The following is a 57,671-nucleotide window of genomic DNA, read 5'->3' as shown; positions in this document are numbered from 1 at the left end:
ATGGGAAAAAAACGGAAATGAATTTAAGTATTATTTAGAGCCATTAGAGTCGATTTATCTTAAGACTACTACTGAAGGTCAGATAGAGCCTGTTAGTGATATAAAATACATTTATATATTTTCGGCGATTGCTTTTTTCATTCTATTACTGGCATGTGTTAATTTCTTAAATCTAACGACAGCCAGATCGTATACCCGGGCTCGTGAGGTGGGAGTAAGAAAAGTGTTTGGAAGTAATCGGAATATGCTTATGATTCAATTTTATGCAGAAACTTTCTTAATGACTTTATTGGCGACTGTTATTTCTTTCTTCCTGGTTGAGTTGACCTTGCCTTATTTTAATGAAATTACCCGGAAAAATTTGATGTCACCTTTATTATGGCAGGAGGAGTATCTTTTATTTATGGGAGGCGTAATTGCATTTGTTGTATTGTTTGCCGGGAGTTATACAGCCATTTCTTTATCGGGTTTTAAGGTGATGAGTGTACTGAAAGGTGAAGTGCAAAAAGGACGGCTGGGGAAACGAATAAGAGCTGGTCTTGTTATTTTTCAATTTGTGGTTGCCATTGGTATTTTGATATCTGCATTTATTATTAAAGAACAGGTTAATTTTATGCAGGAAAAAAAGCTCGGATTTGATAAGGAACGTGTATTGGTGGTTGATAGGGCAAATTCATTAGAAGATGAAGAGAGAATATCCATTAAAGAAAAGCTAAAGGAGTATTCGGGAATTGAAGACGTATCATTTTCAGGAATGGTTCCCGGCCGGGGTACAAATGGATGGTCGATGTATCGTGAAGGAGCAAACAATGAAGATATGATCAATTTTCGATTGATGCATGTTGATGAAAACTTTATTGATTTGCTGGGACTGAAAATAATTGATGGAAGGAAATTTGATAAAAACAGGTTGTCGGATTCTTCTGTTTTTATAGCTAACGAAGCTGCGATTGCAGCATTGGGATATGCCGATAATCCTGTGGGACGAAATATTTACAAACCGGATTTTAATCAAAATGGTCGGAAGGCTATTGAGATTATTGGTGTAATTGAAGATTTTCATTTTGAATCGATGCGCGATAAAATACTTCCTATGTTATTGGTATCTGACCCGAAACTTTTTAAGCGTTATATGTTGGTTAAGTTACAGCCGGATAATGTAATGGATGGAGTAAAGATGGTAAAAAAGTACTGGTCAAAAATGACTGATGGGGAGCCTTTCGAATATTTCTTTTTGGATAGTGATTTTAATAACCTGTTTAAGGGAGAAGAAAGGGTTGCAAATATCCTTAGTTCTTTTACTATTTTGGCCTTTTTTATTGCACTTCTTGGTTTATTGGGATTGGTTTCTTTTGAAATGCAGCAAAGAGTAAAAGAGATCGGAATTCGTAAAGTACTGGGTAGTTCGGAATTTGGATTGATGGTGATTTTAAGTCGCAGTCTTTGTTTGAATGTAGTAATTGCAAATATTGCTGCATGGCCATTAACTTATTTTGTGATGCAGCACTGGTTATCGAATTTTGTTTACAGAATCAATTTTCCATGGTATTATTTTCCATTCGCTTTATTGATGTCAATTATTCTTACTTTAGTTACTGTGAGTGGACATTCGTTAAAGGTTGCAAGAGCAAATCCAATAGAATCCTTAAAATACGAATAGTTTTTTGTAAGTTTTAATACACGTTAAGAAAGCTCTCATCAGGAATTGGCGGGAGTTTTTTGTTGTATATTTTTTAACCAAATGGTTAAAAAGTAGCAAATTTATTTGGAGGGACAAAAAAAAGCAATATATTTGCATTAACCAAACGGTTAATCCGAATGGTTAATTTTTTGAATATCAATTAAACAATTGGTTAAGAAAATAAAAATGGAAAATAAATCAGTCGAGACCCAAGAGAATATTCTAATTGCAGCAAGAACTATTTTTGCACAAAAAGGATTAGCCGGAGCCAGAATGCAGGAGATTGCAGATCGTGCAGGAATAAATAAAGCTTTGCTCCATTATTACTATCGGAACAAAGAAAAATTATTTGAACAGGTTTTTGATGAAGCACTAAAAAAAATGCTTCGCCCCATAGCTGCGTTTTTAGCAGATGATTCTGATTTGTTTCAAAAGATCAGAAATATTTGCAGGCACTATCATGAAGTGTTAGTTGAGTATCCGTTCCTTCCTAATTTTGTAATTAATGAAATTAATTCGGATCCGACACGAATACTTAAATTGTTTGATGCTGAAGGGTTTTTGGAGGGAAGAGAAAAGACAATAATTCAAATTAACGAAGCTGTTAAGTCAGGAATGATAAGACCGATTGATCCAAGAGAGTTAATTCTAAATATCATTAGTTTGTCTATTTTTCCGTTCGCAGGCCGACCTGTAATTAAGGAGATTTTATATAAAAATGAAAATATATATGAGATACTGAAAGAGCGGGCCGATCGTGTTTCTGATTTCATAATTCAATCAATAAAAATTTAATTCTTTTGAAATGATATCAATTTGTAGAAAAAGCAAATACATTCTTTTGCTGATTATCTTTTTTAAGATTCAGATAGGATGGTCTCAGGAAGAGGTTCTTAGTTTGAATCAGTGTCAAAAAGAAGTTCAGGAATTTTTCCCATTAATGAAAGGAAAGGAACTTTTGAGTAAATCTTCGGATTTGAATACAGAGAATTTGAAACTTGCCTATTTACCAAAGATTTATGCCAATGGAAACCTCAGTTATCAGTCCGATGTAACAGGTATTTCATTTCCCGGAATGAATACGCCCAAAGCGCCAAAGGATAGATACTCGCTAAACGTAGATGTTGAACAGTTGATATTTGATGGCGGAAAAACTCATGACAGGGTTGAGGTGGAGAAGAAATCTTCGGAGGTTGAAATTAAAAATCTGGAGATTCAGATGTATCAACTTCGAGAACGCGTTAATATGGCCTATTTTGGAATTCTGTTGGTTCGAAAAAGTAAATTGGTAATACTTGATAAACAAAATACCATTGTTAAACGCTTACAGCAATTGAAATCTGCTGTGGAGAATGGAATGGTACTTCCTGCTAATTTGAAAATTATGGAATCTGAATTGCTTTTAATAGAACAGCAGGTGTTAGAGCTAAATGCTCGTGAGGAATCCTCATTTAATGTGCTTTCTCAGCTAATGGGACGCAGTTTAAGTGTGAACACAAAACTCGAAAAAACAGAATATGATCAACTGTCAGTAAATGGTTTGGAATCTAAGGATAGGCCTGAATATAAATGGTACTTAAGCCGGCAATCATTGTTGGATGCTCAAAAAGAGTTATTGAAGAAAGACCGGTATCCGGTGGTGTCAGCTTTCGGTCAGATGGGATATGGAAATCCGGGTTACAATCAATTAAAGGATGAATTTGATACTTATTACATGTTGGGAGCAAAAATTTCCTGGAATATTTTCGATTGGAAATCAAATCGCAGAAAGCAAAAAGTAATTGGAATTCAAAAAGATTTACTGGGAACCCAGGAGTTAAGTTTTACGCAAAATCAGCGCATTAATTTGGGGAAAGAAAGCAGTGAGATCAGGAAATTCGAAATTCTACTGGAAAAGGATGATGCCATCATCGAATTGCAGGAGGATATTAGCAGAAGTTCAGCCTCGCAGTTGGATAATGGCGTGATTACCTCAAGTGATTATTTAGAGGATTTAAATAAGGAGATTCAAGCGAAATTAAATAAAGAATACCATACAATTCAATTGCAGCAATCATTGGCTGAGTTCAAACGAATCAAAGGAATTTAAATATCAATAAAATTTGCATGATTAAATAATTATTAGCTCACATACAAAAGTGATTATTTATTCACAGCAAGTTCCATATAGCAGTTAAAAAACAAATTATAAAACAGATGAAATTAACAACAATTATAGGAGCAGCCATTCTTTTCTTTGCTTTTGGCTGCAATCAAAATGAAGCCGATTCGGATGCTTTTGGAAATTTTGAGGCTACAGAGTATATGATTTCAGCTGAAAACAGCGGTAAGATACTTGCTCTTGATGTAAATGAGGGAGATGTTTTCTCAGAGGCAAAACAAGTTGGAATTATTGATACCACTCAGTTGTATCTGCAAAGAGAGCAGTTAAAAGCGCAAAAGTCAGCTGTGGCATCAGGCGTGAAGAATATCCTTTCTCGTATCGCGGTTTATCAGGAACAGATTTCTATCCTTGAAAAAGATAAATCGAGAATTGATAAAATGTTTGCAGACGGCGCAGCAACCAGCAAAGATGTTGATGATGTTAATGGTGGAGTTTTGCTTGCTCAGAAGCAAATACAAGCGGTTAAAACGGAGAATGCCAAGGTTTTGGGAGAGCTGGAAAGTTTCGATCGGAGAATTGAATCCTTAAACGATTTAATTGAGAAAAGTAAGATATATGTGCCAGAGACCGCTACGGTTTTGGAAAAATATCATGAAGCTTATGAAATGGTGAACGCAGGAACACCACTATTTAAACTAGCCGATTTAAGTACGCTGGATTTACGGGTTTATATTAGTGGCGATCAGCTTTCAGAGGTTAAAATCGGTCAAGAAGTGAAGGTGTTGATTGATAAAAATAAAGAGGAGAATGAAATACTTCAGGGGAAAGTAATCTGGATTTCTTCCCAATCTGAATTTACACCCAAAATTATCCAAACAAAAAAAGAGCGTGTGAAATTGGTTTATGCTGTAAAGGTTAAGGTGGTAAATGACGGACGTTTGAAGATTGGAATGCCGGGTGAAATTAGATTAAAATAGCATATGAACTCCACTATTAGCATAAATAATTTATCGAAATCTTACGGTGACGTTTCAGCTCTTAAAGAAATTAATCTGAATATTAAATCGGGAGAATTATTCGGATTAATAGGACCGGATGGGGCAGGTAAAACAACATTGTTTCGCCTGCTTGCGACTCTCTTGCTTCCCGATTCCGGCTCAGCAGCATTGTGCGGTTTCGATATGGTAAAGAAGTACAGGCACATTCGAAATATACTGGGCTATATGCCGGGTAAATTTTCTCTTTATCAGGATTTAACGGTCCTGGAAAATCTTAACTTCTTCGCCACAGTTTTCAATACCCGAATTGAAGACAATATGGATATGATTCGGGATATTTGGGTGCAGATTGAACCATTTAAGGACAGACCGGCTGGCAAATTATCCGGTGGAATGAAGCAAAAACTGGCTCTTTGCTGTGCGCTGATTCATCAGCCAAAAATATTGCTTTTAGATGAACCTACAACCGGTGTTGATGCTGTTTCGAGAAGTGAGTTTTGGCAAATGCTGAAAGGTTTAAAAACAAAAGGAATCACCATAGTAGTGGCCACTCCTTATATGGATGAGGCAAATTTGTGCGGGCGTGTTGCGCTTATGCAATCAGGCGAAATTCTAAGTCTGGATAGTCCATCTGGTATAATTGCCAGTTTCGAAAAAGATTTATACTCTTTTGAGGCAAAAGATACCTATCAGCTTTTGTTGAATTTACGCGCTTATCCATTTGTTAATTCTGTTTTTTTATTTGGCCAAAGTGTTCATTATACAGATGTTCGGGATGTTGTTGTCCTTTCAGATTTGAAAGATTATTTGAAATCGAAAGGGCAGGATCATGTTGAAATCAAACAAATTGCGGCAGGTATAGAGGATTGTTTTATGGCTTTGAGTCAACAAAATACTGTTCAGAAATGAATTCGGATAAAAAAGTAATATCAGTAAGGAATTTGACTAAAAAGTTTGGCTCGTTTACAGCAAATGATGATTTGTCATTTGATGTATATCAGGGGGAGATTTTCGGCTTTTTGGGTGCAAACGGAGCGGGAAAGACAACGGCAATGAAAATTTTGTGCGGACTTTCTTATCCTACATCGGGAGAGATAATGGTTGCCGGCTTAGATGTTTACAAACAAAGGGAGGAACTGAAAAGAAATATTGGTTACATGAGTCAGAAGTTTTCATTGTACGAGGATTTAACGGTATTTGAGAATATTCGTTTCTATGCCGGTATTTATGGAATGTCCTTGAAGGATATTAAGTTGAAATCGGATGATTTGCTGAAAAAACTGGATTTAGTTCATGCCCGAAATAAAAGAATTGGCGAACTGCCACTTGGTTGGAAGCAGAAACTGGCTTTTTCGGTTGCTATTTTTCACAATCCGGAAATCGTGTTTTTAGATGAACCAACCGGAGGGGTTGATCCGGTTACCCGAAGGCAGTTTTGGGATCTGATTTACGAAGCTTCCCGAAATGGAATTACCGTTTTTGTTACCACTCACTACATGGATGAGGCAGAATATTGCAACCGGGTTTCAATAATGGTTGATGGAAGAATTGAAGCCTTGGATACACCGGAAGGACTAAAAAATAAATTCGAAGCCAAAGATATGGATGAGGTTTTTCTTCGTTTGGCAAGAAAAAGCAATTACAAAGAGTAAGAATCTGAACAGATTTACTAAAAATATAAAGAGATGAAACGTCCATGCCAAAGCGATTTTGACAAACAGGAAGATGATTATTCCAGTATGGAAAGTTCCATCTGACCATAAAATAAAAAATATAAAGAGATGAAACACCCATTTAAAAGGCTTTACACAGAGGGATATGGTTGCAATTTGGGTGTTCCATGTGACAAATAAAAATCAAATTATAAACACATGAAACGATTTATTGGTTTCCTGAAAAAAGAATTCTATCACATTTTTCGCGATAAAAGATCGATGCTGATATTATTTGGAATGCCCATTGTGCAGTTGCTGCTTTTTGGTTTTGTTATCACCAACGACCTTAAAGATGTTAAAATGGCTGTTGTTGATCATTCTAAAGATGAATATACATCTGAAATCATTAATAAGATAACCTCTTCGGGCTATTTTAAACTTGTTAAGAATCTGGATGGCATTGCACAGGTAGATGAGCTTTTCCGAAAAGGAGAAACGAAGCTGGTTTTGGTGTTTGAGCCTGATTTTGGACAAAATCTGATTAAAGGATCAAAAGCTTCGGTGCAAATATTGACTGATGCTTCGGAACCGAATATGGCAAGTTTAGAGGTGAATTATCTTCAGGGAATTCTTCAAAATTACAATCTGGAAATTAATAGAGGAAAGATAGTTCCCAGTCAAATCACACCCCAGACAAGAATGTATTTTAATCCCAACATGGAGAGTGTTTACATGTTTGTTCCGGGAATTATGGCCACAATTTTAATGTTGGTTTCTGCCATGATGACTTCTATATCTATTGCACGTGAAAAGGAAATGGGAACCATGGAGATTTTGCTGGTTTCGCCATTGCGTCCTTTGCAAATCATCTTAGGGAAAGTTACTCCTTATCTGTTTTTGTCGTTTATTAATGCTTTGGTAATTGTCGGAATGGGCTATTTTGTATTTGGAGTTCCGGTTTTGGGTAGTTTCGCCTTACTTATGGCAGAGAGTCTTTTGTTTATTTTGATGGCTCTTTCTTTAGGAATCTTTATTTCAACCGTTTCGGACAGTCAGCAGGTTGCTATGATGCTTTCTATGTTTGCATTAATGCTGCCAACAATTTTGCTTTCAGGTTTCATTTTCCCTTTACGGAATATGCCTGTACCTCTGCAAATAATCAGTCATATTATTCCACCACGATGGTTCATTGTAATCATCAAAAATATCATGTTAAAGGGAGCCGGATTTGAATTTGTTTGGAAAGAAACCTTAATTCTTATTGGAATGACTGCTGGATTTATTGGTCTTAGCGTCAAAAAGTTTAAAATCAGATTGGAGTAATACCCATCGAGATTTAAATTTATTTTTAACTGCAATGTAAATAAAAGATGCGCACTATAAAATTCATATTACAAAAAGAGTTTCTTCAGATTTTTAGAAACAAAAGTATGTTGCCTGTAATTTTTGTTATGCCAATTATTCAGCTTTGTGTATTGGTATTTGCAGCAACTTACGAAATGAAAAATACCAATTTATTTGTTGTTGATAAAGATCTTTCCAGCCATTCCCGTGAACTGATTTCCAAATTTAACGGTTCTCCTTTTTTTACGGTTAAGGATATCGATTTTTCGATTAATAACGCTGAAGATGAGTTGTTAAAGGACGATGTTGATGCGATTCTGGTTTTTGAAAATGGCTTTGGAAAGTTGGTGGATAAAAAAGAGCCTGCAGAGGTTCAGGTGTTGGTAAATGCAATAGATGCCAGTGCTGCCGGATTATACAATGCCTACATTTTATCGGTAATACAGGAATATAATTTGCAGCTCAAAGCTAAACTTCAGATTGTAGGAAAAGACAACGGAATTCATTTGGTTCAAAATACATATTCCTTTTTGTTTAATCCTGAAATGAAATACATTCCCTATATGCTGCCGGGAATTCTGGTTTTATTGGTAACTGTAATTGGCCTGTTTTTATCTGCAATGAATGTGGTGCGCGAAAAGGAAATTGGGACTATCGAACAAATTAACGTGACACCAATTAAAAAATATCAATTCCTTATTGGAAAGCTAATCCCGTTTTTGGTGATTGGTTTTTTTGAACTGGGAGTTGGTTTGCTGCTAGCTGCATTTGTGTTCAAAATTCCAATTTTAGGTTCGGTTTGGTTAATTTATTTAGTTGCATTTGTTTATCTGCTTACTATTTTAGGAATTGGCTTATTAATATCAACCCAAACCGATACGCAGCAACAAGCCATGTTTATTGCCTGGTTTTTCATGATTATTTTTATCATGATGAGTGGGTTGTTTACGCCCACCGATAGTATGCCCATGTGGGGACAAAAACTGAATTATTTAAATCCTGTCGCTTATTTCATTAAAATAATTAGAATGATTATGCTGAAGGGATCCGGATTTATGGATGTTGCAAAGGAGTTGAGTATTCTGGGAGTGTACGCTGTTGCAATACTGGGGATTGCCGTAAATCGGTATCGAAAAGTTGCTTAACAACTTTAATTTTTGTCTGATTCTAAAGGAAGCTTGCAAGTGTAAAGAATACTTACGCTTACAAAGTCTTGACTTTATTTTATGAAGTCAAGACTTTGTAAAATAATATTTAGACTTTATTCAATAAAGTCTGCTTGTAAATAGGATGAGTTAACTGATCACTCTACTTTTACTGAAGTTGAATGTTGAATTTATTGAAACAGGGGATTATTTACCGATAATAATGTGACGTTAACCTATTTCTAATTTCATGTTTTGTCAATATAATTTTATTTTGAGATCTATTTAAATCTTCCATCATGTTTGCAGAACATTATAAATTTCATGAGCCATTACATCTGGAGTTTCTTAAAATTGAAAGGAAGCGGGTTGGCATCATTTTAGTTCTTTTCCTAATCAGCTCCGTTTTAATTCCAGTGCTGCATCATTTAAGTCCTAATTTACTGAGAGCCTCTTTGAATAACAAAAAGTTTGTTGATTCGATGTTCTTTTGGTGGATGATTTTTTTCCTGTTCGAAATTTTTGTGTTTATCCGGATGAATTGGCTCATTAGAAACAAGCGCTCCATTTCTAAAAAAATTTTGATTCCCAATTTAATTATGGAGTTTGGATTACCAGCCGTTATTCTACTTAATGCAATAAAATATGACAACTCACTTTTGCTGTTGGAATACGATGGGCTTACTTTTTATTTTTTGCTTTTGATGCTGTCGGCAATGCATCTTGATTTTAAGATCTCTCTGGGTGCCGGTATATTGGCTTGCATTGGATATTGGGGCGTTTCTTACTGGGGAATACAATTTTTGAAACCTGCTGGAGATGTTGAGCAAATGATTGAAATTTATTTGATGAGGAGTATGGGTTTGTTGTCAGCAGGAATAATTGCAGGTGTGGTAGCTGCAGAAATACGAAAGAGAGTGAATAATCTGCTGAAAGCAAAAGATGATCAAAATGAAATGGAATCTCTTCTTGGTCAGCAGTTATCAACACATATAGCGAAAGAATTGATTTTGCATAAAAATGATAAGGTAGGGCAAAAAATGACAGGATCTATTATGTTCATGGATATTCGTAATTTCACATCAATGGCCGATCAGCAGAGTCCTGAAGAAACTATCGAATTTCAAAATGCAATTTTTGATCCTCTTATCCGGATTATCGAGAAGAATAATGGAATTATTCACCAAATATTGGGGGATGGATTCATGGCTTCTTTTGGTGTTGCAGTTGAAAATCCAAATCATGTGTTTGATGCTTATTGTGCGGGTGTTCAAATAGTCGAAGTTATTAATCATTGCAGGAATGAGATAAACGGCGATAAAACCCGTGTTGGCATAGGTCTTCATTGTGGCGAAGTAATTACGGGGAATATAGGGAATGAAATCCGAAAACAATTTTCCATTGCGGGCAAAAATGTAATAATAGCTTCCCGAATAGAACAGTTGAATAAGCAATTCGATTCACAATTTTTAGTGAGCAGGGCAGTCGCCGATCAATTAAATGGCAATCGTAATATTTTAATTAATCTTGGAAAAATTAAGATGAAAGGAATTGATGAAAAAATTGAATTGTTTCAGGTGGTATAATTCATTAAAAACCAGCATTCCTGGCATCAAGTAACTTCAGTTTTGTTTTTATGCTCTCGTATTAAACAGCTTCTGTTCTGCGTTTTTTTCATTTTAAATACCATTTTATTCATAATTATGCTTTTCTGATTGCTTTAAAGCAGATGATCCTACACCTTATATATTGAGCTTGATTTTGTTAAATTGACTTGTTTTGGTGATTAAATAAATTATATTTGTGATAAAAATCCCTATTTTTAATATTTATAAATAGAGGCTAATTTAGAATGGTATTACGAAAAAATATAAACATTTTTGTAGTCTTAATAGTAAAAAGAATGTACTGGCTTGTTGCTGGGATGAGTTGTGATGTTGAAATATAACAAGTTGAATCAAATTACATTTAATGATTGTAAGAAGATTAGTATCAATAATTATCGTTGTCGTTCTGGTTATTCTTGACCAGACCTTAAGTTTCTCTACACAGGAAGCTCCCGCTGTGCCGATCAATAACAGTATCGAAGCAGTGTCTCATAGAATTTCAAATAAATTATCTGATTGCGACCAAACTAAAAGGGCAGATAAAATACTAAATCGCTTTTTAAGGAAGTGGGAAGTTGCAGGCGCAACCATTGCTGTTGTTAAAGATGGTAAATTGGTTTTTGCGAAAGGCTATGGTTATTCTGATGTGGATAAAGAGAAAGAGGTTGTGCCATCCAGTTTGTTTCGAATTGCGAGCGTTTCTAAATTGGTTACTGCAACGGCAATTATGAAATTGCAGGAGGAAGGTAAATTACATTTAGATGATTACGTTTTTGGGGAACATGGTATTCTGAATGATGAGACATACAGCAACATTAAGGATAAGCGAACCAAAAGAATTACTGTGGAGCATTTACTGCGTCATTCATCTGGATTTTCAAGCAAATACGGAGATCCAATGTTTTTGCCTTTGGCAATAGCAAAAAAAATGAATGTTGAACCACCAATCGATGCTCAAACTACGATTCAGTTTGCCTTATCAAGAAGATTAAGCTTTACGCCCGGAACCAGAGGGAGTTATTCTAACCTGGGTTACGTTATTCTCGAGAAAGTAATTGAGAAACTGGCTGAAGAACCCTATGAAGAATATGTTCAAGCTCATATTTTAAATCCTTCAGGAATTTTTGATATGCATTTAGGGAAAAGCCTTCAAAAGGATCACTTCCCTAATGAGGTAAATTATTACGAGCAGTCTGATGCGATTAAGATTTCTTCGTTTGACGGATCTGGAAAAACTGTTTTTAGAAGCAATGGTGGAAATAATTTAGAAGTTCTTGGTGGTGCAGGTGGTTGGATTGCATCAGGCGCTGAACTGATTAAATTTATGATGGCCATTGATGGTGATGATACTCTTCCAGACATTCTTTCCAGAAAAAGCATAAAATATATGACCACGCCCAATAAGCTTGGGCATAGTCCAATTGGCTGGAAAGGAACCCGAGGTGATGGTACATGGTGGAGAACCGGTACTTTAGCAGGAAGTTCTGCTTTGTTAAAGCACAATAAAAATGGCGTAAGCTATGTAATCATTACAAATAGTTCTACTTGGCGCGGCTCCGATTTTACTAAGGATTTAAGCGCGCTGATGACTCAATTTTTAAGGTCGGTAAAGGAATGGCCGGATCATGATCTTTTTAATCATTTTGAAGCCCGCCAAGAGGTAATTGCTCTTGATAAATTGCCGTCCTATCAAGATTGGAGCTAAATCTAATTTTTCTGCGTCTCTTTTTCAGAGTAAATTTAGTTTTTGATTGCTCCCAAATTTCATTTGAGTATTCGTCGTGTCTTTTAATTGTTCATTGAAAGGTTTCGTTGTTATTTGTGCAATGTGGTTTACTTATGCGATTTAGGTGATTACTCAAATAAATTAGATCCTTTCTTTGTATTTCCGATAAAGTGATGGGTTTTGTGATAATTTATTACTAAAAATCAAACTAATTAGATAAATTGAAGTAAAATATCATTAAATGATATTGAATTCTAATCAAGTTTGGTATTTTTGCATTCAAATTGAATAATACACAAACACAAACATACTTAACAAATGGAAACTCGTAGAATCTTAGCTATTAATCCTGGCTCCACATCTACTAAGATCGCTGTATTTCAGGGAGATAAATCCGTCTTTTTGAAAAATATAAAACATTCGAACGAAGAATTGGCTCAGTTTGGTAAAATTTCTGAACAGTTCGAATTTCGTAAGAATATTATTATGAAAGAGCTGGTAGATGCAGAAATTCAAATAGATTTAATCGAAGCAGTTGTCGGAAGAGGAGGATTGGTTAAACCAATTGAATCTGGAATTTACTCAGTAAACGAGCGCTTGAAAGAAGATTTAAGAATTGGTGTTCTTGGAGAGCATGCGAGTAATTTAGGTGGTTTAATAGCCGATAATATTGCTCAGGCATTACCAAGAGCGAAAGCTTATATTGCAGATCCGGTTGTTGTTGATGAAATGATTGATGTTGCCAGAATATCAGGGCATCCGGAATTTCAAAGAGTGTCTATTTTTCATGCTCTGAATCAGAAAGCAATTGGCCGGGCTTTTGCGCAGTCGGTTGATAAAAAGTATGAGGAAATTAATGTGATTGTTGCTCACTTAGGGGGCGGAATTTCTGTAGGTGCTCACTGTAAAGGACGAGTAATTGATGTAAACAATGCTTTAGATGGTGAAGGACCGTTTTCTCCTGAGAGATCGGGTACGCTTCCTGCCGGAGCATTGGCAAAACTTTGTTTTAGCGGAGACTATACCCTTGAAGATGTAAAAAAAATGATCAAAGGCGAAGGAGGTTTGGTTGCTCATTTAGGAACAAATGATGCTTATGATGTTGAGTTAAAAGCCAAAGCCGGTGATGCAAATGCAAAATTGATTCAGGATGCTATGTCATATCAGGTTGGGAAATCTATTGGAGAAATGGCAGCAGTTTTAAAAGGTAAGGTGGATGGAATTCTGCTGACAGGTGGAATTGCTCATAATCCGGATTTGGTAAATTATATAAAAGAAATGGTTTCCTTTATTGCTCCTGTGGTTGTATATCCCGGAGAAGATGAAATGAAAGCACTGGCAATGAATGGATATATGGTTCTGCGTGGTGAAATTCAGCCCCGGGAATATTGTTAATAATATAACAGTCTAATAAAGAAAGCCTTCGGTAATGCACCGAAGGCTTTTTTTGTGTTGTATGTGAAAAATTGCAGTTTAAAAGAAGTCTAAATTCAAATTAGCTATGTTTTACAGCATCACCTGTTGAATATAAAGAAAAATTATTATGCAAATTTATTTAGTAAGATATTATATTTTATAGGGTGTTTGTTGATTTTGATATATTATGTGATGTTGATTTTTTTAGTAAAACGTTTAATGTGTTGTATTAGAGTTGGTAAAATTAAATAGAGAAAAATTTCTTTATTTTTTTTATCTTCAAAGAGAAACTCTATTAATATTAACTCTTAAACCATTACTTTATGGATTTTCAAGAAAAATTAGTGCAGGATTTGGTTTCCAAACATGGGAAAGACCGGGAAAATCTGCTTCCAATTTTACAGGGAGTGATTGATCAGGAGCGATTTCTTTCTGAGGAAGCAATTCTAAAAATTTCGAAGGAAATGAGTATTCCAGCTGCAGATGTTTATGGAACTGCAAGTTTTTACTCTTTTCTGGATATTGAACCACGAGGGAAGTATGTAATTCGTGTATGTAAAACCATCACGTGTGCAATGAAGGGGAAAAATCAAATTGTTCTCGCATTAGAGAATTTTTTGAAAATTAAAGTTGGTGAAACTACAATCGATAAAAAATTTACCATTCTTCAAACAAACTGTTTGGGGTGGTGCCACAAGGCTCCTGCCATGTTAATAAACGATGAGGTATATACAGAGCTAAGTCCGGAGAAAGTTGTGGATATTCTGCGTGAGTACAAGGAGAAAAATTAAACATCAAAACCTAACAAAGCAAAACTAACATCTAAATACCCTTAGGTATGACAACAACAGCAACTAAAAAACAACTTCATAGAATCGATTTAATCTTTAATAATGATGATGATTGTAAAGAGATTCTTCGAAATGCATTGTCAAGATCTGACCAGGAGATTGTCAATGAAATGGTGAATTCTGGTCTTAAAGGCAGAGGCGGGGCAGGTTTCCCTACAGGATTAAAATGGAAACTGACTGCTGAATCTAAAGAAAAAGAAAAATATGTAATCTGTAATGCAGATGAAGGAGAACCTGGAACGTTTAAAGACAGGGAAATATTAACCAGAGTACCTCATAAGGTTCTTTCGGGTATGGCTATGTGTGCCAAAATAATCGGAGCACAAAAAGGCTATATTTATTTAAGAGGAGAATATAAATTCTTAGTTCCTGATTTAAAGAAAGAGCTAAGAAAATTTCATGATATATTGGATGAGTTGGGATTGGATTTCCGGGTTGAAATTTTTTTAGGAAGCGGAGCATATATTTGTGGTGAAGAGAGTGCTCTGATTGAATCCATGGAAGGCAAAAGAGGGGAACCTAGAAATAAACCCCCATTTCCTAGTGTGAATGGTTTTAAAGGAAAACCTACAGTAGTTAATAATGTGGAAACCCTGGCACATTCATACACAATATTAAAATTTGGAGCCAAAAAGTTTAGAGATCTTGGAGTTAAGGATTCTCGTGGGTCTAAGGTGTTTTCCGTATCCGGAGATACTCCGATACCGGGTATTTATGAGTTGGAATTAGGCATGACAGTTCAAGACTTTGTTGATGATTTTGGCGATGGCGATTGCAAGGCAGTTCAGGTTGGCGGTGCATCAGGTTTTTTGGTTCCGCGTAAGCGATTTGGAAAAACGACTATTGGTTATGAAGGGAAATTAACTGGTATATCCTTGCCTACCGGAGGATCCATGATGATCTTTAATAGTTCACGATCCATGTATAATGTTCTTAATAATTATCTGGAATTCTTTGAGGAAGAATCTTGCGGACAGTGCACTCCTTGCCGGGTTGGATGTCAGCAGCTTTTAAAAGGAATTAAAGCGGTTAAACGTGGCGAAAAACCAACCTCTTATCTCGATCAACTACTTAAATTAACTGAAACCATGAAGTTGACAGCTAAATGTGGATTGGGTCAGTCAGTGGCGAATTCGTTTTCGTCTATTGTAGAAAACTTCCGCGAGGAGATGATTTATTAGGGAGAAAATAACCAATCTGAATTTTGAACAATTTAAACTGAAATTGATATGTCAAACATGGTGAATTTAACAATTAATGGAATTGCTGTTAGTGTTGAGGAAAATAAGACCATACTCGAGGCAGCAAAACATCTCCATATAAAAATACCAACGCTTTGTTATCACAAAGACCTTTGTGTAGCAGGAAACTGCAGAGTTTGCGTTGTCGAACAAGTGGGTAATCATAAATTAGTAGCATCCTGTGCCACTCCTGTTGCAGAGGGGATGGAGATCAATACAAACACTTTAAAGGTAAGAAATTGCCGCAAGCATATTATTGAGCTTTTACTCACAGAGCATAGAGAAGAGTGTACAAAATGCTATCGTAACGGGCATTGCGAATTGCAGGCATTATCTGCAGAATATCAAATCACAAATCAGGATTTTATTGATTTGGTACCGGATAAAAATTATACCGTTGACAGGCTTTCTCCCGCAATTGAGAAGGATGACAGCAAGTGTATCCGTTGTCAGAGATGTGTTCGTACATGTGCTGAAATACAGAGTGTTGGTGCTATTGCAGTTGCTCATAAAGGATCTGAGATGAAGATTTCTACATTTTTTGATCGATCGCTTGACGAAGTTGTTTGTACCAATTGCGGTCAGTGTATTGTTCATTGTCCCACGGGCGCATTAACCGAAAAATCATATGTAGAGAAAGTATGGGATGCGCTCGCCGATCCGGATACACACGTTATTGTACAAACAGCTCCGGCCGTTCGTGTTGGATTGGGAGAGGAATTGGGTTTAGGACTGGGAACCCGAGTTACAGGCAAAATGGTTTCTGCTTTAAAAAGATTGGGTTTTGATTCCGTTCTGGATACCAATTTTACCGCTGATTTAACCATTATGGAGGAAGGAACAGAACTGCTAACCCGATTAAAGCGGGCACTTGTGGATGATGATCCTGATGTTGCCTTGCCAATGGCTACTTCTTGTTCGCCGGGTTGGGTAAAATACATAGAGCATAAGTATCCTGAGTATCTGCCTAATCTTTCTACTTGTAAATCACCGCAACAAATGTTTGGCGCTTTGGCTAAGACGTATTACGCTAAAAATGTAAATGTTGCGCCGGAGAATATCGTATCTGTTTCTATTATGCCTTGTACGGCTAAGAAATTTGAGGCAAATCGTCCTGAAATGAAAGACAGCGGTTATAAGGATGTTGATTATGTATTGACTACCAGAGAATTGGCCGTAATGATAAAACAAGCAGGTATCGAATTCGAAAAATTAAATGATGAAATTTTTGATTCAATTATGGGTGTCGGTTCTGGTGCAGGAGCTATTTTTGGTGCTACTGGCGGCGTTATGGAAGCTGCATTGAGAACGGCTTACGAGATAGTTACAGGTCGCGAAGTTCCATTTGATAATTTGGAGATTATTCCGGTTCGTGGCTTGGAAGGAGTAAAAGAGGCAACTGTTAAAATTGAGGGAACTGTTGAAGCGTGGAATTTTCTGGAAGGAGCCGAATTAAAATGCGCAATAACCAATGGTCTCGAGAATGCTCATAAATTGCTGGAAGCAATTAAGAGAGGCGATAAATTCTATCATTTTATTGAGATAATGGCTTGTCCGGGCGGATGTTTGGGCGGTGGTGGTCAGCCATTCCCTGTTGATAATGAAATTCGATTACAGAGGATGAATGCTCTTTACGAAGAGGATAGAAATCTTCCAATTCGAAAATCTCATGAAAATCCTGAAATTGTTCAGATTTATAAGGAGTTTTTGGATGAGCCTCTAAGTCATAAATCACATAAACTTCTTCATACTTCTTACGTGAAGAGGGAACAGTATTAGTGTTTAATTAAAGACTAATGAGTGGTTATTGGTAAGTAAAAAAAGATCCGGTTTTGTGGCCGGATCTTTTGTTTGTATTTAAAATTGATTGATCACTTTTCGAATAGCAACCAGTTTAGTCAATAAATCTTCTAAATAATCCAGGTGAAGCATGTTGGCTCCATCCGATTTTGCGTTTGCCGGATCAGGATGAGTTTCGATGAAGATTCCATCCACACCAACAGCAATACCTGCTTTGGCAACAGTTTCGATTAATTCAGGGCGACCACCGGTAACTCCGCTTGTTTGGTTTGGTTGTTGCAACGAGTGAGTAATGTCCAAAACCACAGGACAATTATTCTCTTGCATCACAGGAATTCCTCTGTAATCTATAATCATATCCTGATACCCGAACATATTTCCTCGATCTGTTAAGATCACTTGGTTATTTCCTGATTCGCGCACTTTATTTACAGCAAATTTCATCGATTCAGCAGAAAGAAACTGGCCTTTTTTAATATTAACAACTTTTCCTGTTTCTGCTGCAGCAACCAATAAATCAGTTTGGCGACATAAAAAAGCAGGAATCTGCAAGACATCAACATAAGCTGCAGCCATTGCTGCCTCTTCAGCAGTGTGAATATCTGTAACAGTAGGTACGCCAAAAGTATCGCTTACCTTTTTCAAGATTTTTAAAGCTTTTTCATCACCAATACCTGCAAAAGAATCTAATCTGGATCGGTTTGCTTTTCGGTATGATCCCTTAAAAATGAAAGGGATTTCAAGCTTATCGGTAATCTGAACAATTCGCTCAGCAATTTTCATGGCAATTTCTTCACCTTCAATGGCACAAGGACCGGCCAAAAGAAAGAAGTTACCACTATCTGTATGTTTTATATTTGGAATATTTTCTATCATGATGTTCTAATTTATTTAGAAGCTGTTTAAATTTATTTTTAGAAATTTTTATCGAAGAAAAAAAACTCAGAATAAGGCAAATTTGATGCGAATAGTGGTTCTATTTAAAGATAATTTAACGCAATTATGAGGTTTTTGACTTATAAAAAAGCGAAAATATAAATCTTTAAACAGTTTCTTAGGGCAAAAGTAACAATTTTTGCTTGTTTAAGCAGAAATTAAAACCTGTTCTTCCACCAGCTTCTTAATCTTTCCCAAATTTTTAATTCCTGAGCATTTTGCTGTGGTATGTACAATCTTTGAGTTTTTATTTGATCCGGAAGGTATTGCTGATCTACAAAATTACCCGGATAATCATGGGAGTATAAATAGTCCTTTTTGTACCCCAGATCTTTCATTAGTTTGGTTGGAGCATTTCGTAAATGAAGAGGCACAGGTAAATTTCCAGTTTCTCTAACCAATGCCTGAGCTCTGCCAATTGCCATGTAAGCAGCATTACTTTTGGGCGAAGTTGCCAGATAAATGGCTGTTTCGGATAAAATAATGCGTGATTCCGGCATTCCAACCAAATTAACCGATTGAAAACAGGCATTTGCAAGCAAAAGGGCATTCGGATTTGCCAGTCCAATATCTTCACTCGCCGATATTACCAGTCTTCGGGCAATAAATTTTGGTTGTTCTCCACCTTCAATCATTCGGGCCAGCCAATACACAGCAGCATCAGGATCTCCGCCACGAATTGATTTTATTAGAGCAGAAGCAATGTCAAAATGCTGTTCTCCATCCTTATCATACATCGAGGGGTTTTCCTGCAACTCTCTGGTCACCATCTCGTTGGTAATGCTTATTGATGTGGTATTTTGAGAATTCACAACCAATTCCAGAATGTTTAAAAGTTTTCGGGCATCTCCACCTGAAAATTTTAGCAGTGCATCTTTTTCAGGAGTAAGAATTTCTTTTTCTTTTAGGTAGCTGTCGTTGGCAACAGCATAATCAATCAGGGCTTCCAAATCTGCTTTCTCCTGAGCCTTTAGCACATAAACCTGGCATCTTGAAAGCAAGGGAGATATTACTTCGAAGGATGGATTTTCTGTTGTTGCTCCAATCAAAGTTACGGTTCCATTTTCAACAGCTCCCAATAATGAATCCTGCTGCGATTTACTGAATCGATGGATTTCATCAATAAATAAAATGGGATTTGGAGTATTGAAGAATTTTTGTTTTTCAGCTTTGGAAATTACTTCCCGTACATCTTTTACTCCCGAATTTACAGCCGAAAGAGTATAGAATGGCCGGTTGAGTTGTTTGGCGATGATTTTGGCCAAAGTTGTTTTACCAACACCGGGAGGTCCCCATAAAATGAATGAGGACACATTGCCTGATTCAATCATTTTACGTAAAACGGCGTTTTCCCCGACCAAATGTTTCTGACCTAGATAATTTTTCAGATCAGTGGGGCGTAATCGTTCAGCTAAGGGTTGATTGGGAGTCATGTATTTTGTATTCTGTTTGTTATGCTTGATTTAGTCTTTATTGCAGTATCTTTTAATTACGTTGTAAGCATCAATTAAGCCCAATTCGCCGGCCTTACTTAAATCTTCGTAAGCCAGATCCTTCTGATCAAGAAATAGATAGACTAAACCTCGGTTATAGTATGCCTCAGTAAAATTAGGATCCAGTTGAATCACCCAATCGTAATCGGCAATAGCCTTTTTAAATTGTTTCGATTTGGCATATGCGTTACCTCGGTTGTATATGGAAAACAAGAAGGATGGATCGAGTTGTATTGCCTTTGTGTAATCGGCAATAGCACTGCTGTAATCCACAATTGTCTCGTTTTTCTTTTTCTTTTGTTCCGGATCAAGATTAAGTAACGATTCTCCTGCTTCACCAATGGATTGAATGTAATCGGTCATAGCAGCAGATGCATTCGCACGATTGAAATAAGCAAAGCAAAAATCGTTTTTATTCTCAATTGCGATACTAAAATCCTCAATTGCCTTATTAAATTTCTTGTCTAACAAATAGTAAGTTCCACGTTGAAAGTAGCCATCGGCATTCTTTGCTTCAATCTTAGAATTGGCATTCGCAATTTGTTCGTCAATTATTTTCTTGGGGTATTTAAAATGTCTGTTATTAATTGTAAATGCCGGATTGTAATTTTGTTTTTGATTGTAATTCATTATTGCCTGGTCGTAATATTGAACCTTACCGGCTCGTAAAATATCAAAATCCAAGTGAGTAATGTGAAAATTATCTTCTAACTGTATGGTAACATATTTATCCTGAACACGGCCTTTAATGATGTCCTCGGTAAAGGATTCCCTTGAATTTAAGTCGATCAGTTTTTGGAAATTCTCAGTTGTATCAACAAAGGCCGACATGGCGCCTTCATTTTTCATTTTTTTATAGCGCTCGATAATGAGCAAAGCCTGATTTCTATCCTGAATGGAACCATCAATATTATTCAATTGTCGTTTTGCCGAAGATCTTGCCAAATATGCTTTTGCAAAATCAGGATAAATTTTAATGGCTGTTGTGTAATCTGCAATAGCACCCTTAAAATCTCCAATGTCCATTTTAACAAATCCCCGGTTAAAATAAATAAGCATGTTATCAGGATTCATTTCCAAAACATTGTTAAAATCCTCAATGGCCGAATTGTAGTCACCAATTTCAGATTTTAGTAAAGCTCTGTTGTAATAACAGTGTGCATTGTTTGGATCCAACTCCAGAACCGTATTGTAATCTTCAAGAGCTCCTTTGGGATTTTTATTTGCATAATTGGCAATTCCTCTACTCATAATTACCCGTGTGTTTTCCGGTTCTATTTTAAGAGCTCGGTCGTAATCTTTAATGGCTTCATCGTATTCTTTTTTCTTGAATTTTAAATAGCCTCTGTTTCCAAATGCATCTGCCGAAAATTCGTTCAGTTGAATGGCTTTACTGCAATCCTGGATTGCCCCATCAGTATCTCCAAGATTATCGCGGACAATTGATCTGTTAAGATAGGCACCCATTAACTCAGGATCTATTTGAATGGCTTTTGAATAATTGGCATTGGCTTCGTTGAATTTTTCAAGAGCAGCTAAACTGTTCGCTTTACTGAAATAGATATTCGCATTGTTAGGTTTGAATTCCAAAGCTTTTTCAAAATCTTTTAAAGCTCCCTGATAGTTTTTTAACTGATATTGGGCGATGCCCCGATAGAGATAAGCAAAAGTGTAATTTGGATTTAATTCCAGAGCTTTTGTGTAGTCAACAATTGCACCGTTAAAATCTTCGAGCTGTGATTTTGCCAGTCCTCTGAAAAAAAACGGCTCGGGAAGGTATGGCTTAACCCGAATAATATCATTAAACTTTGTGATTGCTTCGGTATAATCATCAAACTGAATAGCACTTCTACCTTTATCGAATATATTTTCGGTGTTTAATTGTGCGCTAAGCTCAAAAGAGGTTAAACTGAATAGGAAGAGAATCAAAAGGGTTATTCTGGGCATTCTATATGTTTTTATGAGTAAAAGTTATCCGGATTACAAATTTAAGAAATAATATACTCCTTCTTTTAAATAATCACTCTATATAACAAAAAACACGCCAAATGATTTCCGTTTTTTCTTAAAAAGCCTTAAATTAAGAATAGAGCTTAAACTAATTACAGGAGGTTGAAATGAATAATATTCTGTTAAAGTACATGGAGAGTCGGTTTCAATCCAAAATAATTGATCCCCGAAGAGGTGTTTTTTGTGAAGGACCGGTAGTTACTATTTCACGGGAGTGTGGCTGTACTGCAATAAATATTGCAAATATGATGGCGGAAAAGCTTACCCTAAAAACAGGGAATAAGTGGACTTGCTTAACCAAGGAAATTCTTGAACAATCTGCAAAAGAATTGAATTTAGCGCCTGAGAAAATTGAATATGTTTTTAATTCGAAGGAGAAATCAACCTGGGATGAAATTTTAGCCGCTTTGTCGAGTAAATATTATCAAAGTGACCGTAAGATTAAAAAGACTATTTCGGATGTTGTTCGGGCATTTGCATCCAAAGGGAACTGCATTATAATTGGTAGAGGGGGAGTCGTTCTTACACAGAATATTGAACGGTCGTTTCATATTAAGCTACATGCTCCATTGGAATGGAGAGCTGCACAATTGCAGGAAATTTACAAGTTGAGTACCAACGAAATGTTGTCTTACGCAAAAGAGATTGATAAGAAAAGAGAGATTTTAAGAAACTATTTTAATAAAGAACCTCTTTCCAATACTGTTTTTGATGTGATTTATAACTCGAAAAATTTATCAGATGAGATGATTGCCGAAGCGAGTATTCATATGATGGAGATGAAAGGAGTGCTTGGCAAACACATCGTAATGAGATAAAAACGGAATAATGTAATTTTTTGGAGAAATTAACTTTAGGTTGATTTCTCTTTTTTATGCGTTATATTTTTAATTTATAATTAATACAACTTGTATTGATAGTATTTCATCGAAAAAATGAATGAAAACAGGCTGTTGACTTGCTTGTAATCGTGATTTTATTACTTTTGCAACCGTTTGAAAAGAGAATATTAAAGCAAAATATGATGAAAATTAAATTCCTTAGCGTATTGCTTTTAGCTGCAGGCATGTTACTGTCTACCGCAGTTAAAGCAGAGAAAAAAGAAAAAGAGGAGAAGAAAGAAGGTTATGTTTTTACTGATGTTAAAAGATTACCTGCTACTTCTGTAAAAAATCAACACAGATCTGGTACCTGCTGGTCATTTTCAGGATTATCATTTATCGAATCAGAAATGATTAGAATGGGAAAACCAGAAACTGACTTGTCGGAAATGTTTGTGGTTTATAACTGTTATTCAGATAAATCGATTAAGCATGTAAGATTAAACGGCAAATTTAACTTTGGTGGCGGAGGTGCATTTCACGATGTAACTTATGTGATGAAAAATTATGGTATTGTTCCAGAAAGTGTTTACCAAGGCTTAAACTATGGAGAAGAAGGACACACACATGGAGAATTGGATGTTGTTTTGAATGATTATGTTGAGGCGGTGATTAAAAATAAAAACAAAAAACTTACGCCGGTTTGGCACAACGGATTTGACGGAATATTGGATGCGTATTTAGGAGAACTTCCTACCAAGTTCGATTATGAAGGAAAGGAATATACTCCAAAATCATTTGCGAAGGACTTTGTTGGTGTGAATCCTGATGATTATATTGAAATAACCTCTTATACTCACCATCCTTTTTATGAGAAATTTATTATTGAGGTGCCTGATAACTGGTTGTGGAATGAGGTATACAATGTACCAATGAATGAGATGATGGAAATTATGGAAGGTGCAATCATGAAAGGTTACACAATTGGTTGGGCTTCTGATGTAAGTGAAAAAGGTTTTGCTTACCGAAAAGGTGTTGCGATTGTTCCGGGAGTTGATACAAAGAACATGACTGATTCGGAGATTTCTAAATGGGAAAATCTTTCGGAAAAAGAAAAAGATGATAAATTATTTGATTTTGACGAGCCTGGTACTGAAAAAGTAATTACTCAGGAAATGCGTCAGGAAGCGTTCGATAATTACAACACTACTGATGATCATGGAATGCATATTGTTGGAATTGCCAAAGATCAAAAAGACAACAAATATTTCATTGTGAAGAACTCATGGGGTACTGATAATAATCCTTACGATGGGTATTTTTATGCTTCTTATCCGTTTGTTGCGTATAAATCAATGTCTTTTATGATTCATAAAGATGCATTGTCGAAAGAAATGAAAAAGAAATTGGGCTTGTAATTGCCTAATACTTATAATATTTGAACCCCGGCCAATTGGTCGGGGTTTTTGTTTTTTACATCTTTGTAGACAATTTGTTTTATATGAATGCTAATATTCTTTATCTTAGTGGCTGTTTATTACTGATAAATGAAATAAAAATCCACGTTTAACGGGATTTATAATAACTTGAATGTAAAGATATTAATTATGAAAAAGATTTTTTTAGCTGCAGTAATCTGTATGTTTTCAAGCGCATTGTTCGCACAATTATCTTCGCCGATAAATTTTGGTTTACACGCAGGATTGGTTAGCACCAAAGCTGATACTGATATGGGAGGGTTGGCAGGAATTAAAGAAAAAGCCGATAACGGAATGATGCTTGGAGCCTTTTTACGAATTAATTTGAATAAATGGTATGTACAGCCAGAGTTGAATTATGTGTCCAGAAAATCTCAACTTGATATTCTTGGGGAATCGTATGATATTAAAACGAAGAGTTTGGATATACCGATGTTATTGGGTTACAAAATTGTAAAATTGCCGGCATTCAAATTAAGAGCATTTGCAGGACCGGTTGCTTCTTTTAAAATTGACGATAGTCTTAAAAGTAGCGTAGAAGGAAAATTAGATGGAGATTTTAAAGGTGCTGTTTGGAATGCAAAATTTGGCGCTGGTGTTGATGTTTGGAAATTGACATTGGATGTTGATTATGAAGTTGGTCTTTCTGATGTTGCGAATGACCTAAAGCAAAATATGGTAAATGTAACTTTAGGATTTAAAATCTTCTAAATTGCTTTTTCAATGATATTAAAAACTGCTGATTTCGATCAGCAGTTTTTTTTTCGATGAATATTTTTTGTAATTGCTATATTTACGTTTCTTCTAATCTTCGTTTAAAACAAATTTCAGTCATGTTACTAAGTCCCGAAAAAAAATTAGACCTTCTAAAAGTACTGGATTTCCTTGTGGAACAGGATATTGCATCCTTCCAGTTTTTAGCTGGCATTGCAGATGAAGTTAATTTTGCGAAAGGGGAAACGATATTTTCAAAAGGGGATTTGGGTGGAGCTGTATTTATTATTGCAAAAGGCTGTATTCAGATTCATGACGAAGGGCATATTTTTATTGAGCTGAAGGAAGGGAAAAGTTTTGGTGAGTATGCGCTGATAAAAACAGAAACTCGTTCAGCTTCTGCAAGTGCCAAAAGCGATTCTGTACTTCTGCGGATTACTGACGATCATATTCAGTTGCTTGAAGAAGAATTTGATGTTCGTATAATTGATGCCATCCTTAATCCACTCCGGAACATTCGGAAAAGAATGGTGGTAAAAGATCTTCTTGAGGAAGAATTAACTCAACAAAAGGCGACCATCGAAAAACAACGGAAAGAATTGGAGAGTTTGAATGCTACCAAAGACAAATTTTTCTCCATTATTGCGCATGACCTAAAAAATCCATTTGCTTCACTAATTGGAGCTTCAGATTTACTGGTTGAAAATGCTGATGAATTGTCTCAGGAACAAGTAAAAACTTTCTCTGGAATTATCAACCAGTCTGCCCGTCAGGCTTTTCGGTTATTAGAGAATTTATTAACATGGTCGAGAATGCAGACTGGTGTCATCGCATGGAAACCGAAAGAAATAGATTTATGGGATTTGGTGAACGAGGTTGTGATTTTGCATACCGGAAGCGCAGAAAATAAGGAGATCAATATAGAAGCAGTAATTGATGAGGATTTAAGGATTTTGGCTGATCCTAACATGATAAATACCGTTGTTCGTAACTTGGTATCCAATGCCATTAAATTTACTCCAAGGGGTGGCAGTATCACCGTTTCATCACATGTTACGCATAATCAGGTTGAGATTTGGGTGACTGATACAGGTATTGGAATTAATTCTGAGGGAAAGAAAAAACTATTTCGAATTGATGAACAGTTGATGAAATCGGGTACTGAAAATGAAACAGGAACAGGATTGGGGCTGATATTGTGCAAAGAATTTATTGAACTGCACAATGGGAACATTTGGGTAGAAAGCGAACCGGGGAAAGGCAGTTCTTTTAAGTTTTCTCTTCCTGTATCTTTATCTTCTTTATAATAACCTCTTAAAACATTTCACGTAACATCTGTTTGTATTCTTTATTTGAGTTGCATTGTTATACTTTAGGGCTTTCTTATTCTCTTAGTAAAGATTCTTGTATGAAGTATTTTAAGTACATCTTCTTTTCATTGTTTTTGTTTGCATCGATTAATGCTTATTCGATTGGACGAAAGAAAATTCTTGTTTTGCATTCTTATCATCAAGGCTTAAAATGGACTGAAAATGTTAATATTGGAATCCGGGAGGTGATGGATTCGTTAGGAAATAAGTTTGAACTGGACTATGAATACATGGATACCAAAAGGAATTCTTCCAAAGAGTATCTCGATAAAATAACTGAACTTTACGATTTAAAATTACAGCGCGAAAAGTATGATGCAATTATCGTTTCAGATAATAATGCGTTGTCTTTTGTGAAAGAAAACAGAGAAAAGTTCTTCAAAAATACCCCTATTGTATTTTGTGGCATTAATCATTTTAAAGACGAAATGATTGAGGGATTAAATAACATTACAGGTGTTGCCGAAGAGGTTGATTGGCATGGTGTTATTAATCTAATTATTAAAACAAGACCAGAAACAAAGAGCTTAGTTGTTATAAATGATGATAAAACAACTACTGCGAAGTTGAATAAATTATCGATTCTTGAGCAGGAGCAGCAATTTAAAGATAAACTTGAATTTATCTATTATGAAGATGAGGGTATGGATGAATTGATTGGGAAAATTCAAAAAATTCAAGGAGATACAGCAATTCTTTTATTAACATTTAACAAAGATAAATATGGTAAATTTATAAGTTTTCAGGACAATTTAGATTTGCTTATTCCCCAAAGCAAAGTGCCGATATATATTGCGTGGGCATTTTATATAAATAATGGAGTGATTGGTGGTAAGGTCGTGAGTGGAAGTTTGCATGGAAAAATAGCTGCTCGAATGGTGGAAAAAGTAATGAATGGAACACCAATAGAATCGATACCAATTTACCGAAAGCCATTGGATCAATTTGTGGTTGATTACAATGAAATTAAGCGATTTAATATTGATCAGAATGTACTTCCTGATAATACCTTTTTAGTAAATGCACCGCAATCTTTTTACAGCGAAAATAAAGAGTGGATTCAATTAATTGGAGGAATTACATTTCTGGCCACACTTATTATTTTGGTTTTATCAAGAGCGATTTTAAGACGGATTAGGGCTGAAAAAGATTTAATTATAGAGAAAAACCGCTTGAAAATATCCGTAAAGCATGAGCGTTTAATTGGTTTAATAGGACGTTTATTGAATGCATCCGAAGATTTTAAGAGCGTATTGGATGATGTTTTGAAGTTGATGACTGATGAATTGAATGTGGCAAGGATAAGTCTATATTCATTAAAGGACTCAACCAATACCGGGATTAAGATTAAAAGCAGGATCTCTTTAAAAGGGAAAAATATAAAGGATGTTAATCAGTTTTATTTTTCCGAAATTGATGAAATTATTTCACGGGTTAAAATGAATAAAAGTATTGTATCCCGCGATTTGTCGAATTTAACACAGAAAGAACAGGAATATTATAGCAGAAGAAATATTGGAGCGGTTGTTTTGCTGCCTGTAATGGTAGAAAATGAAGTGGTAGGTTTAATGGGATTTGCTCAAAATAAAGCACATGGCTGGACTCGGGACGAGATTAGTATCTTTTTTTCGACTGTAAATATGATTGCTAATGCCTGGGAACGAAATTCTTTAATGATTGATAGAATTGAGGCAGAACAAAAGAATGTCGAAGCTTTAAGAATGCTGGAGCAGTCATCGCGACTGGCTTCCATTGGGGTAATGGCTGCGGGAATAACACATGAAATTAATCAGCCCTTAAATGCAATTAAAATAACTGCGGACAGTGTATTGTTTTGGCAAAAAAGAAATCCGGGACAGCTGCCTGAGATGTTTACAAGAAAAATTCAAACTATTTCTGAAGGAACATCAAGAATTGATTCCATTATTAAGCACATGAGGACTTTTTGGGAGAAGCCTCACATATCAGAGGAAGAGATTGTTGATATGGTGGAAGGTGTAAACCGGTCTTTATCCTTGGTAAAAAGGCAGGTGTCGGATCATAGCATCGAATTAATCGATAATCTGCCAAAGAATGCAGTAAATGTGTACGCAAATTACATTCAGTTTGAACAGATTGTAGTCAACCTGATTGTGAATTCAATTCACTCTTTGGATAAAGTTCAGAAGGAGAATAAAAAAATTAAATTGAATGTTTATCAGGATTCCAAGCATGGAGTTTTGGAGATTCATGATAATGGAACAGGTATTGAATCAAGCATTCGGGAGAAAATATACGATCCGTTGTTTACAACCAAAGGAAATGAAAGCGGCAGTGGCTTAGGGATGGCGATCGTAAAAACATTTATTGATCGGTTTCAGGGAGAAATATCAGATTACAATAATGAAGATGGCGGGGCAAGTTTTATTTTACGTTTTAAATTGAAGGAAAATAGTTAAAGCAGTAGAGTGAAGATAGATTGGCGAAAGAGGAGAGTACTGTAAAAAATAAAATCAGAAAGAAAATGAAAATTCTTATTGTTGATGATGACATATCGAGTGGAACGGCCGTTGCTGAATTTATTGAGGAGCAATTGGCTTATTCTATTCATCTGTGTCATAATGGCGAAGAGGCATATAATTCTTTGAAGAATGAGGATTTTCAGATGGTTATTTCAGATCTGAGAATGCCTGGAATTTCAGGTTTGGATTTGCTGAAAAAAATAAAGCTTTTACCCAAAGGGGATGAGATTGAGGTAGTAATTATGACTGGTTTTGGTGATATGGAAAGTTCCATTGAAGCATTACGAGGCGGAGCATATGATTATCTGTTGAAACCGGTTAATATTGAAGAATTAGCTATTTTAATTGAGCGGGTTGCCGAGAAAATTCAATTGAAAGGCGAGAACAGGGATCTTAAAGAAAATATAAAGCAAACAATCTCTCACGTGAGGAGAGAGGAAGCCGAGCGAATTCAATATTACGAAACTACCATTCGTGAGATTACAAGCGTTGGTAAAATTGGTGTTTTTTCGGATGTTATGCGGGGAGTGGTGCATATGGCAGAGCAATTTCATGAAGATCGTTCGGTGCCGGTTTTAATTGAAGGAGAAACAGGAACAGGAAAAGAGGTTGTTGCGCGTTTGGTTCACTTCGGAAAATCGAGCGATGTTACAAAGCCATTTATTTCGATCAATTGTTCGGCAATTTCACCTGCACTATTTGAAAGTGAATTGTTTGGGTACGACGAAGGAGCTTTTACAGGCGCTCGTAAAGAGGGAAAGCCCGGCAAACTGGAGTTGGCACAGGGAGGAACTTTGTTTTTAGATGAAATTGGTGAAATGCCATTGGATATGCAGCCTAAATTGCTGCGCGTACTGCAACAGAGAGAAATGTATCGGGTTGGTGGAAGCAAACCTATTGAATTGGATGTTAGAGTAATTTTTGCCACCAACAGGAATTTAAAAGAAATGGTGGCCGAAAAAACATTCAGAAGTGATTTGTATTATCGTTTAAATACCGGACGATTGTATATTCCTCCTTTGCGGGAAAGAAAAGAAGCAATCTTATCTTTTTCTCAAATTTTTTTAGATCAGTATTCGAAGAAGAGGAACCGAAAGTTTCGATTCATAAGTAAGGATGCCAAAAAAATGATGCAGGATTATGCATGGCCAGGTAATATCAGGGAACTGAAAAATACAATTGAGAGGGCAACTTTGCTTTATAATGATTTAGAATTAAAACCCGAACATCTGAGGTTTTTGCAGGCCGATGACAATGAGCTTGAGCCCAAAGAACAGCCAATTGTTTTGGGGCGCATTGTTTTACCCGATGATGAATTAAGAATTGAGCAGTTAGAGCTGGAGATTGTTAGGAAAGCATTAAAAAAGTTTGATGATAATAAATCAAAAACAGCAGAATATCTGGGGATCACCAGAAGTGCTCTTCGCAGCAGAATGAATAAATTATAAGTACAGTTGAGGTTCGAATTTATCAGGGATTTTCTTTCCCTAAAATAGGTCGTAATAATTACATCGTGGGTGTGATTATTTTCCCCATATGTGTATTTTTTTCACATCTCTTTTGATGATTATAAGTGTTTGAAATGAGACGCTTGTTCGTTTTTGAAACAGATTGCACTAATAATGTTCAAAATTGAACATTATTAGTGCATTTATCAATTCTTCAGATATTTATTAAGTTCCTTGTTGTTAGCATGTTGTGTGTTTGTGCTTATGTGATCTCTATTTTACAGTTTTTTGGCATTCCTTTTGCGCTTAAATGGCTGATGTTTCATTTAAAATCTAAAGGGTATGGAAGTAAGGACTGATACACAAATTAAAAAGATCAATTTTAGGAGTAATAAAAGGAACCTTTTGGAATCATTTTTATCGGGTTCAAATGAATTAGGTCACGAACCGTTAAAAGTGGATTATAAACTTTTTATTGAAGCTGCGAATAAGAAAAACGTTCAGTTTGAATTTATTCGTTTGAAAAGTTTTAATCTGGATAAAACATCATTTGATATTAGTAATGCTCAAAATGCGTTACTCGAAGCTGATTATGCTTTGGCAGATTCAGGAATGCTGATTATCGATACTCAGGATCAGGATGTTTTATTAACCGTTTTTCTGGCAGAAGTACTTCATGTTGTGATACCGGCAAGCAAAATTCTTCATTCAATGGACGATTTTGAATTACTAAAAGGAAAGCGTGCCATTGAACTCGGTGGTGGAATAGCAAGTATTTCAGTTTCTTCTTCCGATAAAGGACACCGGTTTTCATCGAAAGTATTACGTACAATGGTTTATGTCCTCGAAGATATCTAGAAATTTTATCGATAATTATAGAGGGGCGTGGGATTCGCCCCTTTTTTGTTTCTTATGTTGCGGGGAACCTGGAGAGTTCAATTTTATTGTTATTCTTGTCCCGATGTATTCGGGACGGCATTCTACCGACTTGTTTTAATTTCAAAATGGTATTAAGCTTTAATTTGAACTAATTCCTGCAGTTCGTTATCCGATAAATCACCAATCCATTTTTCACCGGTTGCAACAGTTAAATCTGCCAAATGTTTCTTATCCTGTAACATTTGATTAATTTTTTCTTCAAAGGTTCCTTTTGAAATGATACGGTGTACCAGCACATTCTTTTTCTGTCCAATTCGGAAAGCCCTATCTGTGGCCTGAGCTTCAACAGCCGGATTCCACCATAAATCGTAATGAATAACATGGTTGGCTGCCGTTAAGTTTAATCCTGTACCACCCGCTTTTATAGATAGAATAAAGATTTTAACATGCTTCTTGTTCTGAAATTCTTCAACCATATCATCTCTTTTTTGGCGGGCAACACCACCATGCAAAAATAGCGGTCTGGTATCAAAAGCATCCTCCAGAATACGTGCAAGTATCTGACCCATTTCTTTGTATTGCGTGAAAATCAATACCTTTTCATTGTTCTCGCAGATCGAATGAAGCAGTTCCAACAGCATCTCCGTTTTGCCTGACAAATCAACCCGATCGTCTTCTTTCTTAAGAAACTGAGATGGGTGATTACAGATCTGTTTTAAGGCTGTCATCATTTTAAGCACTAATCCTTTCCTTTCTATCGAATTTGCCTCGGTATTATTCAGCGATTTAAGCATGCTGTCAACCACACTCTGATAAAGTGCAGTTTGTTCTTTTGTGAGCTGAATAAAACAGTCATGTTCAATTTTTTCAGGCAAATCATTTATAATTGACTTATCCGTTTTTAACCGCCGAAGAATAAAGGGACCGGTTATTTTTTTGAAACGTTCAAGCTGCAGTTTATTGTTATCATTTTCGATAGAAGAAGCAAAAGTTTTTTTAAAATACTTAGCCGACCCAAGATATCCTTTGTTAACAAAGTCGAATAAACTCCAGTATTCACTCAACCGATTTTCAACGGGTGTTCCACTAATAGCAATTTTTACCCCAGCTTTTAATTTCTTTACTATTTTTGTTTGCTCTGTTCCAGGATTTTTAATGTTTTGCGCTTCGTCAATAGCAAGTACTTCCCATTTAAATTTTTGAAATTTTGATGCATCGCTGCGTAACATGCCATAGGAGGTAATTACTAAGTCACATGCATCTGTTTTAAATTCACGTTTTGCGCCATGATAAATATGTGGAATCAACTCTGGGGCAAACCGTTCTATTTCTTTTTGCCAATTCGTAATTAAGGTGGTAGGTACAACAATTAGAGCCTTTCTTGTATCGAAACGGCCTTCATGCTTAAATTGCAGTAATAAACTGATGACCTGCAGTGTTTTTCCAAGTCCCATATCATCGGCAATAATACTTCCAAACCCGACCTTACTGTTTTTATACAACCATTGATATCCCCGCTCCTGATAAGGTCGTAAGGTGGCATTTAAATTCTTAGGGATGGCTTTTTGTTCCCCTTTCAACAGCTCGTTTATAATCTTTCGAGCAGTTGTTGACAGCGTAATTTTGGCTTCATGATATTCTTCTGACAGAGCAGATTGAAGCAGGTCAACACGTGAAAGATCCTTGTTTTCATCCAGATTATTAAGCAGTGTTTGAATCTCTTTTTGGTCAATCAACACATATTCACCTTTGATATTAACCACTCCGGATATGTTCCTAACCAATTTCTTAAATTCGCTAATCGGGATGGTTTTATCTCCTATAGCTATCTGCCATTCAAATTGAAGCATTTCATCAAGATTCAAGTAACTCTTGCCTGTAGAATCAGATTGCTTACTATCTAATTTTAATGATGCTTTAGGGCGAGCAAGGCTTTTTAGTGTATTAGGTAATAAAATGCGGATGCCCAACAACTTAACTGAGGGTAAGATTTTCAATAATACTTCAGCAAAACTATCTGCATCAAATATTAATTGTTCTGCACCTGAAGAAGAAATCAGTGGTTTTATAGCAGGAAAATCCCTCGATAAGCTTGCCAGTGATTGAAACAATGAGGCTTTGAACTTATTATATGCTTTATCCTCAATGAAATTATGGAGTGTTAATAGTTTCTGCATAGAATCTTTACGGTTTTCAACCCACAATTGTAGGTTAAAGGTATTCTCCTCTGCATTATCTTCTATTTTAATCAGTGGCACATAAGTTTTATCGCTTAGGTAAAACCGTTGAAGATATTGATGTATGGCTTCGGGAATTTGGTTTTCACTAAGCTCTGTAAATGAATGCTTGTGATTATTGAAGAATAATTGTTCGATTTTAGATTCAGTATCCTTATATAAAATATTAGAAGCAGGTGCTGCCGCCTTTATGAAGTGAGTTAAGAAAAGAGAGATAATAGTTATGGTTTGCTCACGAGGGGATAGGTATTTTCTCTTCCTTGCATTGATTTGTACTTGCATCAATTCTTGAGATACATCTTTCTGTAGTGTGTTAAATAACTCATTTACTTCCTCATTAATAACAGGCGGAATCCATCGGATAACATTCTGTTTTTTCTTCAATTCGAGTAGTTGAGGAATAAAAGCTCCACAGTCAGCCAGTTTTAGACTTAAATGATATGCTCTGTATAAAACCCTTAAGTCATTAGAGAGACGCTGTTCGTATTTTTTTGGTAAACGGGTCAAAAAGTTAATCAATGAATCAAAACCATCATCAGAAGCTTCAAAAGTCAAATCTCCTTTGTCGGAATGAAATATGACTTTATGAAAAGAGGTGTCATCATTTATAAATAACTCCAACTTTTCCATGCTTTCAAAAACCTTAGACTCAAATTCTACAACATCCTGATTCAGCAATGCTTTAGAATGACGACTTACAGCTTTGTAGTTTTTGCGTAATATGGGAACAAATGGCTTGTCGTAAAAAACCGTTTTTGTCTCTAGTAGCGATAACAAGTTATCCGTTTGTGGTATCACTTTCGAAAGGTCAAAATTACTGTCATTATCATTATTCTCATCAGATACAACAAGTGCTTCATCAAGGAATAGTTGTTCAAAATCTGGGATACTCATTTCTTTATTAAGTATCATCGCTGCTTTTGCCAGCTCCTTTAGAATATCCAGTCCATGTAATTGAAAAATTAAAAATGGGTTTCGATCAATTTCTGCCGAAAGCATATATATTACTGAGGCCAGATGTTTACATGGTACTGCCCAGTCAGGACAAGAACATTCCATATCAAAATCAGACCATGTATTTGGAAAAACGGCTATTTTATTCTTCTGCGCAATTTCATTCAGCTCATGAGGTAATTCGCGATTTAGTAAATGAGAAAGAACCAATGGGTCATCAGTTATAGCTTTTACCAACTTTGTTTTTTCTGCCTTTGTAAATATTGGAAGAGTGATCTCAACCTTATAAGGAGTACGCCGACTTCCTTTAACCTTAGCATCAATCCTATTGTTTGCTGTATTAATTTCCCTTACATAACCATTACGGGCATAACTTCTTCCACGGGGTAACCTATTGGAATAGTCAATATCTGTTAATGCTTGTAAAAAGTGTTCTCCCCACCATGTTTTACCAAATTGATGCGCCATATTGTTATATAGTTTGAACTACATTGTTCTTGTTTAAGTTATTCTTGAATAATCGTTTTCAACATTGTTTTCTGGAGCGGTTATCAATATTCCTGACCGCTATTCCAAGAGCTTTTCTGGATCCAGCAAATATAATGATCTTTTTAGTACGTGTTAAAGAAACATATTAAAGTAGTTCGGGCATTGCCGGAATAATCGCAGTATTTGATATTGGTTCATTTTTATCCTTACTTTCAATTAATTCTTCTGCACCAGAAGGTGTATTATTGTTGCCAACAGGCCGGAAGAGTTGGTTTCAGGAGCGTTTCAACGTCTTTTCATGTCCTAAATTTAACTGTTTTAAATGTGAAATTTTACTCCAGTCGTTTTAGGGACTAAATTGAATATAGCTATTTTAAGAATGCATCAAAATTGAAAAGCTTTTATTTGTAAATAGAATTGAGGTTCTTATTTGGGGTAACATCAATTCAAGAAAACAGGATAAATGCTGTATTGCTCATTTCAGGAGGTTTTTTTAGCCCCTTGGATTATCGGTTGTTTGTTATTTTGTTAATCAGTCGTTTCACTTGTAAATCACCAAATCCATATATTCCTTCTCGTTTACTAAATTCACTAAAGACGGGCTCGAATTCAATAGTATTAAGTTCGTCCATTATTTGAATAAGTGATTGTGTTGGTTTTCCTAAATTTCCTTTTTGTGGAAACCGGTCTCTTTGTGCTATAATGGCAGGATAAAGAAAAGGAAATTGAATTTCTAATTTCTTCGCTATTTTTAGCATTTTATTACAATCATTCTGTTGATAGAGTTTCCATAATTTACTTAATTCAATAATCTCAGATAATTCAATTTTTATTTTTGTCTGAAATGCTGTGATTAACTCTTTTTCATTCATTCCACCAAAACTATATTCACTTTTAAATTTGGGTCGAATTAAGAAAATAGATTGATTTTTATAATTTTCGTAAATCAAGTTAAGTACAAACCAAAAATTTACTTGACAAAATAAGTCATCTTCAAACCAAAAATTAATATCAACATTATCAGGAATACCTTGCATTTTCAGAAACTCGGGAACTGTTTTTTCATAATAATTCTGCTCATTGTAACCTTCATAATTTAGACTTATGAAGGTGGCTCTTGTATGAATAAGTTCAGTCAGATTGTTTCCTTCTACATTTCCATCTACCAAACATTCCCGAGCTACAATGAACTCGCCTTGAATAGCTTCAGGTAACTGATGTTTTAACGAATCCCCGTTTAGTATATGATATTGTTTCTTCATTCGTTTCTTTATAATAACCGCTAACGTTTTATAATATGGTCAGTAAGCGATTGCAACCGATTTCCTGTCAAGTGGCACGAAAATTTGAAGCGGACTACAACACTTTGCATACCGCTGAAACTCTTATTTATATGGTGTGTTGGTGGCCACTTTTTTGTCAAATCATTTTCTTCAAATCATTTTTCGCTGTTTTAATAAATGTTTCTTTGTCTTTCTTCACTTCTTTTAAAATTGCTTTCTGGTCGGCTGGTATCGTAAAATACTTTTCTGCCCACAAATTTATTTCAATCATTATGGGCAGCAAATCAATTCCTTTTTGGGTAAGCTTGTATAAAACCTTTGCTTTACTGTCAGGGTGGTCAGATTTAGTAATGATTCTGTTTTCTTCAAGTGTTTGCAGACGTGAAGCCAATATATTGGTTGCAATTTTCTCTTCTGATTTCAGAAAGTCGCCATAAGTACATTGTTTTGAAAACATTAAATCTCGAACAATAAGCAACGACCATTTGTCGCCCCAAATATCAAGCGAACAGCTAACGGGACAATTCGACCTTTTTTTTTTCTCTTTCATAAAAAAATATTTTACAAACAACTTGCAAAGCGCAAGTGGATGATTATCTTTGAACTTGCAATTTGCAAGCAAAAATAGTAAATTTTTAAATAGAGAGAAATATGGACTTAAGAAATAAGACAATTTTAATTACAGGAGGCAGTGCTGGCATTGGATTTGAAGCTGCCAAACAATTTTTAGAAATTGGTTCAAAGGTTATCATCACCGGACGGAATCAAGAAAAATTAGATGCCGCAAAAAAACTGTATCCGAATTTAATAGCTATAAAAAGTGATGCAGCAAAAGCTGAAGATGCAATTTCGCTCTACAATCAAGTTAAAGATTTGGGCGGAATTGATATTCTTTACAACAATGCAGGTGTTGGGGTTATGCCGTCAAATTTAGGTGTTACCAACAACAGGCATTTAGAAGGAGCTGCCTACGAAATGAATATCAATTACTTGGCTGTTATACGTTTAAATAATCTCTTTTTGGATATGCTGAAATCAAGAAAAGAAAGTGCAATCATCAACACAACATCCGTTTTAAGTTATGTGCCTTCATTGCTTGAAGCAACTTATTCGGCTACCAAAACTGCCCTGGCATTTTACACAAAATCGTTGAGAGAGCATTTACGAATTGCAAACAGCCATGTAAAAGTATTCGAACTATTGCCACCTGCGGTAGAAACCGAACTAATTGCTCATAGAAAGATAAAAAAAATGAGCACCGAAAAACTTATCAAAGGATTGATTGCAGGATTGAAAAAAGACCGATACACAATTCGTATGGGCTATACTTCAACCTTTTATTTTCTTAATCGCTTGTTCCCAAAATTGGCGTTTGCATTGGTTAATCCAAAGAAATCGGAGCAATATTTAAAATAAGAACACAACAGTATGAAAGCATATACAATATATCGTTAGAGTAAAAAAGATAAACTTCAACTTGTTGAGCTGTCCGCCCCAACTGTTAAAGAAAATGATGTTTTGATACAAATTTATCTTTTTTCACTTCTTTAATTGTTGCTTTTATGTTGGTTGGCGCTGTAAAATATTTGTCTGACCAAATGTAAACTTCCATAATTATTGGCAACAAGTCAATTCCTTTTTGTGTAAGTCAGTGCAATGTTTTAGCCTTACTGCCGGGGTGCTCCAGTTTTTCAATTATGTCGTTTTCTTCAAGTACTTTTAGTCTTGACACTAAAATATTGGTTGCGATACCTTCTTCCGACTTTAAAAAGTCATTAGAGTTTTTTTTATAAAACATCAAGTCTCGGATACTGAGTAATTACCACTTGTTGCCAAATACGTCAAGTGAACAACTCAATGGGCTGTTGGATCTTTTTTTACTCGTTTCATAAAATATTTTTAAAAAACAACTTGCATATTGAAAGTTGTTTGTATATTTACACTTGCAATATGCAAGTAAACTTACAAATTTATTTATAAACATAATGGAAAATTTATCAATTTTTGATTCTTATCAGTTAAATGGAGTACAGCTAAACAACCGAATTGTGATGGCTCCTATGACTAGAAGTCGATCTAATAATGTAGGTAATGTAGCAACTGAACTTACTGCAAAGTATTATGAACAAAGAGCTTCTGCAGGCGTAATTATTACAGAAGGTACTTTTATAAGCGAAGAAGCTATAGGTGTTGTTAACGTTCCCGGAATTTATACTGCAGCACAAGTCGAAGGTTGGAAACTAACAACCGAAGCAGTTCATAAAAAAGGAGGAAAGATAGTTGCTCAATTATGGCATACAGGAGCTTACTCGCATCCTGATTTACACAATGGAAAAAAGCCTTTAGCTCCATCGGCTGTTAATCCGAATCAGCAGGTTTTTACTGCAACAGGTTTTAAACCTTCCGAAGTTTCACAAGCTATGACTATTGAAGATATTAAAAGAACCATTGCTGATTTTAAACAGGGAGCAATCAATGCTTTCGCAGCAGGTTTTGATGGTGTAGAACTTCACGGTGCTAATGGTTATTTGCTGCAACAATTCTTCAGTAAAAACACAAACTTTCGTGAAGATGAATATGGTGGTTCTGTGGAAAATCGTGCTAGAATTTTGTTTGATATTTTAGATGAATTGAAACAAGTGGTTGATATTAAAAAAGTAGGAATTCGCCTAAATCCTTCATTAAATGGAATTATGGGGATTTTAGTAGATGATGAAACCATCGCTCTTTATGACTATATCGTGAACCGGTTAAATGATTACGACCTGGCTTATATTCATTTAATTGAGCCATTTACTGATGTTTCTGGTATTTCAGATGCAATTCAGGAAGTGGCTAAGCATTTCCGAAAAATATACAAAGGGACTGTTATTATCAACAGAGGATTTAATAAAGAAACTGCAAAAAAAGTCTTGAATGAGGGGGATGCCGATTTAGTTTCTTTTGGAGTTCCGTTTATTGCAAATCCCGATTTGGTTGAAAGATTCAAAACCGATGCATTACTTAGTGCACCAGACCAAGACACCTTTTATACTCCAGGCGAAAAAGGATATACAGATTATCCAACTCTAAATAATCAATAAATTTTAAAATTAAATATTCAATAATAATGAAAACATCAGGAAACACAGTTTTCATCAGTGGTGGAAGTGCAGGAATTGGATTAGCAATAGCTAAAAAGTTAAGCGCAGCAGGTAATAAAATTATTATCAATGGGCGTAACGAAGAGCGTCTTCAAACTGCTTTGAAAGAACTGGATAATGCTGTTGCTATACAAGGAGATTTATCCATTGAAGCAGACAGAATTCACATTGCGGAAGAACTGAAAACCAAGTACCCAAACGTGAATATCATCGTAAATAATGCTGGTGCAGCTTTTATGAATGATTTAGCTGATTGTAATGATGCTGCTGAAAAAGCTTATCAGGAAATTAACACCAATTACATTAGTGTTATCCATTTTACATCACTATTAACGCAACAGCTTTTGCAACAAAAAGAGGCTGCAATTATCAATATTTCGTCTATCGCGGTGTTTAGGTCAAACAAATACCTGCCTACTTATTCGGCCAGTAAAGCGGCACTTCATAGTTATACGCAAGGCTTGAGAGATACCTTTGCAGAAAATGAAAAACTTGGAGTATATGAAGTATATCCACCTTTGGTAAACACGCAATTTTCAGCTGAGATTGGTGGTGCCAATGGTATTCCACCATCAGAAGTGGCAGATGAATTATTTGTATCTTTAGAGAAAAACCAGTTTGAAGTTCCGGTTGGTGACAGTAAACAGATACACGCTTTGTTGAATCCTATTACAGAACAAGTGCCTCATTAGTCAATATAATTTTAAAACTAACTTGAAATGAATTTAAAAGGAAAAGCAATTCTGATAACAGGTGGCGGATCGGGCATAGGACTGGAAGCAGCAAAGCAATTTTTGGAAATTGGGGCGAAAGTTATCGTTACGGGGAGAAATCAGGCCAAGCTGGATGCAGTAAAAAAACTGTATCCTCAATTGACAGCCATCAAGAGTGATGCTGGTAATGAAGCAGATGCCCGATCTCTTTTCAATAAAGTCCAGGAATTGGGTGGTATAGATATTTTGTACAACAATGCAGGTGTCGGTGTGGCACCTGCTAATTTAGGTATTGCCAATGATAAACATTTGGAAGGTGCAGTATATGAAATGGAGGTTAACTACCTAGGTGTAATCAGGTTGAACAATTTTTTCATTGAAATGCTGAAAGCAAGAAAAGAAGGTGCAATCATCAATACCACTTCTATTCTGAGCATTGTACCCTCAATGATTGAAGCTACCTATTCAGCATCAAAATCGGCCTTGGCGTTCTACACCAAATCTTTAAGAGGTCATTTAAAAATTTTGAACAGTAATGTGAAAATTTTTGAATTATTACCTCCTTTGGTAGATACAGATATGGTAGCTGATCGTGATGATAAAAAAATAAGTCCCGAAAAACTGGTAAAAGAATTGATAAGAGGTCTGGAAAAAGACCAGTACACTATTCGTGTAGGAGACTCAAAATTGATTTATATGTTTAGCCGAATTTTTCCAAAACTGACTTTTGGATTGATTAATCCGAAGAAATCAGACTTGGTATTAAAAGCATAATGATATACAGAAATATGAAAGCATATACTATTCAAAAATACAGCAAAAAAGAACTGTTACAACTTGCTGATGTACCTGTGCTGGAAGTGAAAGACAACGATGTTTTAGTAGAGATACATGCATCAGGGTTAAATCTTTTAGACTCCAAAATAAAAACAGGAGAGTTTAAACTGATTCTGCCTTATAAACTTCCATTAGTTTTAGGACACGATGTTGCCGGTGTAGTGGCCAAGGTTGGGAAAAATGTGAAAAAATTCAAAGTCGGTGATGAAGTCTATTCACGTCCTGCTGATTTTCGCATCGGGACATTGGCAGAGTTTATTGCCATAGATGAAAAAGATATAGCCCTTAAGCCTAAAAACTTAACCATGGAGCAAGCAGCTTCGATTCCATTGGTTGCACTAACGGTTTGGCAGGCTCTTATTGAAAAAGCAGACCTAAAGAAAGGGCAAAAAGTATTTATACAGGCAGGATCGGGTGGTGTTGGAACCATTGCCATTCAGTTAGCCAAACATTTAGGTGCTACTGTAGCTGCTACAGCTAGCGAGAAAAGCTTCCCAATGCTCAAAGAATTGGGAGCAGATGTTTTAATTGACTATAAATCCCAGGATTTTGAAAGTATTTTGAAAGACTATGATGTGGTATTGAACAGTCAGGATGCAAAAACATTGGAAAAGTCGTTGCGAATTTTGAAACATGGAGGTAAACTAATCTCTATTTCAGGTCCTCCAACCGCTGATTTTGCAAAAGCAATTGGCGCACCTTGGTTTGTCAAAATTATCTTGTCACTTATTAGTTCTGGAGTTCGTAAAAAAGCTTCAAAATTAGGAGTCCATTATTCGTTTCTTTTTATGAGAGCTGATGGAGCACAATTAAGTCAAATTTCAAGCCTTATCGAATCGGGAGCATTAAAGCCTGTTTTAGACAAGATTTTTCCATTTGAGCAAACTAACGATGCTTTAGCATACGTAGAAAGTGGTCGTGCTAAAGGAAAGGTTGTTGTCAAAGTCAAGTAGTTTGTTTTTTGGAGCGGTGTCAGTAAAGTAGCAGTCAACGGAAGATTGGTCGAGTAGTGGCAGATTGCTTGATACTTTACTGACAAACTGCTGCATAGCTTGAGCGGATTACACACCTTAATATTTAGCACTTTCCCTGCCTTACATATGCATAATGTTGGCGGTTTATGCTTTTTTATATTATTCAGGATTATCATCTGTTTTTTTAGCTGTCAGATTTTAATTTCTCAATTTCTTCCTTCCAAATTCGTCTGCCAATAACAACGAATTTTTCTGTCTTCCCATCATTTTTTTTAATTATAAGTCCATTCGAAATAATTCCTATGGTATTTGGATTTGATTAAGGTCTATACTCTCTCCATGGTTTTGAACATTGAAATTATGTGATCCTGCTAAAATTGAGTTTCTTTTTTCTGCCATAACTTTAAATTGTGATTACTTGTCAACAACTTATCAAGGTTTCTAGATAGTCTGACGGTTCGCCAATATGAGTAGGGTGGGGTTTCGAAGCCACTGTTTTGTCAAGCCGTTACTAATTTTCTTTTTTGTATACCTAACTACCAAAACCCAGATTACTTATATTAGCTGTTGTTCGGTGTTTTTACTTCTCTGAATGAAGTCCTATTCTGTTTCCTTCAGAATCAACAATTACAGCAATAAATCCAAAAGGCATTGAAGTCTTAGGTTCCAGTATTTTACCTCCAGCTTTCTCAACTTTATCCAATATGAGTTGAATTTCTGGACTTGTATTGATATAAATAAGTGCTCCACAATTTGAAGGTGTATTTGTATCTGATTTAGTCAGAACGCCTGTAACCCTTCCGGATGTTGCCTGAATAACATCTGGATTATAAGGAAAAAAAGTCAGTTCTTCATTAGTCTCTGGAAAAATGCGGGTAGTCATTTTAATATCCAGAATTGTTTCATATGATTATAATTTTAAGTTTTTGTCATATGGAACTTACCATATAATCATCTCCCTGTGTGTCAAAATCGCTTTGGCATGGACGTTTCATAAAACGTTTTTGCTCTCCCTGTATTAGTAACGGGTATCTCAAACCAAGTTAAAATATTGGTTTCCGAATCTATTTTCTTTAAATTTTGCATAAACTCTGTATTTAAATTATTTATACAAATATCTAATTCTACTTTTAGTATTAACTGTATCAATTGTCACAAAATCACTTATGAAATCTGCGTTTTCTTATTCTGCTTAATGTTTCTCTTGAAATACCAAGAAACGAGGATAATTGTGTTAGCGATACCCTTTGTATAATGCTGGGATAATTTTTTTCTAAATATTCGAAACGTTCTTGCGGAGAGTAAAGCTTATACAGATTTGAGAATTCTTCTTGTTTCGCCGCAAATGAACGAATGCAATTACGCCCTAAGGTTTCTATTTCTATTGACTCTTTAGCAATTTGAAATAATTTATCCTTATCAAAGATAATTACAGTTAAAGGTTCACATGCAATCAGATTAGAATCAGATCTTTGTCCACTTTCAAAACTCTTAATATTTGTGGCAATTTCATTCTCAAAATAGAAAGCTGTATTTTTTATTGCACCATCAATCTCGAAGAAGCTTTTACAAAAACCTTTATCAATATAAAAGAGTGAATTACAGACTTGCCCTTGTTGAAGTAGAAATTCATTTTTCTTTTCGTTAATGCAAATTGAAGTAAATCCCAACTTTTATCAGAAAATACTGTTGCGATTGAATATATTTTAAAAGGTTATCCATTTATTTTAGCTGCTGTAATTATTCTATTCGTAAAAGAATTAATTGTCAAACGAATATTTCTGTCCATATTATTTATATAGATATTTTTTCCTTTTTTATGAAATTCTATCTCATCTGTTTCTTTGATAATTGTGAGAATCATTTTCTCAATTTGATCTTTTGAAAGCGCTAAGTTTAGTTTCTTGTTAATTCTTCCATAAACAAGGTCTGTGTAACAAATATTTTCTAAAATTTCTTTTTTATAATTAATCTTATTCATATTGTCACATTTACATTCTCGTATTTAGTGGCAGATAAATATCAAGCATTGAAGTTTGTTTATTCCATTGAAAACGATGATCATATTTTTCAAAATGAAAAAATCCCGTCGTTCTTTGGTCTTCAATCTTTAATTCTGATTTTGGCAAAATTACCTTATAAATCTCGTGAAGTGTTCGTTTTATATTTTCCATTTTTCCTTGATGTGTAAATATTTCGTATTCACCCTTTGGTATTTCTTTATTTATAAAGTAATCAGGAACCATTTTTTTATTTGACGGGATTCCTGCCAAGTAAAAATATCTTTCATCAGTTTTAAATGTTATTCCATATTTTGTCCAATTACCACCGTTCTGATTAAGTTTTAATCTATTCAATTCTTCATTAAATATTTTCCAATGTTTCTGAATTATTTTAGAATTATCAGTCTGAGATTTTGTCAATTCTGTAACAAGTCCATAAACCTGAATATTTTGTTTTATCTCTACCATTCTTTTCTCAGCTTTGCACTAATGAGCGCTATCGTTAGTTTGTCTAAAAACAAATTGGCGGATTACAGGGCGATTACTTATCAAGGGACACCAACTTTAAATGCGAGCAACAACATTTACATCCGGAAAACCCCGCCATGCCTAATAACCGCTTGTTGTGTGCTTTTATTACTTAATTCATAAAAAACTCTTTTACTCCACTCAAAATACTTTGCGCTGCGTATGATGCCAAAATCAAGCCCATAATTTTACTAATCACAATAATTCCGGATTCTCCTATTCTCTTGTGAATGAAATTTGATGCAAGCAGTAAAATACATGTAATTGTAACCACAATCAAAAGCATTAATGTCGTAGTAACTTGTTGGTTTAATGAATAAATATGATTATCAGTTAGCAATACAACTGCCATTATAGCACCAGGTGAGGCTATTGAAGGAACTGCAACAGGAAAAACGGTTACATGTTTGTAATCTTTTATTAAGTGTTTCTCAGATTCTGGTTTTCCTTCACCAAATATCATTGTAAGAGCAAATAGAAATAGAATCACGCCACCCGAAATTTGAAAGGCTTCAAGGGTAATATCCATGCCCTCAAGTATAATCTGACCAACAACAATAAAAAATAAAAGGACTAAAAAAGCTGTTATTGAAGCATTAATTGCAATTTTTCTCTTATGTATTTTGTCAAAATGCTTGGTTGCTTCTAAATAAACAGGAATCGAACCCAAAGGGTCTATCACTGCAATTAACAATAGTATGGTGTTAATTAATTCTTTCATTTGTCTAATTTGTTTTTTTATTGCCACATGGAACTCGCCAGCTTAGCCATCCTCGTGTGCGAAAAAAGTCTTCTCATGGCTCGTTGCATATTATTCAAATACAGGTAGTCCTCTTGTAGTAAATGATAATCCTTGTTGGCCATATGTTGAAATCATTACAGCCTCAAACAACGGCGGATTTATATCATTTCTTTTTGCCCAGTCAAAAACGAAATTTGCTCCCGAACCTCCCTCCATGTCTTGTTCTTCAATGATTATTTCCAAGGTTTCTAATGGTCTTAAAAAAATAGGCTTTTTAATATACTGTCGAATATTTTCTCCAATGGTATTATAATAGTCAGCCTTTAAAATATAAACAGAATCGGTTGGTGAAATATTCCGAATACTAACAGTACTTGTAAGGTCAAATGTACGATGCTCATGAATATGGTATATATGAGAGTAGACCGGAAGATATGTTTTTCCTTGAAAAAACTCATCAAATTTCTCAATATTAGCTTGTTTGCTTTTCCAGTCTGCTTGCCGAACAGGGTATTTATCAGTTTCTTTTTCGTTGCAGGAACCAATAATCAGGGCTATAACTAATATTTTAAATGTATTTCTCATTTATATCTGCTTTTATTACTCGATCATAAATTTACAATAAATTATCCTGTGCACTACAGTTGTCTTTTTTTAATTCTGACTAAGGTCAAAATTCTGGACTCAAAGTTGCAAAACCCAATATCTTATGGCTTTATGTCAAACTTAATAATATTTTTCTTTATTCTTGAAACAAGCTTTAATTTTCTCTTCTGGTCTAAAAACAAATGAGATGCCGGTGGCTGATAAGGCACTTTTTGAGTAATTATTGTCCATATTACTGCAGCCAATTTTAAATGTGGGCAATTGCAGGCTTCAAACTTATCAAACCGCAATAATTAATAGCGGGCTATAGCGTTCGAATTTAGTACAATCTCGCCCATTTTGTATATTCAGTATTATGTTCTGGTGTTCGTGATTCACTGTCAATCCGTTACGTTTCTCTACAAATTTAAACTTTTACTTTATCATCTGCTCTGACCTTGCAGCGAAGCACGAATTTATTTTGTTTTTTAAGGGGGGAAAAAACCAAAATTTATGTTATTATCAAAAAATCGTTGCAACAGATTCCCGAATTAACCATTTTTCATCACGTTTCTCTAGTTGAAAAGTCTGCTGTAAACGCCAGATGTCACGTGAACCCCAAATTCGTGCATCTAATAAGTGTCGTACGACCCATTTCGCTTTATCTCCTTTGATATCTGCTTTAGAAAATACCGTCTGGGCTGAAGAATATTTCATGCTTTCGGATACAATTTCAGCAAACCATTCCTTTTTCGGTTGAACGTAACCGGTAATATGGGTTAATGAGAGATTCTCATCCACAATTTCATTCATCCGGGATGTATCTCTATCAATCATCAACTTTATAAATAACCGGATAAGGTTTATTATTTGTGATTCATCTGTAGTCTGTTTGGTCATCGATTCATCCGTATCAGTTTGTTTTTAATGAGCAATTTGGGGCTAAACGGTAAATAAGAAGAACATACAAAGTGTATTAAATTAAATCGGGATACTCAAAACAGAAGAGTATCCCGAAAAAACATTTAATTAAAAGCCCTTCTGAAAATTTCAAGAGTATCATCTTTATTGATTTCGCATAAAGCAGTAAGGCTGCCCCATTCAGTTGCTTTTTCTGCTAAATATTCCAGTTTACTTTCTTCAACTCCGGCTTCCTTCAGGTTTTTAGGCATGTTAATACGATCAGCAAATTCCTTTACTTTACCAATACCCAATTTAGCAGCAGTAGCATCATCAGCTTCACTTACTCCAAAAACGTTTCGTGCAAAATTCGCAAACAGCCAAGTGTATTGGGGAGCTTTTTCTAATGTGTAAGCCAAATACGAAGGTGCAATTAATGCCAATGTAACACCATGGGTCATATCATATAAACTCGACAATTCGTGACCCATTCCATGCATAGGCCACTTTGAACCTTTTTTACCAGCCACAAATTGAAAACCTGCCAATGCCATAGAACTCGCCCACATAATATTTGCACGGGCATCGTAATCTTCAGGATTAGCTAAAACTTTTGGTGCATTTTTAATGATAGACCGCATAACGCCCTCATTCATCATATTCTGCACATCAGTGGTTTCGCTTCCAGCCACAAAATAGCATTCTAATAAATGGTCAAGCGCATCGAAACAGCCAGCCATCGAGTGCTTTTCAGGAACAGAGAATGTATAGGTAGGATCCAAAATTGAGAATTTAGGATAAAGAAACGGATGCATAATGGTATGCTTCTTATGGTTCTTTTCTCCTGTAATTACACCACCCATATCCAATTCACTACCGGTTCCGGCCATAGTCAGTACCGATGCCAAGGGAGCCGCTGCATTGATTTCTCCATGTCCGCCAGCCATCAAATCCATAACATCGCCATCATAGCAAACTCCGGCAGCAATTGCTTTGGCAGCATCAATGGTAGAACCACCACCAACGGCAAGTATAAAATCGCACGAATTTTCACGATAGATTTGTATGCCTTTCCTTACATCGCTAACCGGAGGATTTGGTTTGATTCCATCGCAATCAACAAAATCTATATCTGCTTTTTTTAATTCATTAGTTACAGCATCGTAAATACCATTCTTTTTAATACTTCCACCGCCATAGGCAAGCAGTACTTTGCTGCCTCCAAACTGTTTTATTGAACTTGATAGATTTTCAATTTGCCCTTTGCCAAAATGAATGGTTGTTGGTACATAAAAACTAAAATTTTCCATATCTAACTTTTTATTGATTTATTGTTTTGTTATTTCGTTAATTGTGCTTAAAGCGTTAAGTGTCCGGGGATAACCAATGTATGGCAAAAGTTGCGTGGTAATTCCGATAAGCGTTTCACGATTGTTTCCAACATTCAGGTTGCCTTGAATATGCCCCCGAACTTGCGAATCGGTTCCACCCATGCTAATAAGCATACTAAATGTAAGCAGTTCACGGATTTTTATATCCAAACCTTTGCGGGTGTAATAATCGCCAAAGCAATTTGCAGCAAGGTTGTACTGAATGTGTTTTTGGTCTTCCGGTGCATTGTAGCGTATTTCTTCAATTCGCTCGCCAAAGGTTGTTTTCATCAGTTCTAATCCTTTAGCCTCACGATTTTCAGGCGTTGTTGCCGATTGGTTTTCTAAAGGAAGTTCAATGCCATGTTCGAGCATTATTGTATTTGAAGCATAAAGAAAGTCAATTACTTTTGCCACGCCCACATAAGCAATCGATTGGTAAATTATTTCTTTAATTTCAATTGGAGTAACCCCTATATTCAAAGCTGCATTTACAAACATTTTGTATTCGGTTAAAGCTCCCAGTGCAATACACGAACCCATAATCATCATTACACGAGTTTTAGTGTCGATTGAGCTTTGGGTTATTACTTCATCAAACGCCCAGTTGTCGAAAATCGCGATTAGTTCTGGGTCTGTTTGTATTGCTTTCGATTTGTAATTTGGCCAGAGTTCTTCGTGATTCTTTACTGCGGCATCGCTCAGATTTATATTTTCTTTTTTCATGATTTTGGTTTCAATCCTTATCGACCATTTTTTCGCTGCTTTCCGGATAACGTTGTCCTACAATATCAATTTTTGAAATTGCATTTTGTATTTCGGTCAAATCCCCGGAACTTAAGCTTATATTTACCGAGCCTGTGTTTTCTTCCAAACGATGAATTTTTGTTGTTCCGGGTATAGGCACAATCCAGTCTTTTTGAGCATGAATCCATGCAAGCGCCACTTGTGCAGGCGTTGCTTCTTTTTGCTGAGCCATTTGTTTTACCAGATTTACCAAAGCCATATTTGCTTCGCGGTTTTCAATATTGAATCGGGGAATGCCATTGCGGAAATCGTTATCTGAGAATTTTGTATCTGCATCAATTTTCCCGGTCAAAAAACCCTTACCCAGAGGACTGAATGGCACAAAACCAATTCCTAATTCTTCCAAAGTTGAGAATGTTTTTGTTTCGGGTTCACGCCACCACAATGAGTATTCGCTTTGCAATGCAGAAACAGGCTGAACCGCATGAGCTTTCCGGATATTTGTTTCTCCGGCTTCTGACATACCAAAGTATTTTACTTTCCCTTCCTGAATTAAATCCTTAACCGCACCAGCCACATCTTCAATGGGTACGTTAGGGTCGATGCGGTGTTGGTACAGTAAATCAATGGCTTCAACCTTCAAGCGTTTTAATGAACCTTCAACTGCATGACGAATATTAGCAGGCTTACTGTTTAATCCTGCCGGTTGCCCATTAACATAGTTGAATCCGAATTTTGTAGCAATCACAATGTCATTTCTGAATGGAGCAATTGCCTCTCCTACAACTTCTTCGTTTAAATAGGGACCGTATATTTCTGCGGTGTCAAAAAAAGTGATTCCTAATTCGTAGGCCTTTCTAATTAGTTTAATTGCCTCACTTTTTTGTATGGCTGGCCCATATCCGTAACTAAGTCCCATACAGCCTAGTCCTAGTGCTGAAACTTCTAATCCTTGTTTTCCTAATTTACGTGTTTTCATAATTTATTTTTTTAATCTATTTAGCCATTTTTCAATTTGAAAATCGGCATTTTGCACTGAACCCCCTTTAATTGCAATACCATCCAAAACATTTGCTCCCTGGCAATATTTTTTAATATCTGCAAGGCTATGTCCTAATCCGCTGCCTTCATGTGTACAAAAAGTAATTATGGTCTTCCCTGAAAAATCGTAGGATTCCAAGAATGTGAATACAGCCATTGGGAATGTGCCCCACCAATTGGGATAACCCAGGTATATTACATCATATTCATCCATATTATCAACGGTATCTGTAAGCTCCGGTCGGGCATCATCATCTAATTCCCTTTGAGCAACACGAGTTGTTTCCATGTAATCAATAGGGTACCCTTTCATGGTATCGATAAAAAATAAATCACTTCCGGTTAGTATTTGTATTTTTTTAGCCACCACTTCTGTATTACCTATAGGTAGATTTATAATACTACCACCTACATAATTCTGACCTTTCCTTGAGTAATATGCTATTAATCCTTTTTTCATTTTGTTAGCTTCTTGTTATACAAAATTTCACATTACAAATATCCAAAGAGAAAAAAGCAGTTTTATTATACAGATTACGGATTGACTTACCATTATTACTGAATACACTTTAAGGTATTATATTTTTGGTTTTTGACTTCAATTTAAAGCCTTAAATTATACCGATTACGGATATACCTACCATTATTACTGATTTGCTCTATTGGATTTATAAATAAGCAATTACTGATGTATATTTGTAATATAATTTCAGATTTACAGCGATGAAAAATATTTTTAGAATTGAATCGGTTGCAGACTACAATAAACTAAATGGACTGGAAACATTTCATCCTCTGGTTAGCATCGTCGACTTTTCGCAGACAGTAATAAACTACTCCGAACACACGCATTTTTATTATGGTGTGTACGCTATCTTTTTAAAGGAAGTAAATTGTGGGGAACTTAAGTATGGCAGAAATACCTATGATTATGAAGAAGGTAGTTTGGTTTTTGTTTCTCCCGGACAAATTCTTGAATTGGTACGTAATAATTCTAAAGTTAGAAAAGGCTGGGCATTGATGTTTCATCCTGATTTGATATTAGGAACCAACCTTGGAAAACAAATCAGAGATTACAGCTTCTTTTCATATGACATAAACGAGGCTTTGCATATTTCGGAGCGGGAACGAAAAATGATATTGGAACTGTTCGATAAAATTCAGTTTGAAGTTAGTCAACCCATAGACAAACACAGCAGAAGACTTATTGTTAATAACATTCAATTGTTTCTCGATTATTGTATGAGGTTTTACGACCGTCAGTTTATAACACGAGAGTATTTAAACAAAGGGATTCTTGAAAAATTCGAAAACGAATTGAATACCTATTTTAAGTCAGTTAAACCACAAGAACTTGGTTTACCTTCGGTAGCGTATTTTGCAGATGCATTTCATCTATCGGCTAACTATTTTGGCGATTTAGTTAAAAAAGAGACTGGAAAAACGGCTCAGGAATACATTCAATTAACTGTGATGAATATTGCAAAAGATAGAATCCTTGATATTTCAAAACCTGTTAGTGAAATTGCATATGAACTTGGATTTAAATATCCACAGCATTTTACCCGGATGTTCAAGAAGAGTGTTGGTATGTCGCCCAGTGAGTATCGGAATCTGAATTAACTTTCCAGAAGCAACAAAGTATAGCTGTACTGTTTGCAGATAGGGTTCCAATCCAGTATATGGATCTTCGGAAAATCAATACCATAGGCATTCGCCAGGCCAACAAGCTAATGCACATGTCTGCTGCGGCCTATCATCTTAAAAAACTACTGAAATTTGTGACAAAAAAGGACTGAAACAATGGCAAATGAAGCCATTGCCTGTTATTATTTTATACATTGTTGTTAGCCGCTGGCATTCCTGTCAGTTCGTAATTAGTACTTCTTCCTCCCGCGGCTTCTCTTTGTAATATTCCTTTTTCAATCAGGGCATTTATGTCGCGAACAGCCGAATCTTTGGAACATTTTGCAATTTTCGCCCATTTTGAAGATGTCAGTTTTCCATCAAATCCATCCATCAACTTATTCAATATTTTTTTCTGCCGGTCATTTATAACAGTATCAATGTGTTTTTGCCAAAAATCTGCTTTAAATAACACTTTTGTTAAAACAATATCTGTTGATTTAAGGGCATTAATCAAACAACTTAAAAACCACGCAATCCAATTTGTTATATCTAAATTACCTTTTTGCGTCTTTTCCAGTAGTTCGTAATACTGTTTTCTCTCTATTCTAATCTGCGCCGACATACTGTAAAACCGTTGATTACTTTTGTCTGATTGCGCCAGAAGCATATCCGTTAAAGCTCTTGTTACCCTACCGTTTCCATCGTCAAAAGGATGAATTGTCACGAACCATAAATGTGCTATCGCTGCCTTAATTACCAAATCAATCGGGGCGTTACTATTAAACCAATCTAAAAATCGGGTCATTTCTTTTTCTGGCAATCCTGAATTGGGCGCTTGATAATGTACTTTCTCTTTTCCCATTGCTCCTGATACAACTTGCATCGGTCCTGTTGTATCCTTTCTCCAATCAGCAACCGTAATTTTGTACATTCCATTTCTACCCGTTGGAAAGAGGGCGGCATGCCAATCAAATAATCTCTCTGCAGTTAATGGTTTAAAGCAATTTTGTGTTGCATCAAGCATCATTTCAACAACGCCTTCTACATTCCTATCAGATTCTACCGAACCAGCTATTTCCATTCCTAATCTACGAGCAATTGATGAACGAACCTGGTCGGGATTTAGAATTTCTCCTTCAATTTCTGATGATTTTAGTACATCAAGTGTCAATGTATCAAGTAAAGCCTCATTTCTTAAGTCAAAACCCAATGTTTCCATATTTTCCAACAAGTCGGCCTTGCAGGTTTCTTGCCTCACCTAATAGACTTAGGAATTCATTACTATTCCAGGTAAATTCCGTACAATTGTCTTGTTGATGTAAAAAAGCTTTCATTCGTCGCAAATAAATGATTTTATGAGTCATTGCTCTACGGAGAAGTCTTCATGAACGCCCGAAATAATATATTTGTGAATAAAGTCCAATTCTGAGAACGACTATTACCCTTGAAAGATTGCGGAAACGTGGTTATGAATCTATGCTCGACATTTACAAACAAATCACGCCTACAAGACGTGATTCCTTATTCCCCTTAACTTAATCCCGATTTCTCGGAACCGTATACGAGACCCGTACGCTGGTGTGAGAGGTGTATCCCGGCTATTCTAGTCGGGATCATCTACTCGATTGGGCAAAGTTTATTTTAGCATATGTCTTTTCTTGAATTCTCTCCATGAAATTCCTACATGAGATAATGATATAGAAACACTATCACCATGATTAATAACCTGTTCAATAGGAATAAAAATAGAATCCATAGTTAAGTTAAAAATTTCCCCATCAAAACTAGATGAATATTTTTCTGATAATATTCCGCATTTTGATTCAATATTTTTAAGAGTTTCAGTTAATTTTTGTTTACTAATTCTTTCAGATTGAAATTCTAATTCTTGTTTTAAAATATTATATCCCATTGCCAAAAGTGTATTGTAAAACATGAAGTCAGTTAGTAATTGTTCATTTTTAGCTGTCTTATTGTATTGACCACGATTATCCAACTTATCTTTTGTTAGTCTCAGTTTATGCAATAAATGAGTGAAATATGTCAATGATTCTTGTGAGCAATATTTTAAGTTAGTCCTGTCTTTTAATAATAGCTCTGCTGTTGAAGGGAATACAATATAAGCTGAACCTATATATTTATTTTCTGGCACGGCTAATCTTTTATTTTCCATTCTAATTCGAATGTTTTCATCAGCCATATTATTAGCTGTCAAAGCATAAGTCTGTCTAAAATCCTCTTTAATTACTCTATATAAACTTTCTATTTCTCTCTTTTCAATTTCTGCATTCTGCTTTTCGAGCAAATCTAACGAAAGGTAAACTCCACTAAAAGTAACCACAAACTGAATCAATATATTTATAATATTATTTTTAAAATAGTTTAAAATCTTATTAGTCTTGTCAAATAGTAACTCTTTTAATTTCATTCGAATCTTGATTTGTCAATACTGTAATGGTTAGAAAAACGCGTTAATTAGAAATTTTGCCTAACGGAAAATTGCATGTTACGTAAGGGTTTACGTGTGATTATCTGTCCGGGTACGGACGAGATAATGAGCGGAAAACCGCCGCTAGCATACCACTGAACCCCTTATGGAATATGCAAAATGTGTGTGCCTTGAATGGTAAATTTAGTAAAAGTTCGTTTATAATGTTAAGTTTTATAAAAGAAAGTCCAGAGGGTGTAAGTCCAATTCTGAGAACGACCATTACTCGTGAAAGGTTGCGGAAGCGAGGTTATGAATCTATGCTCGACATTTACAAACAAATCACGCCTGTAAGACGTGATTTACTATTCCCCATAACTTAATCCCGATTTCTCGGAACCGTATACGTACGGCGAAGCCTTAATGAATACCTTATTGTGAAATTATTTTGTGAATAAACCCGCTTGGTTTATGCTGAGCTTGCGAAGTATCTGGTGGTGTGAGAGGCACAGTGGCGGTCAATAGACCGTCACCTGTCTACTCGATTAGCGGTTCGTTGTTTTATTTAGTTCACGTTTTATTTCTCGCTTACATTTTATCAATATTTCTTCCTATGATTTGGTAGAATCCAACAGAGTTGAATTACCTTGAGGTGTTTCATCTATCCTTATTACTATAGTTATTCCAGGTGCCTATTTATAATTAACTCCGGCCTTTTTAGGTACACCTGAAAAAGACATTTAGAAATAAAAGGATACTTATGTGTCAATCTCACTCACATACTAACCATTTGCTATGGTTATTCCTTCATGAGCTAACTCCAATGTTTCAATTGCAACTTCATTCGCATCCGATTTTAAATCAAGGCTTGAAATTTTTGTAGGCCAAGCGTTAATTAACGTCCATGTCATAGTAGATTTTCCACCTTCGTCTAATAACTGAATAGTAACGGTTTCTCTTTTAATGGTATTCATCTTAATGGCATCATACCATTTAAAGAAATTATTGTCTTTTACAAAAACGCCTTTTTTAAGTGTTACGTTGCCAGTTTTAGCTATTCCCGGCATTTTAATGGTCGAAAATTGTTTGCTGTCACCGTGTCTATATTCAATTACTTGTGTCTCCGTTTCTAATCCGGAAATCTCTTGAAAAGAAACGGTATTGTCTTGTGAGCCTAGTTTTACTTTGAAGTAAAACTTTGGTAAAGGCCATACATTATCTTGAGTTGCACCATTTGCTGCCATAATGTTCTGTATTTTAAATTAGTTATTAATGTTCAGTTTCTTCAATGTCGTTTTACAATGACCGCTAACGGCAGACTGTCTAAAAAGCAAAGCTTGACAGTGATTTATATAAGTAGTAGTCTGTAAAAATGAATAAATAGGAGAATCTAAGCAAGTTAGTTTAGGTTATTAGACAGACTGACGTTAAATGTATGAAATGTAGGCGAATAGAAACTAATGCCTTATCCGACTGCACTAAACTTAATAGAAAGTAGAAACATTAATAACCGCACAAAACCGCCTATATTTTATACATATTGTGTGTGCCTTGAATGGTAAATTTAGTAAAAGTTCTTTTATAATGTTAAGTTTTATAAAAGAAAGTCCAGAGGGTGTAAGTCCAATTCTGAGAACGACCATTACTCTTGAAAGGTTGCGGAAGCGAGGTTATGAACCGATGCTCGACACTTACAAACAAATCACGCCTGTAAGACGTGATTCCTTGTTCCCCTTAACTTAATCCCGATTTTTCGGGACCGTATACGTACGGCGAAGCCTTAATGAATACCTTATTGTGAAATTATTTTGTGAATAAACCCGCTTGGTTTATGCTGAGCTTGCGAAGTATCTGGTGGTGTGAGAGGCACAGTGGCGGTCAATAGACCGTCACCTGTCTACTCGATTAGCTGTGGTTTTTCTTACCATTTTATCTCTGGAAAATCATTAAATTCAAGGTCTGTAATTTTACAATTTTGCTCTTTTGCTGAAATTTCAAAAGAAGCTATCAAATCCTTATATTCTTGTCTCCATTCTGAAAAGTAGTCACCAATTAATTTTGGTATATTTCTAAATCTTTTCTTTCCTTGTCGGTCTGAAACAAATTTTATATGTAAGGCTTGATAAATAATGAAAGCGTATTTATTGGTAACATTTATACGTTGACCAATAAAATGTTGAATGGAATTTGCCCCTTCCGAGTCATATTCAAACAAAGCTCTTTCAACAACATACTCAAGCATATACATGTTTGCTTGTTGAAGTTTGTCAGTTTGCACATAACCAGCATTGTGTCTGAGTGCAGAGATAAAGATTAGAATATCTGTCCAAACACATTGAAAACCATAATAATGCATTTCTTTATCATCACCGTTAAATATTAGTTTGTCGGTAAGACGTTGACCTGAATATGCTTTACGAATTTCATAAGCAAAATTCATAAGTAATTGATGTTGTGCTTTTAATCTCTCATTATATTCATCAAGTGAGTTAGCAATTTCATGAACAGTTGAGTAAAGACTATTTAAATCGCCATAGTCTCCGAATATTGAAATTCCTGTTCCATTTTTTGTCGGATATCCTTGCAGCATATTTTAGTTTTAATTTTCTACAGAGTATATGTGCCCTTTTAAAGGTTCACCTTTATCTTTATTGACAATTGTTGGCATAATCCAAAGCAATTTAGACTGAGAAAGATTTTCTACAAATTTTTGATTTCTCCAATGTCCGCGTCTCCAGTGTGGCGAAATTTGACCTGTTGTTTTATCATATTTGTTTGAAGGGAAAGTATAAAGACCGACAAACTTGATTTTACTAAATCCAAAATTTCGTATTTCATTATTCGCAACTTCTTTCTTTCTTTTTGTATTTGCTTTTTCAAGTTTTGTTTTAAGGTGAATTGGTAAATCACATGTGAATTTTTCCGTTACGTCCTTATCTTTTAGAGAAAGATAAAGAAGACAATTAACAACAAGTTTTATTGTTCGCTCAATGAAATCAGAATGGATTTTGTATAAATCAATTTTCGTGTCATCATCATGGTCTTCCCAAGTGTCAACGTCTAAAAACATACTTTTTGCATCTTTGACGGCATCACCAACATTCAGCAAATTATAAGGTCTGTCCAGATATAGAGAATAAGAATGAAAACCCCTAACGTGATTGTATAACTTGTCATTGATGTGTTTAAAGTGTTGGATATAGTCTCCAGTAAAATTAAAAGATATTACTTTTTCATACGTAATATCTTCGTCAATGTCTTTGTTAATTTCTTCCGACACATATACTCCTTCAATCAATGGCATAAAACCGTCCGCAAAAGGAATTTTTGCCTTTGAAATATCAAGATAAAAGTTTGGATAAGGAAGTTTAATTTGTTCAAGGTCTATATCTGAAACGTCTGTATCTTTCAGCATTTCTAAAAGACCTTCTGAAAAGTCAAAAATATTTCGACCTGTTTTTTGCCAAGTTGTCCAAAAACCAAAGTCATTCCATAAATATTCTCTTTCTAGTCTTTGGTCATAAGTAAAATGTTCGTTATTGCGTCTATAACCGTAATTGCCTTCGTCTTTATAGAAGTATTCATTTTTTCCGTTACAATAGTCATTAAACCGTTCCCTGTCTTTAAGATGTTTAGGAAAGTCATTGAGTTTTGCTAATCTGTTCGGATAATATTCTATGTATTTCTTATCTGTCACGGTGTCGTTTTTTTTAAATCACAGCTAACGTAAAAGTGTTTTATCCTTTCGTTTTTTAAAATTAACAAAACATTATTTAGAACACTGATTTTTACTTCTCAGAATAGTTCCAAATAAAGGATAAAACATAGTTGGACAATGCCGCCGGAGCTA

50 protein-coding genes (1 of these 50 running past the window's edge) are annotated in these 57,671 nt (G+C 35.4%); 27 read left to right on the top strand and 23 right to left on the bottom strand.

What is annotated here, in order from left to right; genetic code table 11:
- The 14 genes from BZG01_RS13515 to BZG01_RS13450 form a co-directional block, all read left to right on the top strand.
- Nucleotides 1–1,660: the 3' portion of an ABC transporter permease gene (locus BZG01_RS13515; protein ID WP_101310368.1), read on the top strand. It extends 764 nt beyond the left edge of the window; the window shows 1,660 of its 2,424 coding nt (coding positions 765–2,424); the start codon falls outside the window, past its left edge; the stop codon is at nucleotides 1,658–1,660.
- 207 nt (nucleotides 1,661–1,867) lie between these two features.
- Nucleotides 1,868–2,476 carry a TetR/AcrR family transcriptional regulator gene (locus BZG01_RS13510; RefSeq protein ID WP_101310367.1) on the top strand — a complete coding sequence of 203 codons (609 nt, stop codon included), beginning with the start codon at nucleotides 1,868–1,870 and terminating at the stop codon, nucleotides 2,474–2,476.
- 10 nt (nucleotides 2,477–2,486) lie between these two features.
- A complete protein-coding gene (locus BZG01_RS13505) occupies nucleotides 2,487–3,770 on the top strand; it encodes a TolC family protein (protein WP_101310366.1) in 1,284 nt (427 codons plus the stop codon).
- Between the two features lie 107 nt (nucleotides 3,771–3,877).
- On the top strand, nucleotides 3,878–4,762 hold the full coding sequence (locus BZG01_RS13500; protein ID WP_101310365.1) for an HlyD family secretion protein: 885 nt from the start codon (nucleotides 3,878–3,880) through the stop codon (nucleotides 4,760–4,762).
- A gap of 3 nt (nucleotides 4,763–4,765) precedes the next feature.
- Entirely contained in the window at nucleotides 4,766–5,692 is a 927-nt protein-coding gene (locus BZG01_RS13495) for an ABC transporter ATP-binding protein (RefSeq protein WP_101310364.1), read from the top strand.
- Nucleotides 5,689–6,435 (top strand): ABC transporter ATP-binding protein, encoded by a 747-nt coding sequence (locus BZG01_RS13490; protein ID WP_101310363.1) that lies wholly within the window; start codon nucleotides 5,689–5,691, stop codon nucleotides 6,433–6,435. The genes BZG01_RS13495 and BZG01_RS13490 overlap by 4 nt, the downstream gene beginning before the upstream one ends.
- A 219-nt stretch (nucleotides 6,436–6,654) precedes the next feature.
- Nucleotides 6,655–7,761, top strand: coding sequence for an ABC transporter permease (locus tag BZG01_RS13485; RefSeq protein ID WP_101310362.1), 1,107 nt, complete (start codon nucleotides 6,655–6,657; stop codon nucleotides 7,759–7,761).
- 47 nt (nucleotides 7,762–7,808) lie between these two features.
- The gene (locus tag BZG01_RS13480; protein ID WP_101310361.1) at nucleotides 7,809–8,927 is read left to right on the top strand and encodes an ABC transporter permease; all 1,119 of its coding nucleotides are present in this window, start codon (nucleotides 7,809–7,811) and stop codon (nucleotides 8,925–8,927) included.
- Between the two features lie 299 nt (nucleotides 8,928–9,226).
- On the top strand, nucleotides 9,227–10,513 hold the full coding sequence (locus BZG01_RS13475) for an adenylate/guanylate cyclase domain-containing protein (protein WP_101310360.1): 1,287 nt from the start codon (nucleotides 9,227–9,229) through the stop codon (nucleotides 10,511–10,513).
- Between the two features lie 385 nt (nucleotides 10,514–10,898).
- Nucleotides 10,899–12,239, top strand: coding sequence for a serine hydrolase domain-containing protein (locus BZG01_RS13470; protein ID WP_218973111.1), 1,341 nt, complete (start codon nucleotides 10,899–10,901; stop codon nucleotides 12,237–12,239).
- Nucleotides 12,240–12,578: 339 nt separating this feature from the next.
- Nucleotides 12,579–13,655 (top strand): butyrate kinase, encoded by a 1,077-nt coding sequence (gene buk, locus BZG01_RS13465; protein WP_101310359.1) that lies wholly within the window; start codon nucleotides 12,579–12,581, stop codon nucleotides 13,653–13,655.
- Between the two features lie 344 nt (nucleotides 13,656–13,999).
- The gene (gene nuoE, locus BZG01_RS13460) at nucleotides 14,000–14,467 is read left to right on the top strand and encodes an NADH-quinone oxidoreductase subunit NuoE (RefSeq protein WP_101310358.1); all 468 of its coding nucleotides are present in this window, start codon (nucleotides 14,000–14,002) and stop codon (nucleotides 14,465–14,467) included.
- Between the two features lie 47 nt (nucleotides 14,468–14,514).
- Nucleotides 14,515–15,708: an NADH-ubiquinone oxidoreductase-F iron-sulfur binding region domain-containing protein gene (locus tag BZG01_RS13455; protein ID WP_101310357.1), complete on the top strand. Its 1,194-nt coding sequence runs from the start codon at nucleotides 14,515–14,517 to the stop codon at nucleotides 15,706–15,708.
- Between the two features lie 57 nt (nucleotides 15,709–15,765).
- Nucleotides 15,766–17,547 (top strand): NADH-dependent [FeFe] hydrogenase, group A6, encoded by a 1,782-nt coding sequence (locus tag BZG01_RS13450; protein ID WP_245870374.1) that lies wholly within the window; start codon nucleotides 15,766–15,768, stop codon nucleotides 17,545–17,547.
- A 78-nt stretch (nucleotides 17,548–17,625) separates the two neighbouring features.
- On the opposite strand, the gene kdsA is transcribed toward BZG01_RS13450, so the two are convergent.
- The 3 genes from kdsA to BZG01_RS13435 form a co-directional block, all read right to left on the bottom strand.
- On the bottom strand, nucleotides 17,626–18,444 hold the full coding sequence (gene kdsA, locus BZG01_RS13445) for a 3-deoxy-8-phosphooctulonate synthase (RefSeq protein WP_180327317.1): 819 nt from the start codon (nucleotides 18,442–18,444) through the stop codon (nucleotides 17,626–17,628).
- A 218-nt stretch (nucleotides 18,445–18,662) separates the two neighbouring features.
- Nucleotides 18,663–19,937, bottom strand: a complete 1,275-nt coding sequence (locus BZG01_RS13440) for a replication-associated recombination protein A (RefSeq protein WP_101310354.1) — start codon at nucleotides 19,935–19,937, stop codon at nucleotides 18,663–18,665.
- A 30-nt stretch (nucleotides 19,938–19,967) separates the two neighbouring features.
- Nucleotides 19,968–21,944, bottom strand: coding sequence for a tetratricopeptide repeat protein (locus BZG01_RS13435; RefSeq protein ID WP_101310353.1), 1,977 nt, complete (start codon nucleotides 21,942–21,944; stop codon nucleotides 19,968–19,970).
- A 170-nt stretch (nucleotides 21,945–22,114) separates the two neighbouring features.
- On the opposite strand from BZG01_RS13435, the gene BZG01_RS13430 reads away from it, so the two are divergent.
- From BZG01_RS13430 to BZG01_RS13400, 7 genes are all read left to right on the top strand, one after another.
- Nucleotides 22,115–22,825, top strand: coding sequence for a cytidylate kinase-like family protein (locus tag BZG01_RS13430; protein ID WP_101310352.1), 711 nt, complete (start codon nucleotides 22,115–22,117; stop codon nucleotides 22,823–22,825).
- Nucleotides 22,826–23,031: 206 nt separating this feature from the next.
- Nucleotides 23,032–24,246 carry a C1 family peptidase gene (locus BZG01_RS13425; RefSeq protein ID WP_245870372.1) on the top strand — a complete coding sequence of 405 codons (1,215 nt, stop codon included), beginning with the start codon at nucleotides 23,032–23,034 and terminating at the stop codon, nucleotides 24,244–24,246.
- A gap of 189 nt (nucleotides 24,247–24,435) precedes the next feature.
- Nucleotides 24,436–25,017, top strand: a complete 582-nt coding sequence (locus BZG01_RS13420; protein WP_101310350.1) for a porin family protein — start codon at nucleotides 24,436–24,438, stop codon at nucleotides 25,015–25,017.
- 122 nt (nucleotides 25,018–25,139) lie between these two features.
- On the top strand, nucleotides 25,140–26,327 hold the full coding sequence (locus BZG01_RS13415; RefSeq protein WP_180327316.1) for an ATP-binding protein: 1,188 nt from the start codon (nucleotides 25,140–25,142) through the stop codon (nucleotides 26,325–26,327).
- Between the two features lie 101 nt (nucleotides 26,328–26,428).
- Complete coding sequence (locus BZG01_RS13410) at nucleotides 26,429–28,828, top strand: ABC transporter substrate binding protein (protein ID WP_101310348.1); 2,400 nt, start codon at nucleotides 26,429–26,431, stop codon at nucleotides 28,826–28,828.
- 65 nt (nucleotides 28,829–28,893) lie between these two features.
- A complete protein-coding gene (locus BZG01_RS13405) occupies nucleotides 28,894–30,339 on the top strand; it encodes a sigma-54-dependent transcriptional regulator (protein ID WP_143470914.1) in 1,446 nt (481 codons plus the stop codon).
- 342 nt (nucleotides 30,340–30,681) lie between these two features.
- The gene (locus BZG01_RS13400) at nucleotides 30,682–31,197 is read left to right on the top strand and encodes an LUD domain-containing protein (RefSeq protein ID WP_101310346.1); all 516 of its coding nucleotides are present in this window, start codon (nucleotides 30,682–30,684) and stop codon (nucleotides 31,195–31,197) included.
- 152 nt (nucleotides 31,198–31,349) lie between these two features.
- On the opposite strand, the gene BZG01_RS13395 is transcribed toward BZG01_RS13400, so the two are convergent.
- From BZG01_RS13395 to BZG01_RS13385, 3 genes are all read right to left on the bottom strand, one after another.
- Nucleotides 31,350–34,877 (bottom strand): DEAD/DEAH box helicase, encoded by a 3,528-nt coding sequence (locus BZG01_RS13395; protein ID WP_101310345.1) that lies wholly within the window; start codon nucleotides 34,875–34,877, stop codon nucleotides 31,350–31,352.
- Nucleotides 34,878–35,404: 527 nt separating this feature from the next.
- Nucleotides 35,405–36,160 (bottom strand): DUF1835 domain-containing protein, encoded by a 756-nt coding sequence (locus tag BZG01_RS13390; protein WP_101310344.1) that lies wholly within the window; start codon nucleotides 36,158–36,160, stop codon nucleotides 35,405–35,407.
- Between the two features lie 157 nt (nucleotides 36,161–36,317).
- On the bottom strand, nucleotides 36,318–36,731 hold the full coding sequence (locus BZG01_RS13385) for a winged helix-turn-helix transcriptional regulator (protein WP_101310343.1): 414 nt from the start codon (nucleotides 36,729–36,731) through the stop codon (nucleotides 36,318–36,320).
- A gap of 101 nt (nucleotides 36,732–36,832) precedes the next feature.
- Here BZG01_RS13385 and BZG01_RS13380 point away from each other — a divergent pair, with 101 nt between their 5' ends.
- From BZG01_RS13380 to BZG01_RS13355, 5 genes are all read left to right on the top strand, one after another.
- Nucleotides 36,833–37,597 (top strand): SDR family oxidoreductase, encoded by a 765-nt coding sequence (locus BZG01_RS13380; RefSeq protein ID WP_101310342.1) that lies wholly within the window; start codon nucleotides 36,833–36,835, stop codon nucleotides 37,595–37,597.
- A 569-nt stretch (nucleotides 37,598–38,166) separates the two neighbouring features.
- Complete coding sequence (locus BZG01_RS13370; RefSeq protein ID WP_101310341.1) at nucleotides 38,167–39,264, top strand: alkene reductase; 1,098 nt, start codon at nucleotides 38,167–38,169, stop codon at nucleotides 39,262–39,264.
- Nucleotides 39,265–39,290: 26 nt separating this feature from the next.
- Nucleotides 39,291–40,016, top strand: a complete 726-nt coding sequence (locus tag BZG01_RS13365; protein WP_101310340.1) for an SDR family oxidoreductase — start codon at nucleotides 39,291–39,293, stop codon at nucleotides 40,014–40,016.
- Between the two features lie 27 nt (nucleotides 40,017–40,043).
- Nucleotides 40,044–40,811, top strand: a complete 768-nt coding sequence (locus BZG01_RS13360) for an SDR family oxidoreductase (protein WP_101310339.1) — start codon at nucleotides 40,044–40,046, stop codon at nucleotides 40,809–40,811.
- A 14-nt stretch (nucleotides 40,812–40,825) separates the two neighbouring features.
- Nucleotides 40,826–41,827 (top strand): NADP-dependent oxidoreductase, encoded by a 1,002-nt coding sequence (locus BZG01_RS13355; RefSeq protein WP_101310398.1) that lies wholly within the window; start codon nucleotides 40,826–40,828, stop codon nucleotides 41,825–41,827.
- 601 nt (nucleotides 41,828–42,428) lie between these two features.
- On the opposite strand, the gene BZG01_RS21785 is transcribed toward BZG01_RS13355, so the two are convergent.
- The 11 genes from BZG01_RS21785 to BZG01_RS13300 form a co-directional block, all read right to left on the bottom strand.
- A complete protein-coding gene (locus tag BZG01_RS21785; protein ID WP_218973110.1) occupies nucleotides 42,429–42,731 on the bottom strand; it encodes a VOC family protein in 303 nt (100 codons plus the stop codon).
- Between the two features lie 277 nt (nucleotides 42,732–43,008).
- Nucleotides 43,009–43,518, bottom strand: a complete 510-nt coding sequence (locus tag BZG01_RS13345; RefSeq protein WP_218973109.1) for a Crp/Fnr family transcriptional regulator — start codon at nucleotides 43,516–43,518, stop codon at nucleotides 43,009–43,011.
- Nucleotides 43,519–43,562: 44 nt separating this feature from the next.
- Nucleotides 43,563–43,829, bottom strand: a complete 267-nt coding sequence (locus tag BZG01_RS13340; RefSeq protein ID WP_101310338.1) for a DUF3781 domain-containing protein — start codon at nucleotides 43,827–43,829, stop codon at nucleotides 43,563–43,565.
- Nucleotides 43,830–43,839: 10 nt separating this feature from the next.
- Nucleotides 43,840–44,319 carry a GyrI-like domain-containing protein gene (locus tag BZG01_RS13335; protein WP_101310337.1) on the bottom strand — a complete coding sequence of 160 codons (480 nt, stop codon included), beginning with the start codon at nucleotides 44,317–44,319 and terminating at the stop codon, nucleotides 43,840–43,842.
- Nucleotides 44,320–44,491: 172 nt separating this feature from the next.
- A complete protein-coding gene (locus tag BZG01_RS13330) occupies nucleotides 44,492–45,100 on the bottom strand; it encodes a MarC family protein (RefSeq protein ID WP_101310397.1) in 609 nt (202 codons plus the stop codon).
- Between the two features lie 90 nt (nucleotides 45,101–45,190).
- Nucleotides 45,191–45,706, bottom strand: coding sequence for a DUF3124 domain-containing protein (locus BZG01_RS13325; protein ID WP_101310336.1), 516 nt, complete (start codon nucleotides 45,704–45,706; stop codon nucleotides 45,191–45,193).
- Between the two features lie 522 nt (nucleotides 45,707–46,228).
- Nucleotides 46,229–46,606 (bottom strand): nuclear transport factor 2 family protein, encoded by a 378-nt coding sequence (locus BZG01_RS13320; protein ID WP_101310335.1) that lies wholly within the window; start codon nucleotides 46,604–46,606, stop codon nucleotides 46,229–46,231.
- Between the two features lie 125 nt (nucleotides 46,607–46,731).
- Nucleotides 46,732–47,916 (bottom strand): iron-containing alcohol dehydrogenase, encoded by a 1,185-nt coding sequence (locus tag BZG01_RS13315; protein WP_101310334.1) that lies wholly within the window; start codon nucleotides 47,914–47,916, stop codon nucleotides 46,732–46,734.
- Nucleotides 47,917–47,934: 18 nt separating this feature from the next.
- Nucleotides 47,935–48,702 (bottom strand): carboxymuconolactone decarboxylase family protein, encoded by a 768-nt coding sequence (locus BZG01_RS13310; RefSeq protein WP_101310333.1) that lies wholly within the window; start codon nucleotides 48,700–48,702, stop codon nucleotides 47,935–47,937.
- Nucleotides 48,703–48,712: 10 nt separating this feature from the next.
- Nucleotides 48,713–49,702, bottom strand: coding sequence for an aldo/keto reductase (locus tag BZG01_RS13305; protein ID WP_101310332.1), 990 nt, complete (start codon nucleotides 49,700–49,702; stop codon nucleotides 48,713–48,715).
- A gap of 3 nt (nucleotides 49,703–49,705) precedes the next feature.
- Nucleotides 49,706–50,224, bottom strand: a complete 519-nt coding sequence (locus BZG01_RS13300) for a flavodoxin (RefSeq protein WP_101310331.1) — start codon at nucleotides 50,222–50,224, stop codon at nucleotides 49,706–49,708.
- Nucleotides 50,225–50,487: 263 nt separating this feature from the next.
- Here BZG01_RS13300 and BZG01_RS13295 point away from each other — a divergent pair, with 263 nt between their 5' ends.
- On the top strand, nucleotides 50,488–51,387 hold the full coding sequence (locus BZG01_RS13295; protein ID WP_101310330.1) for a helix-turn-helix domain-containing protein: 900 nt from the start codon (nucleotides 50,488–50,490) through the stop codon (nucleotides 51,385–51,387).
- Between the two features lie 211 nt (nucleotides 51,388–51,598).
- On the opposite strand, the gene BZG01_RS13290 is transcribed toward BZG01_RS13295, so the two are convergent.
- From BZG01_RS13290 to BZG01_RS13265, 6 genes are all read right to left on the bottom strand, one after another.
- On the bottom strand, nucleotides 51,599–52,651 hold the full coding sequence (locus BZG01_RS13290) for a Fic family protein (protein ID WP_245870369.1): 1,053 nt from the start codon (nucleotides 52,649–52,651) through the stop codon (nucleotides 51,599–51,601).
- On the bottom strand, nucleotides 52,593–52,727 hold the full coding sequence (locus tag BZG01_RS22005; RefSeq protein WP_281256431.1) for a DUF4172 domain-containing protein: 135 nt from the start codon (nucleotides 52,725–52,727) through the stop codon (nucleotides 52,593–52,595). Before BZG01_RS22005 ends, BZG01_RS13290 begins: the two co-directional genes overlap by 59 nt.
- Nucleotides 52,728–53,029: 302 nt before the next feature.
- Nucleotides 53,030–53,821, bottom strand: coding sequence for a hypothetical protein (locus BZG01_RS13285; protein WP_101310329.1), 792 nt, complete (start codon nucleotides 53,819–53,821; stop codon nucleotides 53,030–53,032).
- A 782-nt stretch (nucleotides 53,822–54,603) separates the two neighbouring features.
- Complete coding sequence (locus BZG01_RS13275) at nucleotides 54,604–55,065, bottom strand: phage tail protein (RefSeq protein WP_101310327.1); 462 nt, start codon at nucleotides 55,063–55,065, stop codon at nucleotides 54,604–54,606.
- 677 nt (nucleotides 55,066–55,742) lie between these two features.
- Nucleotides 55,743–56,411 (bottom strand): DUF6904 family protein, encoded by a 669-nt coding sequence (locus BZG01_RS13270; RefSeq protein ID WP_101310326.1) that lies wholly within the window; start codon nucleotides 56,409–56,411, stop codon nucleotides 55,743–55,745.
- Between the two features lie 9 nt (nucleotides 56,412–56,420).
- On the bottom strand, nucleotides 56,421–57,518 hold the full coding sequence (locus BZG01_RS13265) for an AcrVA2 family anti-CRISPR protein (protein WP_101310325.1): 1,098 nt from the start codon (nucleotides 57,516–57,518) through the stop codon (nucleotides 56,421–56,423).
- Nucleotides 57,519–57,671: the final 153 nt, after the last annotated feature.

Source organism: Labilibaculum manganireducens (assembly GCF_002843385.1).
GTDB classification, from domain to species: domain Bacteria; phylum Bacteroidota; class Bacteroidia; order Bacteroidales; family Marinifilaceae; genus Labilibaculum; species Labilibaculum manganireducens.
This window is presented reverse-complemented; position numbering and strand designations above follow the sequence as displayed.

Bases quoted from the DNA above. Each gene is read 5' to 3' on its own strand.
- BZG01_RS13510 (WP_101310367.1), top strand. From the start codon at position 1,868: ATGGAAAATAAATCAGTCGAGACCCAAGAGAATATTCTAATTGCAGCA.
- BZG01_RS13505 (WP_101310366.1), top strand. From the start codon at position 2,487: ATGATATCAATTTGTAGAAAAAGCAAATACATTCTTTTGCTGATTATC.
- BZG01_RS13500 (WP_101310365.1), top strand. From the start codon at position 3,878: ATGAAATTAACAACAATTATAGGAGCAGCCATTCTTTTCTTTGCTTTT.
- BZG01_RS13495 (WP_101310364.1), top strand. From the start codon at position 4,766: ATGAACTCCACTATTAGCATAAATAATTTATCGAAATCTTACGGTGAC.
- BZG01_RS13490 (WP_101310363.1), top strand. From the start codon at position 5,689: ATGAATTCGGATAAAAAAGTAATATCAGTAAGGAATTTGACTAAAAAG.
- BZG01_RS13485 (WP_101310362.1), top strand. From the start codon at position 6,655: ATGAAACGATTTATTGGTTTCCTGAAAAAAGAATTCTATCACATTTTT.
- BZG01_RS13480 (WP_101310361.1), top strand. From the start codon at position 7,809: ATGCGCACTATAAAATTCATATTACAAAAAGAGTTTCTTCAGATTTTT.
- BZG01_RS13475 (WP_101310360.1), top strand. From the start codon at position 9,227: ATGTTTGCAGAACATTATAAATTTCATGAGCCATTACATCTGGAGTTT.
- BZG01_RS13470 (WP_218973111.1), top strand. From the start codon at position 10,899: ATGATTGTAAGAAGATTAGTATCAATAATTATCGTTGTCGTTCTGGTT.
- buk (WP_101310359.1), top strand. From the start codon at position 12,579: ATGGAAACTCGTAGAATCTTAGCTATTAATCCTGGCTCCACATCTACT.
- nuoE (WP_101310358.1), top strand. From the start codon at position 14,000: ATGGATTTTCAAGAAAAATTAGTGCAGGATTTGGTTTCCAAACATGGG.
- BZG01_RS13455 (WP_101310357.1), top strand. From the start codon at position 14,515: ATGACAACAACAGCAACTAAAAAACAACTTCATAGAATCGATTTAATC.
- BZG01_RS13450 (WP_245870374.1), top strand. From the start codon at position 15,766: ATGGTGAATTTAACAATTAATGGAATTGCTGTTAGTGTTGAGGAAAAT.
- kdsA (WP_180327317.1), bottom strand. From the start codon at position 18,444: ATGATAGAAAATATTCCAAATATAAAACATACAGATAGTGGTAACTTC.
- BZG01_RS13440 (WP_101310354.1), bottom strand. From the start codon at position 19,937: ATGACTCCCAATCAACCCTTAGCTGAACGATTACGCCCCACTGATCTG.
- BZG01_RS13435 (WP_101310353.1), bottom strand. From the start codon at position 21,944: ATGCCCAGAATAACCCTTTTGATTCTCTTCCTATTCAGTTTAACCTCT.
- BZG01_RS13430 (WP_101310352.1), top strand. From the start codon at position 22,115: ATGAATAATATTCTGTTAAAGTACATGGAGAGTCGGTTTCAATCCAAA.
- BZG01_RS13425 (WP_245870372.1), top strand. From the start codon at position 23,032: ATGAAAATTAAATTCCTTAGCGTATTGCTTTTAGCTGCAGGCATGTTA.
- BZG01_RS13420 (WP_101310350.1), top strand. From the start codon at position 24,436: ATGAAAAAGATTTTTTTAGCTGCAGTAATCTGTATGTTTTCAAGCGCA.
- BZG01_RS13415 (WP_180327316.1), top strand. From the start codon at position 25,140: ATGTTACTAAGTCCCGAAAAAAAATTAGACCTTCTAAAAGTACTGGAT.
- BZG01_RS13410 (WP_101310348.1), top strand. From the start codon at position 26,429: ATGAAGTATTTTAAGTACATCTTCTTTTCATTGTTTTTGTTTGCATCG.
- BZG01_RS13405 (WP_143470914.1), top strand. From the start codon at position 28,894: ATGAAAATTCTTATTGTTGATGATGACATATCGAGTGGAACGGCCGTT.
- BZG01_RS13400 (WP_101310346.1), top strand. From the start codon at position 30,682: ATGGAAGTAAGGACTGATACACAAATTAAAAAGATCAATTTTAGGAGT.
- BZG01_RS13395 (WP_101310345.1), bottom strand. From the start codon at position 34,877: ATGGCGCATCAATTTGGTAAAACATGGTGGGGAGAACACTTTTTACAA.
- BZG01_RS13390 (WP_101310344.1), bottom strand. From the start codon at position 36,160: ATGAAGAAACAATATCATATACTAAACGGGGATTCGTTAAAACATCAG.
- BZG01_RS13385 (WP_101310343.1), bottom strand. From the start codon at position 36,731: ATGAAAGAGAAAAAAAAAAGGTCGAATTGTCCCGTTAGCTGTTCGCTT.
- BZG01_RS13380 (WP_101310342.1), top strand. From the start codon at position 36,833: ATGGACTTAAGAAATAAGACAATTTTAATTACAGGAGGCAGTGCTGGC.
- BZG01_RS13370 (WP_101310341.1), top strand. From the start codon at position 38,167: ATGGAAAATTTATCAATTTTTGATTCTTATCAGTTAAATGGAGTACAG.
- BZG01_RS13365 (WP_101310340.1), top strand. From the start codon at position 39,291: ATGAAAACATCAGGAAACACAGTTTTCATCAGTGGTGGAAGTGCAGGA.
- BZG01_RS13360 (WP_101310339.1), top strand. From the start codon at position 40,044: ATGAATTTAAAAGGAAAAGCAATTCTGATAACAGGTGGCGGATCGGGC.
- BZG01_RS13355 (WP_101310398.1), top strand. From the start codon at position 40,826: ATGAAAGCATATACTATTCAAAAATACAGCAAAAAAGAACTGTTACAA.
- BZG01_RS21785 (WP_218973110.1), bottom strand. From the start codon at position 42,731: ATGACTACCCGCATTTTTCCAGAGACTAATGAAGAACTGACTTTTTTT.
- BZG01_RS13340 (WP_101310338.1), bottom strand. From the start codon at position 43,829: ATGAATAAGATTAATTATAAAAAAGAAATTTTAGAAAATATTTGTTAC.
- BZG01_RS13335 (WP_101310337.1), bottom strand. From the start codon at position 44,319: ATGGTAGAGATAAAACAAAATATTCAGGTTTATGGACTTGTTACAGAA.
- BZG01_RS13330 (WP_101310397.1), bottom strand. From the start codon at position 45,100: ATGAAAGAATTAATTAACACCATACTATTGTTAATTGCAGTGATAGAC.
- BZG01_RS13325 (WP_101310336.1), bottom strand. From the start codon at position 45,706: ATGAGAAATACATTTAAAATATTAGTTATAGCCCTGATTATTGGTTCC.
- BZG01_RS13320 (WP_101310335.1), bottom strand. From the start codon at position 46,606: ATGACCAAACAGACTACAGATGAATCACAAATAATAAACCTTATCCGG.
- BZG01_RS13315 (WP_101310334.1), bottom strand. From the start codon at position 47,916: ATGGAAAATTTTAGTTTTTATGTACCAACAACCATTCATTTTGGCAAA.
- BZG01_RS13310 (WP_101310333.1), bottom strand. From the start codon at position 48,702: ATGAAAAAAGAAAATATAAATCTGAGCGATGCCGCAGTAAAGAATCAC.
- BZG01_RS13305 (WP_101310332.1), bottom strand. From the start codon at position 49,702: ATGAAAACACGTAAATTAGGAAAACAAGGATTAGAAGTTTCAGCACTA.
- BZG01_RS13300 (WP_101310331.1), bottom strand. From the start codon at position 50,224: ATGAAAAAAGGATTAATAGCATATTACTCAAGGAAAGGTCAGAATTAT.
- BZG01_RS13295 (WP_101310330.1), top strand. From the start codon at position 50,488: ATGAAAAATATTTTTAGAATTGAATCGGTTGCAGACTACAATAAACTA.
- BZG01_RS22005 (WP_281256431.1), bottom strand. From the start codon at position 52,727: ATGAAAGCTTTTTTACATCAACAAGACAATTGTACGGAATTTACCTGG.
- BZG01_RS13285 (WP_101310329.1), bottom strand. From the start codon at position 53,821: ATGAAATTAAAAGAGTTACTATTTGACAAGACTAATAAGATTTTAAAC.
- BZG01_RS13275 (WP_101310327.1), bottom strand. From the start codon at position 55,065: ATGGCAGCAAATGGTGCAACTCAAGATAATGTATGGCCTTTACCAAAG.
- BZG01_RS13270 (WP_101310326.1), bottom strand. From the start codon at position 56,411: ATGCTGCAAGGATATCCGACAAAAAATGGAACAGGAATTTCAATATTC.